Source organism: Psychrobacter sp. Ps1, from assembly GCF_022129425.1.
Lineage (GTDB): Bacteria > Pseudomonadota > Gammaproteobacteria > Pseudomonadales > Moraxellaceae > Psychrobacter.
This window is the reverse complement of the sequence record NZ_JADQAN010000002.1, coordinates 22,472-80,142: the sequence shown is the minus strand read 5'-3', so window position 1 is coordinate 80,142 and position 57,671 is coordinate 22,472. Positions and strand designations below refer to the sequence as shown.

The window sequence follows — 57,671 nt, the reverse complement described above, 5'->3', positions numbered from 1 at the left end:
TATCATCTGCAGGGATAAGCACCGTCTCAACCAACGAGCCGCCAGTGACTTCAAATACCCACTTACGCGTACCATCATCACTATATTGACGATGAATCACTTTGGGCGGTACCACACAAGCATTAAGCGATAACTTGTCTCGCAACGATTTACTCAAATTGGTCATTTGCTCAAAATCTGTCACGCCATGCTGATAAATCCACTTAATCACCTGAGTAGATCGAAATGGCTTTTCGCCAATACTCTTGAAGTAATCAGCCAGTTGCGCTTGCGTCATACCCAATAGATTGGTTTTGGCATGGGCCTCATCTACTAGCTTGATGCTATCAGTAATCTTAGCAGGTACGTGCTGAGTAGGTGCTTGAACAGTTGACATAATAGGTAACCTTTTTGCAGAAGCTTAGATAAGCGGTGCAATTATTTATATGGGCTTTGCCATACATACATGAGTGCATGAGCAATCCGCTATGAGCGCAGTTTTTCGAATTAATAAAAACATGCTGATAAGGGATTGATAACGCTAAGTAAAATCAATAATGAGGCAAGTCATTAAGAATTTCAATGAATAATATAATTACAGAACTCTAAAGCAGATACAAGGCTGCAGATTGTACAAATAGTACATCTGATGAGGGTAATACCGTCGCAGTTTAGTAGTTCTTTGATTATAGGATTATTACAATAGCTAAAACGGCCTATACCCATAAGATATAAGCCGTCTCGCAAACCAATTATAAACAATCAATGTTGTAAATAATTCGTATATAGTCAATCAAGTATAAAACTCATACAGGTAAGATCAGTCTAAATCGTAGCTGTCTTATTATAGCAGTTACCTCAAACAAATCGAACGCCGTAAAAGCTTATAGCTGGTTTACTATATTAGCGTGTACGTGCACAAACTTCATCATCGCTGAAGAAGTAGCTGATTTCACGTGCTGCTGATTCGGCTGAATCTGAACCATGTACTGCGTTTTCGTCGATGCTGCTAGCGAAGTCAGCACGGATAGTGCCTTCAGCAGCTTCTTTTGGGTTAGTTGCACCCATGATTTCACGATGCTGAGCGATAGCGTTTTCGCCTTCTAGTACTGATACCAATACTGGACCTGACATCATGAAAGATTTTAGGTCTTTGTAAAATGGACGCTCAGCGTGCTCAGCATAAAAACCGCCTGCTTTTTCATCATCAAGTTGTAGCATTTTAGCGGCAACGATTTTTAGACCAGCTTGTTCAAAACGGCTATAGATAGCGCCGATGTGGTTGCCAGCAACTGCGTCAGGTTTGATGATAGATAAAGTACGTTCGTTAGCCATGAGAAGCTCCTAATAAATGATAAATTCAATAAAATATGAAAAAATTAATGCGTTGTTTTAGCTTTAGCCACAATGTTGACTTGGACTGTTTTACACAACTCATGGTATATCAGTGTATAACCATAAGCGCCAACATCGGATTGCTGCCTATTATAATGATTAAGGCCATAAATGATAGGGTTAATTTATGACCATACCTTGCATAAAAGTAAATTTATTGTGCATTAGTCGTTGATAATGCTATAAGTTCTAACAAAAGCAAAAACCCCAACGCTCAGCGTTGGGGTTTTTTATTCATACTAAAAACTATTTAATCAAGTTTATAGTAAAAACTAAGCATCGTACGGATCGCGCAATACGATAGTCTCTTCGCGATCAGGACCAGTTGAGATAATATCAACTGGGCAACCGATCAATGCTTCGATACGCTTGATGTATTTTTTAGCATTTTCTGGAAGCTCGTCATAGTTAGTGATACCAACGGTAGACTCACTCCAGCCTTGCATCGTTTCATACTTAGGCGTGACTGACTCGTAGAATTCAGCATCATGCGCGCCTGCACACTCAGTCTCAGGTAGGTTGTAACCCACACCGATTAGTAACTCTTCAAGACCATCTAATACGTCAAGCTTGGTCAAGCAGATACCTGACATAGAGTTAAGTACTACTGCACGGCGTAATGCTTCTGCATCGAACCAACCACAGCGACGGGCGCGGCCAGTCGTCGCACCAAATTCATGACCGACTTTGGCTAAATGAGCACCAACATCATCGAACAATTCAGTTGGGAACGGACCACTACCAACACGCGTAGTGTACGCTTTGGTGATACCAAGTACGTAGTCTAAATACAATGGACCGATACCTGTACCCGTTGATACACCGCCAGCTGTTACGCTTGAGCTGGTTACAAACGGATAAGTACCATGGTCGATATCAAGTAGCGTGCCTTGAGCACCTTCAAACATTAGGTTTTTGCCAGCCAGACGTAATTGATTTAGGTCTTCAGTTACATCAGTAACCATCCCTTTAATCTCTTCTTTCCACTCTTTACAAAGCTTAAGTGTCTCATCAAAATCAATCGCTTCAACTTTATAATACTCAGTCAGTTGGAAGTTATGGTATTCGATTAGGTTACGTAGTTTTTCTTCTAGATCTTCACGGAACAAATCAGCAAGTTTAATCGCACGGCGTGCTACTTTGTCTTCGTATGCAGGACCGATGCCGCGACCTGTTGTACCGATTTTACCAGAACCACGCTTTGCTTCACGAGCTTGATCAAGTGCCACGTGATAAGGCATGATAAGTGGGCAATTAGGAGAGATACGTAGACGCTCACGTACTGGTACGTTGTTGTCTTCTAGCTCTTTCATCTCTTTTAGTAGTGCATCAGGTGCTAACACCACGCCATTACCGATAAAGCAAGTGACGCCTTCACGCAAGATACCTGATGGAATCAAATGCAAGACAGTGGTTTTGCCATCGACAACCAACGTGTGACCAGCATTATGACCGCCTTGGAAGCGGGCTACTGCTGAGGCTTTTTCGGTAAGTAAATCAACGATTTTACCCTTACCTTCGTCGCCCCATTGGCTACCCAAAACTACAACATTCTTACCCATGATCAATCCTTACCTTTATGTATTGAGGTGTGTGCAATAAAAGCTGAAAATTAAAATGATTTTCTTAGCTATATCTTTTTATCTCAGTGATTTATGAAATAGAAACACTGAGATATCTAACGAATAATTTTGCGTTCTCATAATTTGTACTGAACACTTTTGGCTGCGTGAGCCATTCAATAGCCTACTATTAGACAATTAAACAGTTTGTAGCTGCCATTGGCTGTCATCAGCCATGCTCAAACGATGCGTCACATCATCTGGACTGTCCTGTGCATCTAATGGCATAGTGACGCGATAGCCTTGCTGACGTAGACTTTCTACTTGTTGCAGTAGCGTCTGCATCTCATCTGTATTTGCATTAGACAAAGCGGCAAAATCAACCAAGACAACGGTTGGCGCATCTAACTGTGTATGAGCCAGCAATCGGCTGACATCCATACTAAACCCCGTAGCCGCACGTAACGCTTGCGTCTGACTTTGCATACCATCAAAACGACCACCACGTACGAGTGGCTGCGTTTCACTATTGATATAACCATTGAAGACGATGCCAGTGTGATAGTGGTAACCTGATAGCTCAGTCACATCAATACTCACTGGGCACTGCCATTGGTCTTGTAGATAGTTTTTCAGACGCTGTAGCTCATCAATTGCCGTTGCGATTTGGCTGTCTTGTTGTGCTGCATCTGATAATTTGGCTAATAGGTTTGCAATATCATGACCAAAACGTGCCAACACATAAAAATCATCACCCATTGGCAAAGCACGGCAAACACGCTTGAGCTCTGGTAGATTTTTATTGGCATATAAGTACATCAATTGCTCAGTATCATTGTCTGATAACTCAGCCAACTCAGCCAAACGTTTGAATATCGCTACGTGACCCAAATCGATATGGAGCGCTGCACTCATATTGAGTTTATTCACCATCGTAAACAGCACATCTATCAGCTCAATATCTGCTGCCAGTGACGCACAGCCAAATATCTCAGCACCCAACTGTAGCGGCGTACGTGAACCAAACAGACCTGATGGCAAGGTATGAATCACATCGCCCACATAGCAATAACGCGCAATACCCGTACCGCCATGATGCGCATCTATACGCAAAATCTGCGGGGTAATGTCAGCGCGTACGCCCATTAAGCGACCAGTCAACTGATCGATAATCTTAAAGGTTTGGCGTTTTAGATCTTCTGATGCATCACTTAGCAAAGACTCAGTAAACTCGATCATCGGTGGACAAACCAGCTGATAACCATGAGTAATAAGCTGCTCGATTAACTGATGTCTAAGCACTTCTTGCTTATGCGCATCTTCAAACAGGACATCAACCACCCCATCAGGCAATAGCCAACTATTGGCAACATCACTGCCAAAGTTACTCAAATATGGCATGCGATTGGGTGCAGCATTATTTTCAGCAGGCTGAGACACTGTTTCGTTGGTAGAATTTGGCTGGGCAGGTTTTGCAGAATCAGAACTAACAGACACAATAAATCCTTGTTTGGCGTATCGCTTACCAAAAACGCGGTACTGATGCGGTACTTAAAGGGTGATTTGCCGGGTATTGACGCTGTGTGTGTTTATTTTTAACGCGCAACATCATTGACCCAATTATTTATAAACAAACCAGGTAACCGCAAAAGGGTGAATAATAAGTATAATTTAGAATGATAAGACGAGTATCTTTATGCGCTAAAAAATTGCGACAAATAATCAAGGCACTTTATGCTTTAGTTTAGCATAGCACTCAAGGTTCGCCTAGTGACAATTAGCCACAATCACTATCTAATTACAGTTCAATTGCCGCTTATTAGCTTAGCAGATGTAACAGTCATCATTGATGTATTTGGCTCAATATTGGGCGAATAGCCGAGAGGTTTATTTTTTGTTAACCATAAGATAATGAGCGCGATTACGGCAGCGTCATCAACACAGACTCATGATACACTAACACATATTTTTATCTCGGAAGCCTTATGTCATCTGATTACCATCCAAACCCTGCCATCAACCAAACCAATGTCTTAGGCACCGCACTTGCCAGCTGTTGTTTCGATCCCATCACTGGCTATTATCGCAATGGTTTTTGCCATACTGGCAACCATGATGTTGGTCAACATACCGTCTGCGCCAAGATGACCAGCGAGTTTTTAAACTTCTCTGCCAGTCGCGGTAACGACCTGATTACCCCACTACCTGAATACAATTTCCCTGGTCTCAAACCTGGCGACTACTGGTGCATCTGCGCGCTACGTTGGGTTGAAGCATTGGACTTTGATATCGCACCGCAAATCAAACTAGAAGCATGTCACGAGAGCCTGCTGACATTGGTAGATATCGATACGCTAAAAAGCTATGCCCTATAGATAGTATTGGCACACGATAAAACCGTAGCAGCGTTCACAGCATATTTGGATTATTGAAGTTTTTTATTATATGACAGGAAAGTATATGGAAAATGATAATAATCAATTGATTAAAAAAACGGCGCATATTGCTTCTGATTCCAATATGAATCATATCTATGCCAATATGAATGACAAGCATCTCTATTTGGACGATGATGATAGTTATATCTATGGTGATGTGGACGCCACTACTGAAGACACTATCGAGACCATGACGGTCTACGATCCTGACTCTGAACGCTATGAAGATATTGACTCATCAAGCGCAGGCGAAGTGGTCAATTGCTACGCTTACTCACGTAAAACAGGTGAGAATCTTAATAGAGTGGCGCTCAACGATGTGAGTCGTACGCTAGGGAACAACGGTCAATTTATTTGGCTTGGGCTATATGATCCAAGCTTAGAAACCATGGTCAAAGTAAAAGAAGCCTTTGACCTGCATGAGCTAGCGATTGAAGATGCCTTTGCTGATCATCAACGTGCTAAGGTCGAAAACTACGATAATGATATGGTCTTTGTGGTGCTACGTACAGCCAAGCTCGAAGACAATGTCATCCGTTATGGTACTACTGCGATATTTATGGGTAAAAACTACCTCATTACAATTCGCAATGGTCCGTCAAACTCTTATGCGCCAGTACGTGAGCATTGCCATCGTCGCCCTGAGAAGTTACGCATGGGGCCTATATTTGTATTGCACGCTATCCTCGATTTTATCGTTGATAACTACATGCCCATCACTGACCGATTGGGTCGCTATTTGCGTGAGCAGGAGCACAAAGTCTTCACCTATGAGTTTGATAAAGGTACCCTAAAAAACCTTTACGAGCTAAAGTCACAACTGGTACATATGCGCGCCATTATCTTACCTGTGCAAGACATCTGTAGCTTTTTTATCAATCATAAAAAAAGTGAGATTGTCTCTGGATTTTCTCAAGCCGCTAAGCCGTACTTTCGCGATGTGAACGATCACCTGTTGCACTCACTAGATGCTATTAATGGCCTCAATGAAATGCTGAGCGTGGTGATGAATACCTATATGGCGATGGTCAATATGGGTCAGAATGAAGTGGTGCGTAAGCTCGCTGCATGGGCAGGTATTCTAGCAGTGCCGACAGCCATCGCTGGCATCTATGGCATGAACTTTGATTTTATGCCTGAGCTGCATTGGAAATACTCTTACCTTGTCATCATGGCCATTATTATCGCCTTATGTAGCTATCTGTACTATAACTTCAAAAGATTGAAATGGTTGTAATACCAAATGCCATCCGTAAAAAAAGAGCAACCACTGGTCGCTCTTTTTTTATGTTGCTATCTTTCTGTATTGCTATCTAATTATTCACGGCGATGCTTAGTATGGCTATCAGGCGCTTGAGCATTATCAGGCAACAATGCTTTAACCGTTAGGTTTGCATGTTGTTTATCGAGATTGTCTTCTGGGCGACCAAACGTTTTTGCTGTCCAAGTCAAGATTACAATAGAGCCGCTTAGTAGCATGATGGCCACGGAAATTGTCGCTAGCAGCCATAAATGGAAATAGTCTGAAACTGCCTGTACATCAACCACCAAATGTCGTGACAAGGCCGTTATGGCAATAAATATCAAAAACTGTACTGGCAGTCGGTGGGTTTTAAAGTAGATACCTATCATAGCCAGTAGCTCAAGGTAAATAAATAACATCAATATGTCTTTTAGATCCGCTGAGCCCTTTTGGACAATATAAATAAACTCTTTACCTGCAGTCCAAACGACAACCACACTGATTAGAAATAAAATAACGTAATGACAGACATCGACAAACTCTCTACCAATACTTTGTAGTCGCTCATGAACACCTACGTTTTTTTTAGCCATGTTTAGGTCCTATCAACTGAAATGTGGTTGATTTAGCCTGAGTCTATGTTACCTCAGGCCCCTTATATATCGGCAATCAGTATTCGTATGACTATTTTTTTAGCCTTTATTCAAACCCGCTGATTTTTCAGCAGCATCGACCGTTTGGCGAATAAGCGTGTTGATAGTCATCGGTCCAACGCCGCCTGGTACTGGCGTATAAGCACTGGCGATATTCTCTACGCCTTGTAGCTCGATATCACCCACGCCGCCATCATCGGTAGGATGGAACCCTGCATCGATGACGACCGCGCCCGCTTTGATCCACTCTGCTTTGATTAATTCAGGCACACCTACTGCACCAACCACGATATCAGCACGCTTGATATGCGATGCCAAATCCTGAGTTCTAGAATGACAAATGGTCACGGTACAGTTGGCATTTAATAGCATCATCGCCATTGGCTTACCTAAGATAGCACTACGTCCTACGACTACGGCTTCTTTACCTGATAGCTCGATATTATAATGCTCTAACAAATGCATGATGCCCTGCGGTGTACATGAGCCATAAGCTGACTGCTGCATCGCCATACGACCAAAACCAAGACAAGTCACACCATCGACATCTTTTGCTAAGTCAATCTGCTCAAAACAAGCACGCTCATCGATATGCTCAGGAACCGGATGCTGTAGCAAAATGCCGTGTACATCTGGATTACTATTTAACTCATCTATCTTTGCCATGAGCTGCTCAGTGGTCGTGACACTTGGCATCTCAACGCGTATAGAGTCCATGCCAACACGCTTACAGGCGTTGCCTTTCATACGAACATAAGTGGCAGAGGCTGGATCGTCACCAACCAATATCGTCGCTAAGCTTGGGGTGCGGCCAGTCTTTTCCTTAATCGTATCTACGCGCGTGCGCAGATCCTGTTCTATTTGTTTGGCAAGTGCTTTGCCGTCCAAAATGGTGGCGGATTCTTGGGCAGTAGACATAGTAACTCCAATAGAGGGTACGATATAAAAAAATAAAGACAGCGCGCGCAAATACTTTGCATGCCTGTCCTTTGCTTCGTCAATCTTTGACTAAGAGTAATATTGTACCTGTGTACGCTACAAAATCCTAGCGTAAGATAAAGCCTACTCACTGATAAATTTTTATAATAAGTGAATTAAACAGTATTACGTATTTATGGGTGAATACATCGTTAACCAGTAAGGTATTGGTTTACGTGCTAAATTTGTTAAAATAGCGTAGAATAGTCAATCCAATTTTTTACATTGAGAAATGTAACCCACCGACTCAAGGATATTATGATGAAAGACGAAAAATTACAGAAAGCACTCGCCCGTATGGGACTTGGTTCACGCCGTCAAATGGAAGAAGTCATCAAATCTGGCCGCGTAACGGTTAATAACGGTCCTGCGACCATTGGTGATCGCGTCTCGCAAGGTGATGAGATTCGCGTTGATGGCCGTCAAATCAAATACACTTCTGAAAATGAGAAGCGTCGCCGTGTTATCGCTTACTACAAGCCTGAAGGCGAAGTTTGCTCTGCTAAAGATCCAGAAGGCCGCCCAACTGTCTTCGAACGTTTGCCAAAGCTGACTCATGACCGCTGGGTAATGGTTGGACGTTTGGACATCAACTCAACTGGCCTATTGTTATTTACTAATGATGGCGAAATGGCGCATCGCTTGATGCATCCATCTGGTGAAGTTACTCGTGAATATGCGGTACGTGTATTGGGTGAAGTAACGCCTGATATCGCTCGTGCATTGACCGCTGGTGTCATGCTAGAAGATGGCCTTGCAAAATTTGAAGACATCAAAGAAGGCGGCGGCGAAGGCGTCAACAAGTGGTATCACGTCCAGCTAAAAGAAGGCCGTAACCGCGAAGTACGTCGCTTATTTGAGTCACAAGGTTTAAAAGTTAGTCGTCTACTACGTACACGCTATGGCACGATTGTTCTACCAAAAGAGCTACGTACTGGCCGTTTCTTAGAGCTTGATAAAAAAGAAATCAACACGTTGACGGATTTGGTCAGCTTGCGTCCACGTTATGGCACGGGTCTACATGGCGCAGCCAAAGAAAAGCAAGAACGTATTAGAAATAAGCCGCTTAAAGCGCGTCGCACTGACACTCGTAGCGATAACCGCAATAGCAGCGCGAAACCTAAAAGTAGCGCTAGCCCTGCCAGCCGCGGTACACGCAACACCCGTGATCGCAATGATAAGCGCTAGTTAAATTGATTTAACATTATTCTAAGTCTTAAATAGATTTGGGATAAACATAAAAAATCGGTCAATGATAAATAGTCATTGACCGCTTTTTTTGTGTCTTTTTATAGGCTTCACAGTTTACAGAGGTCACAGTCGCTCAGTATAGATATAGCGGCTCAGCTATCATGGCTATTAATATAGTGTTTCATGACTCGCAGCTCTTGTAGCTGCTCCTCGTCCATTTGTGCCAGTAATCTATCCAAACGCTGTTCGATATTATCTAAAACACTCTGCAATAACTCACTAGCCTCTAACCTCTTTTCGCTATTCTCATTAGTGACGTTTATATTTGTTAATTGATAGTGAGTAGCTAGCATCTCGGGTAACCGTGTTTGCAGCATTTTACTTAATACAAACTGTGCTTCTGTTATCGCTGGTGTCTTATATTGAGCGTGTAGGGCTGCTTGATAAGCGTGATAGCTGCTTACTTTCTCATCGATACCTTTTAACTGGCGTAGTTGTTGCTCTGACAAGTTTTTTAAGTGCTGTTTATTTAACGTTAACTGCTGCAAGCTTAATGTGGCTAATGACAAGGGCGCATCATAATCCTGATAAGTGAGCACACCAGGTGAGATACCGACGGCTTTATGAAAAGCCTGCCAGCCTTTTCTACCTAGATAAAAGGTAGTGACGGTCGTTACAATACCAATGCCTATTAAGATACTCATATACGCTTGCTCTTTACCCTTTCACCGTTCAACTTTGTATTTACAGCTTAATGTCTTTAGCACTCACATTTTCACCAGTTGGGCTTTCAATCGCTTGAATATTTACATCACTGCTAGCATTATTATTGGCATTACTACTGGCATTGCTATCGGGCTTTTGAAACTCTGTGTTGTTAGCAGGATTGTCAAAACGTTTTTGGAGATAGCGATTGGTTGCAAGTAGTTTTTGACCATCTTGATGATATGACGCGTTGAGTAGGTCATCGAACTGTGTGTTAATTGTCTTAAGCACGTCTAACAAGGCTTCTTTGCCAGTGACATTAGAATGTTTGATTTTGGTAGTATCAGCAAGCGCACTATCCGTCACATCTAAATCGTGCAAGCGGCGATAGTCAGCCACTGCTTGTGGCACGTGCCTATCCATTAAGTTTTGAATCATAATATAAGTTTCGTTGATGGTATCCTTATCATCAATCTTGCCATCATTATTGGTATCGCCATACATGACACGCAACTTTTCACCCTTTGTATTAATTTGCTCCAGAGCAGTTTTAACGTCGACAGGTAGGCTTTTTTCAGGTATATAACCCAGTTGCGGCATCGCCTTATATTCGAGCATTTTGGGTGCTGTGACTTTTTTAATGCCACGGTAACCTAGATATAATCCAGCCGCTGGCAACAGCCCATACAAAACAAACATTACGAACATTGCAGTCATTTGGGTCATTATATTGTCCTTATTACTTATCAGAATGTCGTGGCTGATTTTTTGTGGTTGTTATTATTAAACAAAAAAATAAGGCTCTATTAAAGCCCTATATTGTTATGCACTGGGTCGATTTTGTTTTTTGATAATACTTAACCTTTGCGAGTATTCAAAAAAAACATCATCAAAGAAAATTTAACTTTGCGTACGGCTCTTAACATAACGGTGGGTTGAGGCAAGGCGGTTCAAAACTGTCTGATGCAATTCATCCAATAGTTCGTCAAGCTCATAGTCAATCTCTAAAAACAAATCTGTCAGCATATCACCGGCCGTCATCTTGCCCTGCACCATGTTATTTTTGGTGCGATGCGGACTGAAGCGTTGTAGCTGCTCATAATGATACAATGCCTCAGGGATACTTTCGGATACTAGCTTGTCGATGACGAACTGACGCTCATTATGTTGCTGCTGTTGCTGTTCGTTTAGCTCACTACTCCACTCACGATAACGCTTTAGCTTACCGTTGATACGATCTAATATCGCAACGGCTTCGATAGGCATGGCATTTAGGGTGGTTTCATCGACCACATCAACAAGCTCAGTCATAATCGGACAACGTCCATGTTTGAGATACCACAAAGTATCTGGGTCAAAAGGCGGTCTATTGGTTGGGCGCATTTGAGCACGATTACTCAGATAGCGATCGGTCAAAGGCGTGGATGATTGGCTATCACTCACTTGTGCCAACGCATCACATATGCGGTTTACACGTTCAGGCGGAGTTAGTGTAGAACGCTCTTGTACTGCGTGATTGCTATCACTATTGGCAGCAGCATCCCGTTCATGATTGACACTCATCTCCTGAGCATTCTTTGCTGCCAATGTCGGTAGGTCATCTTGAGCTTGCCCAAATGACTGTAGCATTCTTGTCAAACTGACTACCATGACTTGCTCTGCCCCTCGTCTATTACACTCACATTGTGCGCATATTGCATACATTCATTCAATAGCGTATCTTAGCAGGTTTTTGCTGGCCTGCCAGTAAGCAAAATGTCACCATTCCTACACGCCAACCGTTAAGCACCGTATTATGAATGCTCCCGATTATATCTCTGGTTTCCTACTTGGGTTATCTCTCATCATTGCTATTGGCTCCCAAAACGCTTTTGTACTTAAACAAGGTCTCAAACGCGAGCACATATTTTTTGTTTGCTTGTTTTGTGCGGTGAGCGATGCGTTTTTAATCTCAGCAGGTGTTGGTGGTTTTGGTGCAGTTACGGCTCGCTATCCTCATGTTATAGATATCGCAAAAATAGCAGGTGTTATATTTTTATTAGGGTACGGCTTACAGAGTTTGTATGCCAGCATACGTGTGTCACACGCTTTGATTGTTGAAGGACAAGTCGTGACTAGCTTAAAAAAAGCCTTACTACTATGCTTTGGTTTTACTTGGTTAAACCCGCACGTCTATCTAGACACATTGGTACTCGTCGGCATGGTCTCTACAGGTGCAAGTAGTAAATTGACGTTTGCCGCAGGTGCAATTAGCGCTTCGTTCTTTTTCTTCTTTGCACTTGGGTATGGTGCGCGATTACTCAGGCCTCTATTTGAGAAGCCTAAGGCATGGAACATACTGGATGCTTTAGTAGGGTTACTGATGCTGTATCTGGCTTGGCATTTGTATCAAAGCTGATAGAGGTATAACTGAGAAATGATAGATAAGCTGAGTGTTGAATAAACTGAATATTAAGTAAACGACGTATTGGATAATACTGAATCAGGTCGATATCCGCTAACCACTGTATAAATATATATGGTTAGCGATAATATTGTATTGATCATTTACATCAAGCTAGGAAACAGCGTACGCAGTCCATTAACGATAATTTCGATAGAAACGGCTGCCAATAGCATACCCATGATTCGACTCATGATATTCAAGCCAGTATCGCCTAGTAAGCGACTGATACGACCTGCCGCCATCAATGCCAAATAGCAAAACAGACTGATTAGCAAACCTGCAATTAGCACCGCTGATACTCGCAAAACGCCAGAGACCTGCGAAGAATAAATAATGACAGTAGAGATACCGCCAGGACCAATCATCATAGGAATAGCGAGGGGAACTACGGCAGCTGCCATCGAGACTGGCGCATCTTTCACATGATCAACATCAAAGTTCTCTTGATCAGGTTTAACAGGGTTACCCTCCCCATTCATCATATTTAGGGCAATTAAAAACACCAATATACCGCCTGCCAATTGGAACGAGCCAATAGAAATACCAAGGGCTTTTAGTAGTACTTCGCCTGCTACCGTAAAAAAGCTGATGGTGATAAAAATGGTCAGACAAGCAACGCGCGCAACTTTGCGTCGATTGTTCATAGAATAACCACGCGTTAAATCCAAAAACAACGTCAATGCGCTAAATGGATTGATCAATACCACAAAGGCCAAGATAATCTTGATAATTTCAGTATTCACTGAGCGCTCGCTTGTCTATTGATACCGCTTGTGCAAAAAGATAAGGTCATCGTGCGAGTGCAACGATGACCCAATAGGCAACTAAAAATAGCATTGTAGCATAGGCAGATAAGCTAATAAAATCATTAACTTTGCGCCGTTACGCCTACATGTCACCTTAGTAAAGTTTCAGTGTAAAAACAAGCATTTAACCGATTATCAGTACAAGCTGTCAGTATAAATTGCCATTCTATTAACTCGGTGATAGTCCTTTCGCTAAAATCTAGCGTATATAATGATATTAGCCTTTATTACGCCTGCACTTATGCACTAAAATCCAGCCCAATATCCAAGGCTGTCGTACTGTGCGTCAAATAACCAATCGCGATAAAATCAACCCCTGTACTTGCCGCCGCTTGTACCGTTTCAGGCGTAATACCACCTGAGGCTTCAGTCTTTGCGCGACCCTGACACATAGTAACCGCTTGCGACAATGTTTCAGGCGACATGTTGTCTAATAGCACTAAACTCACACCTGCATCAAGCGCTTGCTCTAATTGCTCTAGCGTATCGACTTCGACCTCAATAGGAATCAGATGCCCAGCAAATTTCTGTGCTTGCTGAATGGCTGTTTTGATGTCACCAGCAATGGCGATATGATTGTCTTTAATTAAAATCGCATCATCCAATCCCAAGCGATGGTTGCGTCCGCCGCCGCAGCGTACGGCGTATTTTTGTACAATACGTAAGCCTGGAATGGTCTTGCGTGTGCAAGTAATCTGCGCAGGATATTGGGCCACACTATCGACAATCTGACGGGTCGCTGTCGCAATACCGCTGAGATGGGTCATAAAGTTCAGTGCCGTGCGTTCTGCTGTCAACAAGTGACGCGCGTTACCTTTTACGGTCGCTAACACTGCGCCAGCCTCTACTGTTTCGCCATCCTGTACTTGTGCAATAAACTCAATTTGTGCATCGACTAAGGCAAAAGACAAACGTGCCAAATCGATACCACATATCACGCCTGCTTGCCGCGCCTTGATCTGTAGCTGCGCTTGCATATCTGCTGGGATAGTAGCTTGTGACGTTACATCACCACGCCTACCCAAATCTTCAGTTAGTGCATTCTCAACCAATGGCTTGAGCAATACGTCATCCAATGCTGGCTCTTTTTCAATTGTCATCTTTGACCCTTATCTAGGCATGATATTGATAGAAACTGCTCGTCATTTAAACTCAAAATGAGCATAAATATAGCGTAAAGTTAGCGACCCTGCAAGGAAAGGTGACAAATTTTTCGTGATACAAACCGATTTAGAGATACAACGGACTGGCTTGAAATGACTATTTGCGCTTAGGAAGTTTGCTGTCCATCAATAAACTCTGTAATTCAATATCATGGCGGAAGCGATATAACTTGGCAGGACGACCGCGCTGAGCAGTGCTACTCTCCCCAGTCTCCATCACTAGGTTTTGTGAATCGAGCAAGCGACGGAAGTTTTGCTTGTGCAAACGCACTCCTGATAACGCCTCAACACTCTGCTGCAACTGCGATAAGGTAAAGACGTCTGGCATCAGACCAAAAATAAGCGGTCTATATTCAATCTTGGCGCGCAGTCTTGAGATAGCAGTAGCGATCACGCGACGGTGATCGTAATACATGGGTACGCCTATGCGTTGTGACCAGTCCTCTGGCAAGGCAACAGCCTGATAATTGGGCGGATAATTAGGAGCTTCAGGTATCAGTCCTGCTTCATAAAGCATCTCATAGCGTAGTAATACATGCTCTGCAATCCATTCTCTACTTTCATTATCGTGTTCGTTGAATGATTGACTGTCAGTGAGTTTGCCACTTGCCAAAAACGCTTCGTCCAGCCCCCAACACAGGCCAACTCGCTGACGCCTGCGCTGTTGGACAATCGAGTCGTTGGCAGTATTGGCCCATTCGAGTAGTGCTGGCACGATAAAGTCCATAATAATACTAGGCATACCGTCCAAATGATTTTCCCATGGGAAATAATCATACCAATCTCGCCAGAGTGCTTTGCTTTGGAGTGCCTGCGTTTGCATCTCTTGCACCAAACCTAAATAACTCACATACACCAACGCATGGCCATCAATATTACGCCTGTTAGTATCGACAAAGGTATATAACTGCTCCAAATATCCAAGCGGTTGCTGCGTTTGCTCCTCTACCCATTGACGCACACCTGCTTGTAACGAGCGATGTAGCGGCATAAGTGGCCCATTTGGCAACAGCTTACCTTGGTCAACGGTTAGAACGCGCGCGATATGATCTGTGATAGCGACCAATACGGCGACCACTTCTGTCGTGCCGCTACCTTGCTGGTGCGCATGTGAATAAGACAACGTCATGGCTTTGGGAATTATCCTTTTTCTCTGAAACGTGAAAGGCTATTGGGGTTAATAGCTATGGTATGGCTTAGTATAGCTCGAATCTAAAACTATCATAGTCTGTGGTTGTAAGTATGAAAAATCAATATCGATAAATAGTTATAAGGGGCATGAATTAGCACCATTTTCAAGCTCAGTACGGCTTAACTGCACGTCATTTTTAGCAATAAAACCCAATATTTTGACTTATTAAGTATAAAAACCACTTGTAATTATGCTCAAAATGAGCATAATCAAGATAACTTATAAATTTGTTATACCCCATTACCTATTTTTTAGCTCTTACATTTATCGTTATCGCACCAATAAAGGCTGCCATTATGAAAAAATATCCTTACGACGCACCTATCATGAGTACGGACAATCGCATCGCCACTCAGATGAACATTGAATATGCCAAGGCTAAAATGCCAGCAGACTTGCCTCGCGCTGAACGCATCGTGGTTGAAGAAAATATCAAGAAGCTACTAAAAGAGAATAATGCCGTACTGGTAGCACACTACTATGTCGACCCTTTTATACAAGACTTGGCATTGGCAACCGGTGGCTGCGTCGGTGACTCGCTTGAAATGGCTCGGTTTGGACAAGCTCATAGCGCCCAAACATTGGTGGTCGCTGGTGTGCGCTTCATGGGTGAATCGGCAAAAATATTAAGTATGGAAAAGACTGTACTCATGCCAGATTTGGAAGCCGAATGCTCGCTTGATTTGGGCTGCCCTGCTGACGAGTTTTCAGCATTTTGTGATGCTCATCCTGAACGTACTGTGGTCGTTTACGCCAATACCAGCGCCGCGGTGAAAGCGAGAGCTGATTGGGTGGTCACCTCATCTGTCGGTATCGACATCGTTCGTCATTTACACGCCCAAGGTGAGCCGATTATTTGGGGCCCTGACCGTCATTTAGGCAAATACATCGCTCGTGAGACTGGTGCAGATATGATGCTGTGGCAAGGGTCTTGCCTCGTGCATAACGAATTCAAAGCCACTGAACTAATGCAATTAAAAGAGGAACATCCAGAGGCCAAAGTCTTGGTACATCCTGAGTCACCTGATAGCGTGGTGGCACTCGCTGATGTGGTCGGCTCGACTAGCAAGCTTTTGCAATCAACGTATGAGATGGATGCTGATACCTTTATCGTCGCTACTGATTTGGGCATATTGCACGAGATGCAAAAACGCTCACCAAACAAGCGATTCTTGGCCGCACCAACTGCTGGTGAGAGTGCAAGCTGTAAGAGCTGTGCGTTTTGTCCTTGGATGGCCATGAACGGCTTAAAAGGGATTGAACAGTGCTTAACCAATCAAAGCGGTGAAGTGCTCATGACACCTGAGCTAGCAGTAGCAGCAAAAAAACCATTACAACGGATGCTCGATTTTGCTGAAGCACAAAAGCAACGCGTAGCCGCCAGTGGCGACATTGTAAAAGACCGTGCGCTGTTCGCTAACGTTGGGGCAGCCTAGCATGAGTCAGTCGCATTCAGTTGATTGTTCCAACACCACTCGCTATAAAAATAACAGGAGCTGCAGTGATATGAGTAATATTATAAAAACTGATGTTCTTATTATTGGGGCTGGTCTGGCAGGCTTGAGCACCGCGCTATCTCTGCCAAAATCGCTGAATATCACTGTTTTAAGCAAAGCCGCACTTGAGATGTGCTCAAGTCACTACGCTCAAGGTGGTATCGCAGCTAGCTTAGACACGGCGGACTCTGTGACTGATCATGTCGCTGATACCTTAATTGCTGGTGCAGGGTTGTGTGCGACGAATAATACTGCTCGTATCTTGGGTGCAGGACAGCAAGCGGTGCAGTGGCTATGCGAGCAAGGTGTGCCATTTACTCAAACTACTTTAACTAAAGAAAATGATAATACACCTGATTTTGCAGTCTTAAAAACCAGTGACTTACATTTGACTAAAGAAGGTGGTCATGGCTGTAGACGTGTGGCTCATGCGGATGATGCAACGGGGCGACACGTGATGGATGCCTTAACCATCAAAGCACAGACTGCAGCCAATATCACTATTTTACCTTATCATGAAGCATTAGAGTTACTGACTTCACCTATGATTAGCCGATCTTCTTTTAGCATGAACGATAGCGATATTAGACATTGCCGAGGGGCGCTGGTCTTTGATCATGTAAATGAGCGCCAACTCACCATTTATAGTTCAGCTGTTGTACTGGCTAGTGGTGGCTTAGGTCAGTTATTTAAGCGTGCCAGCGCGCCTAACGTCTGTGTTGGTGATGGCGTCATGATGGCATGGCAGGCAGGTTGCCGCTTAGCAAATTTAGAATTTATTCAATTTCACCCAACGGGTCTAGCATTAGATGACAGCAGCTTTTTGATATCTGAAGCGTTACGCGGTGAAGGTGGACGACTCTATTGTCCACAGACTGGTACGCGCTTTATGCTAGACGTTGATGAGCGCGCTGAATTGGCGCCACGCGATATCGTCGCTCGAGCAATAGCCAATCAGATTAGTAGTAACGGACTTGGCTACGTACATCTTGATGTCAGTCACTTGCCAGCCACATTTATACAAGCGCATTTCCCGCAGATTTATCAGACGCTGCTAGCACTCGGCGTCGATATGACCACAGACCCTATTCCGGTCGCTCCGACTGCCCACTATAGTTGTGGCGGCGTGGTGACTGATGCCAATGGATTGACCGATATTGCAGGGCTGTATGCAGCAGGCGAAGTTGCTTATACAGGGCTGCATGGAGCCAACCGTTTAGCAAGTAATTCATTGTTGGAGTGTGTGGTAGTTGGTCGCAACATCGGCGCCAACTTACCTCATTATTTAACAAAATTGGAACGCTTAAAGAACTTAGAAGCTTTAGAGAAAACGGCTGAATCTTTAGAAAAAATGGCACAGCCACATGCGACTGCCTATTATGAATTGCATCAGTTAGCTGCCGATATTTGGCGATATCCGACATTAGAAAACACGCAATTTGTTATCTTACCCTCTTCTAAGCAGTCATCACTCCCAACTTATAAGGCTGATAAAGCATTTCATTCTGACGTAGATATTGCAGAGATAACTATAGCATTGAAAGCTCTTTTGACAGCCAATATGGGTATCACACGTAGTGCCAAACAATTAGAGCAAGCATTGCGACAAATTGAGCAGTGGCAAGAGTTAATCGAACATAATAAAACCATGCTATCTGATATGAGCAGTAAAGCCCCTACTACTAACAGTGAGCTTGCCATTTTTCAATTGGTTAGGCAATTAAAGTTAGCAACGATGATTGTTCAATCGGCTTATCAGCGCTTTGAGAGTCGCGGTGGGCATTATCGTGAGGATTATCCTAACTTAGCTGAAACGCCTTTAACCAGTATCATTCTGCCATTAAGAAAAACTACGCTTAGCTCCTTTTCTCACATTATAGAAAATGAGCGTTGTCCGATGCCAGTTACTGACCATATTTAAACCTACGACAGATAACAGATAATAGCCAAACCCATCAAGAGGATATCTAACACTATAGTTAAAGAAGCATTTAAGCTATCATTATGGATAGCTTAAAATATTATCTCTTCTTTGAGTGTCCACGGCATGGCTTCTGATATTGTGTTTGTAATTGTCCTGATGATAATTGTCAGCTTGGCTTGGAGTGTACTTGCCGTACATCGTCTACGCAAACGTTTGCCAAAAATCTACCTGATAGCACGCTCGTGGTGGTTGATGTTAGCCGCGCTCTGCACTTGCTATGTTATTGCAAAAATAACGAACGATACGCAAGGTTCTCATTTGCAAGTATATCCCTATCAATGGCTGTTCATTTTATTTTTTATATTAATTGGTTTACGCGGTAGCTACGAGATTAAACGCCTATGGTGTTTACGCAGTAAAGCCGTGCTCATTCATAAACTCCAAGCGCAAGGCTTACAGCCAAGTACGCTCCTGCTACCGAAGACCTCTCTCAATCCGACTCAACACTATACGCGGCTCAACTACTTAGACCTACTACTGAGTGTTACCTTCCTCTCACTCATCATTAGCTTTATTGTCTTACAGCAATTGACCTGGCAACGCGAACAACATGGTGTTTTACTCTTCGTATTATTTGCCAGTCAGTTCAACGATATTGCCCAATATCTATGTGGGCGACTGCTTGGGCGTAAGCTGTTTAAACGAGGTCTAGCACCGACTATTAGCCCCAATAAAAGCATTGAAGGTGCTATCTTTGGCAGTTTAGTTGCGGCAATCTTGGCAACAGTATTAGGTCTTTGGCTCACCCCTTTTGATTGGTGGGTCTGTCTATTAGCTGCCTATGGCTTGGCGGTAAGCGGTATTTTTGGCGATCTATTAGAATCAGCCTTTAAGCGCCAGCACGGGGTAAAAGATACCGGAACGATGCTCGCTGGTCATGGTGGGGTATTAGATCGGATAGACAGTTTACTGATTGGAGTGCCAGTATTTACCCTACTCTACTGGTTATTTGGTTAAACCTAGTAAAAGCACAGATGGCAAAATCATCTGGCTTTATCTAGCTTACTGCGCAATATCCAATTGAGCACAGGCTTTGGTAAATAATTTAAGGCACTCGTGATATAGCGCATCGAGCGTGGAAATATCGCTAGTTCTACATCATCGTCAATCGCTTGCATAATATGATCAACCGCTGTCTGCATGCCCATGATAAATGGCTTATGGCGAGCATCGCCATCGTTTAAATCACGTAACGCTTGAGTATCAATATAGCCTGAAGCAATACAGTTTACTTGGATATTATAAGGTATAAGTGCTGCTCGATAAGCGCTAGCCGTAGCAATCATTGCACGTTTGCTTTTTGCATAAAGGCTGGCATAAGGATAATCTATCGTACCTGCGATAGAGGCGATACAGACAATGCTAGGTTTATCGCTTTTGCTAGCGTCCAATGACTGATATTGCTGCTTTAACTGGCTGCTTGCCCATCTAAGAACCTGCTCAAACGCCTGTAAATTAATTGCTAGCATTTGGTCGCTATCGGCTTTATTTAGGTGATGGATACGCTCATTGGTATAGCTGCCAGCACTATAAATCAGTCTGTCAAAGCGTATGCGTGATAATTTCTCTAGTAATTTTTTTATTTGAGTGTCATCAGTTAAATCACAAGCGTAAGTCACAATAGACGGATACTGACTGTTGATGTCGGCTATCTTTGTGGCGCTACTTCCGACAACGCTGACTTGCCAGCCAAGCGTCTGATGATGCAACGCCAAAGCTAAGCCAAGGCCACTTGTACCACCAACGATAATGATATGCGGTGCATAGGTTTCGGTGGTATCTTCTACGAGAGTCTTCATAATTTATGCTGCTGTATATAGTCGACCGTACGCTGATAGCCATATTGCCATTGCGCCTGCATTTGCTGCACAAAGCCATCGTAATCGCTGTGTATTAGCTCGACGGTCATTTGTTTTAGGTTAAAACGCTTTTGCACATTTTGCCCTCTCAGTTGCTGCTCGTTATCTGCAAATGGTAACCAATGTAGCTGATGGTTTTTATTAGTGGTGTCAGTGCGAGGCGACACGCTGATTGGTTGATAACCGTGTACTGCTGCCAAGCGCTCATTGGGATCGAAACCAAAGACGCGTTGAATCGCGGGAGCAGCCAGCCATGCGTCATAACCTGCCTTGGTTTCTGCAAATACGCTGTTACCCAACTGACAGGCTAGCTCAATCGGTGTCAGATTGATCACACCTCCCAAGCACCAGCCGAGCTCTGTGATATGTGTGGGCGGTAGATAGTACATGTCAGCCATAGACGCGCGAATCACTGGGGCAAAATCCCATTGCGTCTGCACCTTTACAGATGGATGGATGCGTCCGTTTGCAAATATATGCGCAGGCGATGTCATTTGTTCGGCGGCCAGACCTGATACAAGGTTTGGCAAATTTGCTAAGCGCGGCGGTGCAAATAACAACTCTTGCAGTACAGGTTTTTTATTACATAAGCCATCAGTAGGTGATTGATAAAATCGACTGGCAATGATGGCTATCTCTGGTGTTGCTTTATCAGCAGCGCTACCATTATCACTAGCAGCAAACTGCGACAGCTCATCTAGCCAGTACTGCTCGTTATCGATACGAAACATCGCTAACTGCTGCAACTCATTTAACAGTCGCTCGTAGCTGTCTGCTTGACGTTGTCTTTGTCCATTATCCTTTTGCTTTGATAACCGCCAACGTTTGAGTGCATGGGTCATATAGCGCAGCTTTAGACGTTTATTGGCTTCATCTGGCACGACATGTCTGATGGCAGTGATAACGCGATATAACTCACGGCTGCACATCAACGCTTGCAAATCCTTGGGGTCAGGCGCAAGTTGTACTAAGTAAGCAGACAAACTCCCACCGCAAGTACCAACGATAATGTCTGGCGTCAAATCATGCGCTGCTAGTGCTGCATAACTGCCCAAATAATAACCAAAGCGTGAGCCGCCCCCTGAAAAAAGCTGCACACGTTCGTAAGGCTTGACCCGCTCGTTATTCATCTATCACTCATCATCAGTTTGTGCAGTTTTAATCGCTAATGACACGGTAAATATCCCAAAGCGATCGATACGCATCGTGACTTTCTTAAAGCCTGCACGCTCAACCAGTTGATCCATTTCTGCTTGCGAGCGACAACGCATCACCCAACTACTGCCACGGTGATTATTTAGTGTTTTACTGATAAATTCCTGTTCAGGATGCCACGGTTGATTGGTATAAATCAGATAACTGCCCGATTTTAAACTATCATGAATACCTGCCAAAGCTGTCGCTGGTAGCGCATTATCAGAGAACAACTCAAACAACCCAGAAGCAATAGCAAGATCTGATTTTTTAGTATCGGTACTAGTGTCATTCGTATGTGCATCAATATAACTAGTAGGATCAAAGGCGTCCTTTTGACTGGTCACGACTCGACTACTCATGCCCAAACGCTCCGCCTTTGCGTGCAATGCCTGTATATTATGCATCTCATAATCACGTAATTCAGCATGTAATTCTGTAAACTCTTTCAATAAATCAAACGCATAAAAACCATGCCCACTAGCGATATCTAACAGTTTTGGTTGGTATGATTTATTGCTGCTTTGATTTTTATCTTCGATATCTGCAAGTGCTAAGCGTGCCAACTCCAATATGTGCTCACGGCGAATACGAATACCTTGCCAGCCAATATTATTTAAATAAAACTTATCGACCGCCTGTCCAAACTTATTCTGACCGCTAGGCTTATTGCAATAGACATGATCTAGCGAATGACCAGAATCAAATCCATGCTCCAGCCCTGTGGCAATCGCATCGCTGACATGACCGAACTTTTGCATCGCAAAACGGGTAATTGCAAAGTTTGCATTGAATGGTTTAATCGCCAAACGGTCTACTTTATCTTTACTGGCACTGTTTAAGTGAGCGGTACTCAGATCAGGGACTTGGACTGGTGCGCTAAATACTTGCTCAGCAAACTCAATACAGTCAGCGAATACATCGGTTTTATTGGTTTCATGAAAGATTGCATGGTAGCTGTCTGGATACAACTGCCAGCGTTTGATCGGTGTGTTAATCGCTTCATAAAATGTCCGCTCAGCCTGCTTATCGACCACATAATCCTTGCCCGCACACAAGACAAACGTCGGTACGGTGATAGCACCAGCATCATCGAGTAGACGCTGACCCGTCGCATGAGTATCAATGAGCAAGTCGGTCGAAATACTATTCGATATCAACGGATCAGCATTATAGGCTTGCTGCGCGTCTTTATCATGGGTCAGTACTTGTGCTTTAACATAGCTGCTGACACGTGACATCAGACCTAGCGTACGTGCCACCTTTAGCGATGGTATGGCAAAGGGCAGATACAGACGAATACTGAGCGCAGGCGTACCAAGTATCATGCCACGAATATTAGGCGCATAATCGTGTACCCATGCTGCTGCCAATACCGCGCCGATACTACTGGCGACAATCAGCGTATCCTCGATAGCAATGCCTGTGTGCTCAATCACCAGTTGGACAAAACCTTCTAAATCTCGCTCAAGCTCGGTAACGCTCTCTGCATGGTCTTTGATGCCGCCTGAGCGACCATTACCGCGCGCATCCCAAGCAAATACTTGATAGCCAGCGGTTGCAAACTGCTCTCCTAGCTCTGCCAATCGTCCTGAATGCTCATGTCCTCGGTGCAATAAAATAACTTGGCGCAACGGTTGGTTGGCTTGCTTGATAGCTGATTTTTTCATGTCTTCTAAAGGCGTCGTTAGCCAATAGCGATAATAAATAGCTGTGCCGTCGTAAGCGTTATAACAGCTTTCACCATTGATGATTTTAGATGCGGGCAAGTCAAAACCAACACTGGCCTGTTCTTCGAATTTTTGACTATCAACGGTTGTGGTTGGCATTTCTTTGAACTCCAATGGGCGAGCGTTATCAGTAGAAGTACTTGGTAAAACAACAGTAAGAAATAGTGAGTTGTTTGTTGACTCACCCAGTACGGATCGCAGCTGAGGTGGGTTATGCATCAAGTATAACTCTGTCATATAACGTAGTCGATTGAGACAGGTCTTTAGTAGCATTATCTCTGTTAATATAAATAATTGACTCATTCTGATAGCAGGTAAAGCCACCTGCCCTTTAATACTTACTGGCGCTTTGGCTCTAATGCCCATAAACGCACCAAGCATACCTAATAAGAAGGCACGATCGCTTTTGCCTAAAGGCCCTTGGTTAGCACGAACACCTAACATGGTATTACTAGTAACGCCTAACAGTTCGGTGCCAATACTAAGGGCTATCAGACCAGTGATATGATGCTGAGAAGTTGATATATTCGTCGGCAAGTTGGCTATTAACGTTTGCCATTCTTTATCATTGATATGATGGGTCAGAATATGAGGGGTCAGGCTCGCCAATAGCGCCGTATCGGCAACCATATCACCTACCTCGTTTAACACGGCTCCTAGCGTTGATGCCTGGCCATGTTCACGGGCCATCATGCCATCGATGGCATTGAGTGCCATACGTACAAACAATGATGATGGTAATAAAAGCCACAGCCGCTGCTGTTCAGCCGCTGGTTTGGCAATGATATAGGCAGTACCGATACTTAATAAAACAGCGGATACTGTCACTTGATTAGCGGTAACATTTTGCTCAACCAGCGCATTACTTATCGGGCGTAGTTGATTTTGAAACTGAGTTTTGAGCTGATATAGCGACATGAGTTTAGCCAAATATTTTCAGTACTTTAATGTAGCAACAAAAGTTTATAAGGTAAAGAATTACAAAGCGCTCAAAAACGTTCAAACATTTTGAAAAAGATATTTATTAACATCATTATAATCGTCCAGTTTTTCCAGTTTAGCCAACAATGAGCGATGATTTACAATGAATCTCAGTGGCTCATATCAATACTATTAACCTTATATGGTACAATCTTCAGCTTCTTAAAAACGCCTTATTAAAAATGCTGCGAGCCCTTTATCATGGAAAGCCTAGTCACCCTTGTTCTGGTATTAATGCCAATGTTTATTGGCTTTGCCATTCCGTCTAACCCTACTATGACAAAATTGGCCGACAAAGGTCTATCATACTTGGTATTTATTATCCTAGCGTTGATCGGTATTGAGCTGTCTCAGGTAGAAGGTCTAGGTAATCAGTTGGGTGAAATTGCCTTATATGTCACTGTATTATCGATACTGACGATTGGTTCAGGTTTATTTGGGCTGATGTTGTTCGATCATCTGCGCCCGTGGCATGCCAAAAAACCAAGCGTAAAATCTAAAGAGCATCGGGTGAGCATTCGAGGTAGCTTGGCGCAAGTGGTTTGTGTGGTGATCGGGATGGTGATTGGCTATTTCTTGCCTGCTGATTATATGCCGCCTGAAAACTCTATGACTGTCATGCTGATGATTTTGATTTTACTGGTCGGTATAGGCTTAAAAGGATCGGGCATCACCTTAAAAGAAGTACTACTGAATAAACGCGGCGTAGAAATGAGTGTCATCTTTACGCTAGCGGTATTGGCGGGTGGGCTTATCTTTGCACTACTATTTACTGATGTGTCATGGACGAAAGGCTTAGCACTATCGTCAGGGTTTGGTTGGTACTCGCTGTCAGCGATTGTCATGACCGATGCTTATGGCGCGGTTTGGGGCAGTGTCGCGTTGTTTAATGACTTGGTACGTGAGTTCTTTGCATTAATCTTTATTCCGGTATTTATGCGCAAATACCCCTCCGCTGCGGTTGGGCTTGGCGGCGCGACCAGTTTAGACTTTACCTTGCCTATCATTCAGCAGTCAGGTGGTCTAAAAGTCGTGCCACTAGCGATTAGCTTTGGCTTTTTGATTAACATTGTCTCGCCAGTACTGATGGTGTTCTTTTCGGCGTTGGGATAGTTACTCATAATCAATTCTTATTTAAACGGATCACAATGCTTTGCGTATTTCCCATACTTTCTCTGATAAGAGATATAGTCTAAGTTCTTTAAGTCACTTACTTCACTACTTGCCATTAAAGTTACGCGGCGCTGTTTTGATTCAATATTTTTTAGATTGAGCGCTTTAAAATTAGGATCTATATAAGCGTTGTCGTTAACTAATAATTTATTTGAGCAGTCATAAGTATGGATACGCGCGGTAGCAATACCATGTTCTAATACCAACATATTTTTGACGATAAGCGCCCGATGACGAGGTAAGGACTCAAATCCAAAGTTTGCTAAAACATCCTCATCTATTTCACTTGATGCAACATGACCAAAAATAAACACTGTTGCTTCTGGATACTCACTGAGTCTTTCTTCAATTTTTCCAAATTCAATATCATAAATATTAGGTAACTGGCTGCTCATAGATGGAAAAAATCCACTAAACTCCATTTCAAGTGCCTCACCTCCCTCAATTACTACTGTACAACCTTTCACATCGACTACCGTATGTTTTGACGTTTCAGGACACTCGTCTATATCATCAAGTACGCCATCCCCATCTGAATCTGGAATATCTGGTACTAACGTAATAGGCAGCTCTTCAATACTTTGATCGAGCGCATTACTTTTTAGTGGCGTTTGACAACCTGTCAGTATCAATACACTTATCAAACCTGTCACTACTGTCGATAACTTAATATTCATGCCTTACTCATCCCTAAGTCAAAATCCTATACCCCACTCGCCTGCTTAGCAAACAAGCGCATCAATGGTTTTATTTTACTGACTCGGTACATGCCTTCATTACGAATTTGCTGCACAGGACGCATTTGGGCAAGCGACCCTGCAAATAACCAGTTAAGCGCAGAAAAGCTATGCATCATTAGGCTATTATGCGGACGGCGCGAACGCTCATAATGACGTAGCGTTTGATTACTTCCCCAAAGCGTACCGCCACTACGGGTAAAGTCATGCGTTAACTGCTCAGACAATGCTTGCACATCCAGCATACCGAGGTTCAACCCTTGGCCTGCTAACGGATGTACGCCATGAGCAGCGTCACCGATCAGCACCAAGTTATCAGCGACGTAGCTTTTCGCTTGCTGTGCTGCTAATGGAAAACTAGCGATAGACTCAATCTGATTAATCGCACCCAACTCGTAATTGCTAGCAGCTGCTAACTTATCAGCGATAAAACGATCTTCTTCCTCTATCAATGCCAATGCTTGATTGCGCGGCAATGTCCATACGATCGACTGCCAATGCTGCGGATTTGTCTTATCAGCATCGGTTATATCTGCTAATGGCAATAGTGCCAACGTACCTGTTGGTAGCATGGCTTGACGTGCTGTCGCTTGATGCGGTTTCTCAGTCTGAATCGCACAGCAGATGGCAGTTTGATTATAGTCAAGTGTATCTACGCCAATCCCTGCTTGCTGACGGACAAATGAACCGCGCCCATCAGCGCCAACTAATAGACGCGTATCAATCGCTTCGCCATTGTCCAGAGTGATACGGTAGCCTTGCTGCACCCCTAGCCAATCCATATTGACAACTTTATGACCAGCGATAAGGGTCAGATAGTCACTAACATCAGCTTCATGCAAGCGTTGCCATAATGCGTACTCGATAACAGCAGGCTCGACCATACTGCCTAATAATATAGGCTCATGAGTTTCACTACTATTATCCTCAGCGCCGCTATCTTCACTTTCGCCAAATAATAGCTCACCCATCCCATTGAGCTGCCATACCTGCATTTGCGAATAATCAGCCTTACGCTCAGAGCTAGCAATCTTTTGCCACGCGCCAATATCTTTAAGCAAATTAATACTAGCCATACTAAGTGCATAGACACGTGCATCACGTTTGCTAAGTACATGTTGCCAAGCTGACTCATCGCGCTCAGGACGGGCATCAATCAACGTCACTAACATTTTATCTTGCGCCAACTTTAAAGCAAGCGTTGCCCCAACGATACCGCTACCGATAATCAGCGTATGGTTGTTTTTCATAAGGTGTCTCTCAATATTGCTCAATATTAGAATGCTTATTATCAATCTTAATTACAGTTAGTTGATTCAGTTTAAAAGAGGGACAAGGCAACCGAGTGCAGCTGTATAGGCAATACTTCAAGCGAGGTTAACGCTGTCACTCTTTTAAAGAGGATTTAACTATAGCACTATGATTTTAGACCCATCGCATAAGTGGCGACTAGTGGTTTAATATTTGGCAATTTATCAAAGGCCAACAAAGCCATATTTCGTACCAGCTTAATCGCTGGGTTAGGATGCGTGAAGCCATGTACTACCGCATCACAAAAACGAATCACTCGCTTCTGGTCGGTTTGACGTGCTTTCTCATAACGCTTTAATAACTGTGCATCACCGATATCTGCGCCTTTGAGTATTTGTGTGTTCAGCATCTGTGCCAATACATGCGCATCTCGCATACAGAGATTAAAGCCTTGACCAGCGACAGGATGCAGAGTGTGAGCTGCATTGCCCATAATGACGCAGCGCCCTTCTACTTGCTTATCCGCTAGTACGCGGGTCAATGGATAGGCGCCGCGGCGACCTGCAGTTGTGAACTTGCCAGCGCGTTGACCGAAAGCTTGCTGTAGGGTCTGCAAGAAATGGGCGTCGTCTTCTAAATACCTGGTTTCTTCACCTGTTGGGCATACCCATACGACAGAGCGTCTGTAGCCTTGTTGATACTCGTCATTGCCATCGCCCTCTGGATCGGTCAGTGGGAGCACAGCAAGTGGGCCAGCTGGACTAAAACGCTCAATCGCTGCATGCTCGTGTGGCGTATCTGTCTCTACTACGCCGACGATGGCCGTTTGCTGATAGTCATACGTGGTTGTACCGATATCTAGTAATTGGCGTACTGTAGAGTCGCGCCCATCACAAGCGACTAATACGCTAGCTTGCAGCTGCTGCTCGTTTTCGGCTTCATCATTGTAATTAAAGCTAAGCGTCACACTATCTGCCTGCTGTTGGACAGCCGTCACATTGGCATTATCTATCAAGGTAATTAACGGCTCCTGCTGCGCGGCTAATAAAAGTTTACGACCCAGCCAAGCGTTTTCGATGACTTGCCCAAATGACTCAACGCGCTCTTCTGCTTTATTTAGCTGCGCGCGCCCAAAGCTGCCTTGCTCACTAATCTGTACCGTGTCGATACGGCAGGCATGGCTCTGTAACTCATCCCACAGTCCAATCTCTTGATATATTTGTACCGTGCGCCGCGATAAAGCCGTATTGCGACTGTCTAAATAATGGCTGCGAGTACTATCATCCGTTGGACTGATGGTTGGATAGCTGTTTTTTTCTAACAAGGTGCTCGCAATACCGTGATGGGCCAATAGCAATGCAAAGGACAAACCAACATGACCACCACCCGCGATAAGCACTTGCTGGTCAGTTATCGCTTCTTTCTTTTTAGAGATGCTGTCGAACTTTTTAGGTATGTTGTCAGCATTGGATAAATGTGAATCAGTATCTTGCATCGTGATTTTCCTATTATAATCTTTTGGACAAGCAATTTATTAGTGATAGATAGCCGCTCGTCACTGACTTTATTTTATAATTTTTATCATTTCACTACTGTTGTTAGATGGGTTGCAGCAACCTATGGTATCGCCCATAGATTACCACAAATTGTCTATTATGCCGTGGTCTTAACAGTAGACAAATCGTTTCTCCACTCTCATCGTAAACGAGGTTTATATTTATAAAACCCAAATATATTAATTTTATTAAAGCACTATCACATGGTGGGTAGCGATGAATTATATAGAACTGATAGTAACATCGAATCGATCTATAGAAAATCGTTGTAGCAGTTGCAATCAGCATACAAAAACAGCGTTATCTATCTAATGTATGGCTTGAAATTTAAAAATTCTCTACCATAATGAAGGCAAGACTTTCATTACTTTTATTTACTACCTTCCACAAAAACAACAATAATAACGCCGTCATTTTTATCATCTACAATCTTTTTATCACCTAAACACTGTAATTCCACTAACTATTTTATCTCTGCAACCCGCCACGCAATTAAAACCAAATCATAGCGTCGGGTACACAATAAAAGGATAATCGCTTGACTGATTCCATGAGCCGCCGTATAAAGTTTGAATCATTGACCCCAGCACAGCTAAAAACCGTGCTTGGCGAATACAACAATCACATGAAATATATCCAAGAACGTCTCGATATTAAAATCATGCAGCGCCAAGGCGATTTTTGCCTGAGTGGCGATGTGACCAATGTCGAACGCGGTGAACGTATTATCTACAAAATGGTAGATGAAGCACAGAACACCAAAGACATCAGTGCAGAAGAGCTGCATCTCATCATCCAATCTAGCCTCTCTCGTGATGAAGACATCGAAGAAGACGAACAAGATCACGATGACATGGAATATGATGAAGATTTGGATGAGGCTAGCGAGTTTACGCCCATCAGTTTGCGTACGCGTAAGGGTCGCATCGTTCCGCGTGGGGGCAATCAACAGCGTTACGTAAAAAACGTCCTGAGCTCTGATGTGTCGTTTGGTATTGGGCCAGCTGGTACGGGTAAAACGTATCTAGCAGTAGCATGTGCCGTCGACATGCTTGAGCGTAATGAGATTGAGCGTATTTTGCTAGTGCGTCCAGCGGTAGAAGCTGGCGAAAAACTGGGCTTTTTGCCAGGTGATTTGACCCAAAAAATCGATCCGTACTTACGCCCGCTATATGATGCACTCTATGAGATGATAGGCTTTGAGAAAGTCGGTAAAATGATTGAGCGTCAGATTATCGAAGTGGCACCGCTGGCCTATATGCGCGGTCGTACTTTGAATAACTCGTTTGTCATTCTAGATGAAGCGCAAAATACCACGCCTGAACAGATGAAAATGTTTTTGACCCGCTTGGGCTTTGGCTCACGTGCCGTCATTACTGGGGATATTACTCAGGTGGATTTGCCACGTGGTCACAAGTCAGGCTTGGCACAAGCAATGGATATTCTAAAGGATATCGAAGAGATTCATATCACAAAGTTTGATTCAAAAGACGTCGTACGACATCAATTGGTACAACAAATTGTTGAAGCCTATGATGTGTTTGATGAAGAGCAAATGGCTTTAGAAGAAAAACGTAAGTTTGAACGTATTAAAGAACAAGAGCGTAGACAAGCCGTCGCTAATGCAGCAGCCAATCTGTAATAATCAAGCTAATCACTGAATTACAATCATTTGCTATGAGCATTTATCTTGCATAAGAAAACCGGATTACTCAAAGTAGTCCGGTTTTTTCTTACCAACAGTTTATTGAATTTAGCCCTTTCGCTACTAGTCGCCTACCAGTAACTTAGCTATAGTAGCCTCTATATATTCTATACATGGGCCTCTATTTATTGGCCAAAAATTTAGCAATGAAAGACAATAATTAAGCTACTTTTATATTAAAAGAGCTGGCAAATAAACAACCTAGACGATGCAGCGTTAGAAACGCATTTATTTATAATAAAAAGGACAGCAATATGAGCCAACCTGACAATACTAATTTTGACGACCAGATTGCTAGCAACCATGCCAGCTTAGCAGCACTTGATATCAGTGCGACCGACAGTATTGATGATGAAATATTAGATACTTTTTATAATCGCGAGCATTTATTATCAGTCATGATGGCGACTTTGGATTATATAGACGGTCGTATTAATAATGGTCTGACCCTACCCTATTTTGCAGATATCGATCCTGAGCTGTGGCAGGAAAAGTCTAAAACATTGGATATATATATCACTGATGACGTCGAAGGTCGTGCTTTAAATCTAGAAGCACGCGGCAAGGACTATGCGACCAATATTTTGTCTTATCCAAGCGAATTACCTGCTGCCGTCATTGAGCTGATGCCAACATTGCCTCTTGGAGAGCTGGTTATCTGTCATGAAGTGATGGTACGTGAAGCGGCTGAACAGGACAAAACAGTGGCGCAGCACATCAGTCATTTGCTAGTGCATGGCGTGCTACACCTACTAGGTTTTGATCATGAGCTCGGACAAGCTGAGCAAGATGAGATGGAGTACTTTGAAATTGAGATATTGGCAGGCCTAAACCTACCAAACCCTTATGTCTAAACTAGCACTGCTTTATTAAACAGCCTTCTAACTATTAGGCAGCTACTCATTAATCTTTAGTTAATGGTAGCTTTTGTGCTTGACCCATCTGGTTGATCATATGGTCTAAGCCTTTAACATGGACACTGCGCTGCGGGAATGGAATCTCAATCTTCTCATCATCTAAAGCTTGCTTGAATTGCTCTAGTAGCTCGCATTGCATCGACCACCAGTCGGCATTGGTTGTCCAAACGTTTAGGGTAAGATCGACTGAATTATCGCCTAGATTGGTCACTCGTACGATAGGTTCAGGATCAGTGAAAGCCAATGGATTGTTTCTTGCCAGACTTAACATCACGTCTTTAGCCGTTTTGATATCAGCATCGTAGCCAATGCCGACAGTAATATCGACGCGGCGATTGGGTAGCGCTGTATAATTAACCACAGGTGAAGTCGTGATATCGCTATTGGGAATGATGATATCGTGATTGTTAATGGTCGTCAGATGGGTATTAACCAAAGTAATCTCAGTCACCGTACCTGTGTAGCTACTAATCTGTACATAATCACCGCGCACAAACGGGCGAAACGTCACAATCATAATACCAGCGGCAAAATTTGATAGCTGGTCTTTTAGTGACAAACCAACGGCAACAGCGGCACCACCTAAAATCGCAACGACCGAAGTAGTCTGTACACCGACTTTGCTAAGCGCAGCTAAAATCACCACGACCAGTAGCACGCCATACAATAGACGACTTAGAAAGCTAGCAACTGTCTCGTCCAGATGGCTACGCGTCATCAAGCGATCGGAAAAAGCGACTGCCTTTTTGGCAAGCCAACGTCCCACGATAAATATAAGTATTGCTAAAGCGACTTTAATGACCAGCTCTAGGGCATTGCTCGTTAAGGTAGCGACATCGACGGTAAAACCTAAAAATTCCATACTGACTCTTTATTTTATAGCTGTGTGTTATGAACTTGGGTATCTGTGATTATAAAAAATAGTGCGTTAAACGTTATTCTTAGCAGTTGTGTCTTCAGTGACATTCTTTCTAGCAACTTTATTTTCAGTAGCTTTTTTCTTAGTGCTTGTCTTCTTAGCACCTATCTTCTTAGTGCATGAATACATTAACCTTAGTACGTTACTTCGACTGTATCACTATAGCGGTAAGTACGTATCAAGCGCAGCTCGACGATATCGTTCATGTCTTCGGTGAATTTACCAAAGGGTGCAGCTTGTCGTACCGACTGCTTGGCCGCTTCATCCAATATCGTAGAGTTCGAGCTTTCAAGCAGTCGAATGGCTTTGATATTGCCGTCGTTACTGATGATAACCATTAGCCGTACTTCACCCGTAATGCCTTGAGCACGCGCTTGTACGGGATAATGCAAGTTGCCCACTCGCTCGACATGCTCACGGAATGTATTGATATAGTCTGCTGCCGCACCCCGTGTGGTCGAATTACTATCCATCGTCACGACTTTGGATTTGGTTGCGTAGACCTGCTGACGCTGAGATAGCTGAGCTTCTAAGGTGGCAATCTGCTTACGTAGCCGCTCTTCTTGCGCCATTGCATCATCTTGCGCTTGCTCGCTGTCATTATCCGACTCTACAGTGGCCTGACGCCAACTTAACGTCGTACGCAGATAACTCTCTTGATAACGCTGCTGACGTACTTTACGCTGTAAATTAACGATATCTTGAGTCTCACTCATTTGCTCAGCAGACATTGCACTTAACTGATTGTTCTCTTGTCTGAGCTGCTCTTCTATTGTACCGCCGCCCTCTTGTGAAGCGTTGGCAATAAAGTGTGCATCTTCATTGGGCTGCATATTGTCGGTCAGCGCCTTTGCCACATCTTGCATCATAGCAGCTGGGTCTTTTCCCATAGAGAAGCTAATTCCGAAAATAATCAGCACATGAACAGCCACCGCAATAACAATAGCAACAGGCAAACTTATATCGCGCTTTGGCGCTTGCGCGGAAAAATGATAGCTCTGTGAGTCTTTTATATAGGCCACAATGAATCTCAGCTTATGAGCACATCAGTACAAAGCACTATTTAACAAGTGTTGTAACGATAGGCATGATTTATACTGGCGCTATCATAACATGACATAGAATTATGTCGCCAGTATAAGCACTGAGACGGCATTTTGACATCTGCCATGCAGTATTGGTAACCTTATCCGCTGATTGAAAAACATGCATTTAAGAATATACAAGGCAGATGAAACACTGTCTATACCAAATGAATTGCTATAAAACGCATGTGTTCATTTTGAAGCCACTGTATTTGTTATATACTGCTTTAGCATAATAGCATTAGTAGCACGATACTTTGCAACAATCAGAACTGTGCATCGTCTTAATTAGGCACGGCAGATGATCAAGCAGCACAGTATGTGTAGATTCACTACGCACTAGTATCAGAGGTCAGTTTTTCGCTTTTGCTACCTATCAGTATAAAAATTACTAATGGTCGTAGATACTCAGAAATTATAGATGATTAGCTTTCGTTTAAATTAATGATAGCCTGCAAAGTTTGTTTAGCCATTTTTACGTCACCGATTGAATGACGCGCCCTATAAGGATAATAAGTTTGAGTGACTTTGATAACGTGAATAATTCAGACAATTTTGATGAGTTCTTCGAGAGTATTGGCTATCGTTTTGACGAGTCATTCGGCAGTGGTTGGGAGCGTATCGCCCAATCGGTTAAAGATATCTATAATAAGACGACGGACAAGTTCGAAGATGAGTTGTCATTGCCAGTGGCACAGACTTACGTTAATGATGCACTACAAAAATTCGTCACCGACAATGTAAAAGCCATTTTAGAGCTACGTGTCGAGATGCATGAGGATTGGTTTCGTTTGTACTGCACTGTCAATGCAGGCGGCATCTATGCCGAGGTGGCAAGTAACTTTAGTTTGGTCCATGTGCAGCTAGATCGTAATGTTCAACGTTTTGTGTTTGGTCAGCAGACATATACCGATATATTAAATCTGCGCTGCGAGTCTTTTATCAAACGTCAAGGCGTCAAACTGGCGATTTGGTTTTATCATAGCGTCCTCAAAAAAGACCCTTTAGGCTTTATTCTGTCGTACGTCAATATTGCTCGCGCAAAAGACGAAGTGATTTATCTCGATATCCATCGTTGGTTAAAAAACAACAAGAAAATCATGAGTACCTTGCATAAGGTACAGATAAATTATGGCGAGCTAGAAGAAGAGCAAATGATTTTGAAGGCTCAAATCAACTATCGTGATTTACTGGCGGCCAGCAGTAACGAAGATATCATCGGTGATGATGATGATCCTGAATTGATGCAAGGCCCTATTAACCCTGTAGACGATGCGACTGAACCAAGCCAAGAGTAAGTCGCTAATGTTTCATCCCATAAGACAATGTTTTATCCCATAAAAAAACGCTGCAGCTTAGAGGTTATTGGCCTTATAGATGCAGCGTTTTTTTATTAAAGTCGAGAACTACCAGTAGTTCTCTACGGCAATATTACCCTCACCGCGGCGATTCATTACCAGTCCCAATGTCTTTAACGCCTCTTTGGTATCTTCTACCATGTCTGGGTTGCCACATAGCATGACATGCGTAGTATCAATATCTAATGCGATACCTGCGCGCGCTTGTAACGTACCCTCTAGCAGTAGCTTCGGCAGACGCTCTGACAATGCACCTTCGACAGGCTCACGAGTGACGATTGGGATAAAGATAAGCTTTGCTGGATTATCAACTAGCGTGCCAAAGTCTTCTTGTAGGTTCTCGATTTTCTCAATGTAAGCAAGTTCATCGAGCGAACGGGCACTATAAGCCAGTACAATGTGCTCGTAATCTTCCCATGTCTTTAAATCTTGTAGCATTGACAAAAACGGTGCTAAACCAGTCCCTGTTGCTAGCAGCCATAAGTCTTTTGGCAATGGTTTTTGGTAACGTGCTAACGTCAGAAACCCAAATGGCATGGTATTAAGCAGTAGCTCATCACCCACTTGTAAATGCTGCAATTGCGAGGTAAATGCACCGTTAGGAATTACGATAGAGAAAAACTCTATCACCTCATCAAAGGGCGAAGAGACAATCGAATACGCGCGAAAGACATCTTCATCCAATGCGGTATCAGCAGTTTCATCAGTCTGCTGGTAATATTTTAATTGACTGGGATTGACGCCCAAGCGTACAAACTGCCCCGCTGTAAACTTAAAACTATCGGGACGGCTGACGGTAAAGCTAAATAAATTTGGCGTCCATGTGGTTTTACTGAGCACCGTTACTGTTTGAATATTATCACTCATAATTATTCGTCACTTATACTTTATTAAACTGTATTTTTATAAGATACCTTTGATAGGCAAAAGAAAATAAATACCAAAAAGGTAAGCATAAAAAAAGATGCGCCAAGCTTATCATAAAGCTGGCGCATCTTGGTTTTTTAACCGTAACAACAGATAGATCGCAGCGACTTATCTGTTGTATTAACTCAGCGACATTACCAAATGCGAGCCAAACTTGCCCACTCAATCATACTATTTGGCAAGATACCAAAGAATAGAATAATCGCCGTCACAGCAATGACCATAATACCACCGGTACGAATACCCCATTGCCCAGACACGTCAAACTCGATGAACTGCTTAGGACGTTTGAACAGCGTGAGTAACACACGTAAGTAGTAGAATAGACCAATCGCACTGCCCAAGATAATCATCGCAGCCAAGAACCAGTTGGTGCCTTGTACCGCAGCTAAGATAGCAAATAGCTTAGTGATAAAGCCTGCCGTCAACGGAATACCAGCCAATGACAACATCATGATAGTCATGACAGCGGTCAATAATGGACGACGCCAGAATAGCCCTTGATAATGGGTCAACTCATCGGCTTCACCAGATAAGCGATACGGACTCGACATCAACGTCACTACACCAAAGGCACCGATAGAGGTAAAGGCATAAACCGCCATATACATACTAGAGATACTATCAGCGGCCGAGCCAATGCTGACAATCACGATCATCACATAACCCATATGGGCAATAGATGAGTAACCGAGTAGACGTTTCAGGCTGGTTTGACGTACTGCCAACAAGTTACCTACCAGGATAGATAAAGTGGCCATTACCATCAATAGCATCTGCACTGATGGCAATGCCAGCAAAGTAGTATCGATTAAGAAACGCACGGCTAGTGCCATCATCGCCACTTTTGATACTGATGCTAAAAAGGTAGCGATAGGCGCTGGTGCACCTTCATAAACATCTGGCGTCCACATATGGAAAGGAGCAGCCGATAGTTTAAAGGCGATACCAAACATCATCATTGCCGCACCTAGTATCAGTAATGGCGACTCAAAGATATTGCCTAGCACAATGCTGATTGGCTTAAATGCCAGTGAGCCTACTTCTGCATAGATAAAGGCCATACCCATCAGCAACGTCGCTGATGCAGTCGCCGACAATACCAAATACTTCAATCCCGACTCAAGTGACTGGTTGCGCATATAAGTATAAGCAAGCAAACCATATAGCGGTACTGATAGCATCTCTAGGCTCATAAAGAATGACGCCATATGCTGCGCGCTTACCATCAGTAATGCACCAATGGTCGATAGCAGCATGAGCAAGTACAGCTCTTCTTTATTGTCTTTTAGATCGGCCAAGTACGCATAGGATAGCGTACAACACGCCAAGGCACAAACTAGAACTATCACCATATTGAACTGAGCAAAGTTATCAATCACAAATAACTGCTCAGCATTTGGCGCAATAGCACCGCTTTCAATAAAGCCCGTCATTTGCCCAAGTAACGTAACCAGAGCAATATTCAAACCGACTACGGTGATTGTACCAGTGACCATATGCGAGCGCTTGATAGTGATGGCAATCATCACCACGAGTACCGTAATCACTACGGCGATAATCGGCGCGTAAGGCACAAGCCCTATCAAATCATTCATTGTAATCTCATTCATGACTTAACGTGCCTCCATTACATCAAGCAGTTGCGACGCATCTACCTGTGTCACCTGACTGTATATATATGCGTTGTTGATCCACTGCATCGCGTGACTTGAGGTATCAAGGAACGGCTGTGGATATAATCCGAGCCATACCAAACCAGCCGCTAACATCAATAGTAATGACAGCTCGCGCTTGCCCAAATCTTTTAGTTTACGTGCAGGTAAGCCATGTGACTTAGTCTCTCGCTCTGCCAATGCGGCGATGTTGTTTTCACCAAATAGTGCGCGATGAATCAAAATCAACGAGTAAAGACCTGCTAATACCAAACTGAATGTCGCAAAAACCACAAACACTGGGTACTGAGCAAATGAGCCAAATAAAATCATGAACTCGCCAATGAAGTTACCCGTACCAGGAATACCGAGCAGCGCAGCACAGAAGAACATCAGTATCGGTGCGTAATAGCGGAACTGTCCCCACATACCACCCATCAAGGTCAAATCGCGTGTATGCAGACGCTCATATAGCTGTCCTGCCATGATGAATAGTGCGGCTGAACTCAAACCATGAGCAAGCATCTGAATCATCAGACCTTGTAAGCTGAGCAATGTTCCAGCATAAATTGCTAGTACCACAAAACCCATGTGCGAGATACTGGTATAGGCCAGCAAACGCTTCATGTCAGTCTGCATAAACGCTAGCCATGCACCGTAGAAAATACCAATCGTACCTAAGGTAATCGCTATCGGCGCAAACTCTTGTGACGCTGCTGGAAATAATGGTAAGACAAAACGAATCAAACCATATGCAGCAGTTTTAATGAGCACCCCCGCCAAATCCACCGAACCTGCCGTTGGTGCCTGCGCATGCGCATCTGGCAACCAGCCATGAAAAGGTACAATAGGCAACTTCACCGCAAAACCAATGAAGAAGCACAGCATGATTGGATATTCCCAGCCGCCAAGTGACGTACCGAGCAGGTCATTATAGTTAAAGCTCACTACCCCTTTTTGGGCGTAGCTGATAATGACCAATACCAAAATACCGATGAGCATGATAAGCCCAGACGCTTGGGTATAGATAAAGAACTTGGTGGCCGCGTATTCTTTGGTTTTGCCAACCACATCATGACCCCAAATTGCGATCAAGAAGTAGATAGGAACCAGCATCATCTCCCAAAAGAAGAAGAATAAGAACAAGTCAATCGCTAAGAAAACACCAATAACGCCGCCCAAACTCCATAGCAAGTTCAAATGGAAAAAACCAACACGGCGCTGAATCTCATTCCACGAACAAGCAACGGCTGCCACACCAAGCAACCCTGTTAGGGCCACCATCATCAATGACAAACCATCTAGCGCTAAGTGAAAGCTAATACCGAAACTTGGTATCCACGGCACACTAAATTCTGCTACCCAAGGCACGGCAGCATCTGGCGCAATGACCTGCTTACTCATACCGCTAAAATCACCTTGCTGCCAAAGCACCAATGACAAAGCAAAGGTCAACGTCATACCGATCAAGGCAATCCAGCGCGGCAGACGTTTATTAAATCGCTCTACCACCCAGCATAGCAATCCTGCAATAAAAGGAATTGCAATTAATGCTGGTAGCATCCACGTTTGTTGTAACTCAATCATCTTTTACACCACCGTCATCATTACCAGCACCAGCAATACAGCCATACCCAAGCCAAAGCTTGTGGCATAACCTCGAAGAGACCCTGTTTGCGTCGCAGACAATACTTTATTACCTGCTGAGGCCAGCTTAGGTAACAGCAACCACGTTTTATCGATAGGGTCGGCTTTTAATAAGCGGCCGATGAATAAAAAGGGTTTTACAAAAATTACATCATATAGCGCGTCGAAACCTAGGCCATGATAGCACCAGTGATATAGCGCCCCACCAATACGTGAGCGCTTAAAGCTAGTAAGCAAGCGACCTTTGTTGACGACATACAATAGTGCTGCCAATATCAAACCTGCTGCCATGGCGCCCATCGCGATATACTCTGCGGTGTGCTTAGCATGTGCTTGACCGGCAACTTCTAATAGATGCCCAACGCTCTCTGGCAATACACCATCTAATGGTGGCGTAATCCAAGCACCAACTGCTGTAGATAGCACTAGCAACACGGTCAAAGGCAACCAATACGACACACCTGATAGCTTATGAGCATGGGTTTTCTCTTCACCAAAGAAGATAATCCAAATCATACGGAACGTATAAATGGCCGTTAAGAACGCACCAAATACACCCATGTAGAATAATACTAGATGACCTGTAGCATAGGTTTCCCAAAGAATTGCTTCTTTAGAATAAAAACCAACGGTAACCCAAGGTATGGCAGCGAGCGCACCACCACCGACGATATAGCACCAAAATACCAATGGTATCTTTTTACGTAGACCACCCATTTTAAAGATATCTTGCTCGTGATGTACCGCAAGGATGACCGCACCTGATGATAAGAACAGCAATGCTTTAAAGAAGGCGTGCGTCATCAAGTGGAAGATTGCCCCTTGCCACGCGCCCACGCCAAGCGCTAAGAACATATAGCCAATCTGACTCATGGTTGAGTACGCAAGGATACGTTTGATGTCCGTTTGTGCAAGCGCACAGAATCCAGCAACAACCAACGTCAATGCCCCTACGCCGCCAACCCAATACAATAAGATACCTGGGGTCAACTCAAACAATGGATGTAGACGAGCAATCAAATAAACACCTGCCGTCACCATTGTTGCCGCGTGAATCAATGCCGATACTGGTGTCGGGCCTGCCATCGCATCAGCAAGCCATGTATGTAGTGGCAACTGCGCTGACTTACCCATCGCGCCGCCGACCAACATCATGGTGGTAAGCATCATCGTTGGATTATTAATATCAAACACTTCTGGCGCGCGCGTAATAATTTCTTGAATATTAAGCGTACCGAATTCGCGGAATAATAAAAACAAACCAAAGGCTAAGAACACATCACCGACACGCGTGACGGTAAAGGCTTTCATCGCCGCGCGTCCGTTGGCTCTGTCATGGTAATAATAACCAATCAATAGGTAAGAACAGATACCCACGCCTTCCCAACCGAGATATAGCAAGAACAAATCATCTGCTAGCACCAGTAATAACATACTAGCCACAAACAAGTTCATATAGCTAAAGAAACGAGCAAAGCCAGTGTCGCCTTTCATATACCAAGAGGCAAACAGATGAATCAAAAAGCCAATCCCAGTGATAACACCTGTCATGGTCAATGCAAGACCATCAAAGCTCAAACCGAAATGTGGCGCAAAATCGCCAACTTGGAACCAAGTCCATAGCGGAACCTCAATTACCGTTCCAGCTGGATTGGTGGTCAAAAAGGTATAGCTAACCACTAGCGTGCATAGTGCTGATAACAGCATGCTACCGACACCGACAATCGCTGCGACCGTCTCTGATAATTTGTCGCGCATAAAGGCTAAAATCAAAAAGCCAATGAGCGGGAATATAAAGGTTAATGGTAATAAACTCATGACATCATCCTTTCATCTCATTGGCGCTATCGACATCGAGATGCCCACGCTGATGATAAAAACGCAATAATATTGCCAGACCAATTGACGCTTCAGCCGCAGCCAAGGTCAAAATAAAGATAAACATAATCTGTCCGTCTGGATCGACCCAGCGACTACCTGCCACTACAAATGCCAATGCTGCCGCATTCATCATGATCTCAAGACTCATTAGCATAAATAGGAAGTTACGTCGTACCATGACGCCGCACAGACCGATGGCAAATAAAATACCTGCCAAAATCAGTCCATGGCTCATGGGTATCATACCCAGTACATTTTGCGCCTCAGCAACTGGCTGTACTAAGCCTGCCACCTCGTGGGCAAACGGCACGTTTGACACATCTTGTGCCACGCTTGCTGCTAGTACCATTAGTCTGACTCCTTGCGCGTAACTTTATTCGCACCTACTTGACTACCTGCTTTCATGCCTACCTTCATACCTACATAGTCATGCGGGTTAACATCTTTATATTCGTAAGGCTTAGCCATTTCTACGCCGTCATGCTTTGTAAGCGTACTATCATTGTCGTATTGTTTGATACTGCCTACGCTTGGCTTGAAGTTTTGGCTATCATTACCGATGACCTCATCGTCGACTGTCTCTTTACCTAAATGATAAGCGGCGACCAAGGCTGCCAATAATAGCAATGCTGCTACTTCAACCAGCATAATGTATTTAGTAAATAACACCGTACCGACTGCTTTGGCAGAGATAGTCGTGCCACCCATCATGACCGCTTCATCGTGATTGAGACCAATCATCGCATAGAGCACAACGGCAATGATTATCGTCAATCCTGTCGGTATCGCCCAAGTGCCGGCATCGAGCCAACGCTCTTCGCGCTCGTCATTGCTCATGCCCAAATTAAGCATCATAATGACAAAGACAAATAGCACCATAATGGCACCAGCATAAACAACAATCTCTAGCGCACCCGCAAACGGCGCACCTAATACAAAAAATATCCCAGCAATTGCCAGCAACGATACAATCATCGATAAGATAGCGTGCACTGGATTGGCCTGAGTCACTACGCGCAGACTGGCAAATATCGCCACTGCTGCAAGTGAATAAAACCCAGCCAATTCAGGATGGTTTAAAATATTCATCATGGTAGCAAGCTCCTTAGATCAATCGGTGCAGACTCATTTTGTGCTGCGCCTTTTGGTTTATCTGCTACCGCCATACCTGTCACACGATAATAGTTATAATCAGGGTATTTACCTGGTCCTGAAATGAGCAAATGCTCTTTTTCGTAGACCAAATCTTGGCGCTTATATTCACCCAGCTCAAAATCTGGGGTCATTTGAATCGCTGTCGTTGGACAGGCCTCTTCACACAATCCACAAAAAATACAGCGTGAGAAGTTAATACGGAAAAACTCTGGATACCAGCGTCCATCTTCACGCTCGGCTTTTTGTAATGAGATACACCCTACCGGACATGCCACCGCACACAAGTTACAAGCGACACAGCGCTCGTCTCCATCAGGATCACGCGTTAGGACAATACGTCCACGAAAACGCGGCGGTACAGGTACCGGCTCTTCAGGATAAAGGATGGTGTCACGCGGTCTGAGCGCATGACTATTGACCATCCACATGCTGCGGACAATGGTAAATATACCAATGACGGTCTTTTTTATGGTAGTAAACATGGGATTATTATCCTTATCAGCTTTACCCTAGTTCATCAGTAATGGCTAGTGATGGCTACTAGTAATGACTATAACGTTGGGGAAAAGATCAAAATGACCGCAGCAGTAATCAATAGATTGATTAAGGTTACGGGCAGACATACTTTCCAGCCAAAGTTCATCACCTGATCATAACGCGGACGCATGAGTGAGCCTCGAGCCAAAACAAACATGGTCATAAAGAACAGCGTTTTAATCATGAACCAAAAAGCTGGTGGAATAAATGGAATATCTAAATTGAACGGCGCAAGCCAACCGCCAAAGAACAAGCAAGTCATCAAGGCAGAAATTAAGACAACATTGACATACTCACCAATGAAGAACATACCGAACTTCATGCCAGAATATTCGACATGATAACCTTCGGCTAGCTCTTGCTCTGCTTCTGGTTGGTCAAATGGATGTCTATGCGTAACGGCCACACCAGCCACCACAAAGGTCAAAAATCCGAAGAACTGCGGAATGATATACCAGCCGTCCGCTTGCGCTTCAACAATGGCACGTAGGTTAAATGAACCTGTTAGCGCAACAACGCCCATCAACGACAAACCCAAAAACACTTCGTAACTGATCGTCTGTGCAGCTGAGCGCAAACCACCGAGTAGCGAGAATTTGTTGGCAGAGGCCCAACCGCCGAACATCACCGCATAGACAGCAATACCCGCCATAGCAAAGAAAAACAGAATACCAATATCCCAATCAACGACGCCAAGCGTTGGCGAGATAGGAATAATGGCAAATGAAGCCAAGGCAGTAAACATTGCGACTGCAGGTGCCAAGGTGAACATAAACTTATCGGTAAAGTTCGGTGTCCAATCTTCCTTAAAGAAGATTTTGAGCATATCGGCGACTAACTGCAACGAACCAAAAGGCCCAACACGGTTTGGACCATAACGATCTTGCCATAAGGCCAACATACGGCGCTCATAGATAATCATCATCGCGGCAACCAATACCACGACTAAAAAGATAACTAGTGATTGACCCACCAAAAACAGAATAGACCAAGTATCAAAACTCATGCTATTGGCCAAAAAGCTTGGCACATCAGGGATAATACGGGTAACTTGCATATTACACCTCCTGTGTGGTGGTCGGCGCTGCGTTTATTTGCGCAGTATCGTTATTATTCATCATGTCGTTAGCCATGCTACCCATCATCGTTACTGGTGCATCCACTTTACGTACCGATGCTGGCATTGATGGGTGAATGATACTCACCTGCCCAACGGGGTAACCGATACAGCCTTCTGCCAAATAACCGACCAGCTGTACTGGCAAGGTGATTTGTTGCTTATCGATTTCTATCGCCAAGTAATCACCAGCAGCAATATTCCAGTCTTTGGCATCATCTATACCGATACGCCATGCAGCAACAGGTAGTTGCTCTGCGACGATTGGGCTACGTGATGCCATCATTGAGCTGGCATAGATATTATGAATCGGTACCAGTTTCGCTTGACCTTGCTGCAAGTCAGTTGTATTCGAAGACATCGCTTCTGGCGCCACATATTGACGAGTAGCTAGGCGCTCTAGCTGATCGAACAAACGCACACCTGGATCACCATTTTTCAGATGACCGCCGACTTTGTCTTGGTATTTGTTCCATGCTTGCGGTGAGTTCCAACCTGCCGCATTGGCAAAAGGAATCATCGAGCTTGGCGTTTCTTTACCGCTATAACCTTCCATTGAGAAAGTTAGACCAGTGTCCAAATCTTTCGGCTGCATTGGCTCGTGCACTGAGATTGGCGCACGCATAGCAGTACGACCTGAATAACGACGCGGTTGACGCGCGATTTTCAGACCCGTTATACGGTAATCAGCATCAGGCGCAGCACCTTTAATACCCGCAAGTTTAGGATGGGTGGCAATCAATGCATTGATAACATCATCAAGCTGCGTCCAGTCAACATCCCGACCTTCAATACTACTATGGACGGCATGTATCCAGCGCCAGCCTTCTTTAATGCTGCTCATCGGATGGTAGTATTCGTTATCGTAAACTTGGAAGAAGCGCTGCGCGCGACCTTCAGCTGATATCAATGTACCATCCGCTTCTGCAAAGCTAGCCGCTGGCAGTACGATATCGACGTCTTTATGCCAATCAAGGAGCTGATGATCTAACGCAATGACCGTTTTATCAGTCAATAGTTGCGTCAATTTATTGGCATCAATCGCATCTGTTAGCTGGTTTTCTGCAACCACAACCACATCGTAATCAGTCGCTAGCAGTTCTTCAACTGACTGACCGCCAAGCATACAAACGCCCATGCTATTGGCATCAGGAACCGTTAGATAGATACCTGCTTGTGCCTGATACTTGTTATTTACTTCTTTTAACTCAAGGTTTTCAGCAGGCTCACGTTCGACATCATCTTGAGCTTCTGTATTTACACCCGTTTCAGGTTTGTTCGGCTTAGCAGATAAATCTTGGTCTTCTTCAGGTTGGTCATTAGCCGCTTTCGCTTGGGCTGCCTGTACTTTGGCATTATGTGCCTCGACCTGCTGTTGCTCGGTCGCTTTGATTGCCGCGCGTTTTTGGGTCAACGCTTGGGTAATCTGTGCCGCTGCTTCTATCAATGCGGTAGAAGACAAGCTACTACCCGAGACAACTAAAGGCTTATCAGCTTGAATCAAGTCATAAGCGATTTGCTGCGCCAACGCTTGCATACCGTCAGTTTCAGTACTTGCATCAGTATCTTGTTCAGCTGTTTGTGGATCTGCTATGTCTGCTAAATCATCAGCGAAATTAGCGATTTCATCAGCAACCTTGAAGCCAAGTTTAGTGATGTCTTCAGGGGTCGCCACTACGCTCACTTTACTGATATCTTCTAGCTTAGTTTGCGTTACATCGATGACATAGACTGGGCTTCGCGCATCTTGAGCGATACGCTTAACTGGTTCAGCAAGCCAAGGTTGTGTTTGCAGCGCCGCCGCCATTTTCAAGCCTTCATTTTTTGCCGCTTGACGTACTGACAGTGCGACACGTGATGAAGTTTGCGTGATGTCTTCACCTAATACGAGCACTGCATCATGCGTTTCGATGTCCGTCATACTTGGGTTATAAATGCCTTCAGTGCTAAGCACTTCGATACATTTATTGACCAGTGCTTGCTGCTGATGATTCAGACCTGTTGAGAAGTTATCAAAGCCAACCAGGTTTTTTAGCGCAAAGTTAGTCTCTAGACTGGCGCGTGGTGAGCCAATCCCGATGACTTTTTTATCTTTGATACGTTTAATGGTTTCATCTAATGCATAATCAATATTGATTTTGACATGCTTATCATTGATACGTTCAAGCGCTTGGGTTGGACGATCATCACGATTGACATAGCCATAACCAAAGCGGCCACGGTCACATAAGAAATAGCGGTTTACTTCACCGTTATAACGGTTTTCGATACGGCGCAGTTCACCATAACGCTCGCCCGGTGAGATATTACAACCAGCTGAGCAACCATGACAGATGCTTGGCGCATACTGCATGTCCCATTTACGGTTATAACGTTCAGAGTGAGTCTTGTCGGTAAATACACCGGTTGGGCAGACTTCAGTCAAGTTGCCTGAAAACTCGCTTTCAAACTGACCATCTTTATCACGGCCAAAGTAGACACGATTATTTGAGCCATAAACACCCAAATCTTCGCCGCCCGCGTAGTCTTTATAAAAACGTACACAACGATAGCAAGCGATACAACGGTTCATCTCATGTGCGATGAATGGCCCAAGTTCTTGGTTATGATGTGTGCGTTTGGTGAAGCGGTAGCGGCGACGGCTATGACCTGACATATAGGTCATGTCCTGCAAATGACAATGTCCACCCTCTTCACAGGTTGGACAGTCATGCGGATGGTTGGTCATGAGTAGCTCAACCATCGACTTGCGGAATGCTTTGGCTTCATCGTCAGTCACAGAGATGTACATATCATCGCCAGGAGCGACCATACAAGACATCACGAGGCGACCGCGACCCGCTTCCATATCTTCTTTATTTTGGAATTGCTTGACCGCGCACTGACGGCACGAGCCTACTGAGCCAAGGGCTGGATGATAACAAAAATACGGCACATCAATGCCAAGTGATAAGCAGGCTTGTAGCAAGTTATCTGCGCTATCTACTTCGACAGTGGTTCCATCAATATGTATGACTGCCATGCCGCTCTCCTTATTTCACTACTGGCTGTTGGTTGGCTGCAGCATCAATAACATCGACACCAACCGCCTGCGCGATTTTTTGATCAAACTCTGGACGGAAATATTTAATCGCACTCATTAGTGGTTCCATCGCACCTGGAGCATGCGCACAGAATGTTTTACCAATCCATAAGTCACGCGTTAGGCCTTCTAGTTTTTCTACATCGCCCACTTGCCCTTCACCATCATTGATGGCGGTAAGCAATTTAACGCCCCACGGCAGACCATCACGGCATGGTGTACACCAACCACATGACTCACGCTGAAAGAAAATCTCAAGGTTGCGCAGTAATGGCACCATGTCTTGTGATTCATCGACGACCATAATCAGACCAGTACCCATACGGCTACCAGCGTTTTGAATGGTGTCAAAATCCACGACTACATCCAAATGCTCTGCAGTCAAAAAGTCAGTAGATGCGCCGCCCGGTAACCATGCTTTCAGCGTTTTACCATCTTTCATACCACCGGCTAAATCTTCAATGATTTCGCGAGCTGTATAACCAAACGGTAATTCCCAAAGGCCTGGATCATTAACTAAACCTGAGCAGCCGAATAGTTTGGTGCCTGGCGTTTTACTTTTGCCTTTGATTTCAGATAACGACTGATACCATTCAACGCCATGATTCAAAATCGCTGGCATATTACACAGCGTTTCAACGTTATTAACAACGGTTGGACGACCCCATGCACCAGAGATTTGTGGAAACGGTGGCTTGGTACGTGGGTTAGCACGGCGGCCTTCTAGACAGTTAATCAACGCTGTTTCTTCACCGCAGATATAACGTCCAGCGCCCGTATGCACATGCAGATTAAAACTAAAATCTGAGCCTAAAATATTGTCACCCATTAGATTGTTGGCCAAGCACTCTTCGATAGCAGCGACCAAACGCTCAGCGGCCAAGATATACTCACCACGGATAAAGATATAACCGTCAGTGGCGCCAATCGCATGAGCGGTAATTAGCATACCTTCGATCAGCTGAAACGGTAGACGCTCCATGAGCAAACGGTCTTTAAACGTGCCCGGCTCCATTTCATCCGCATTACAGATGAGATAACGCGGCAAACCATCCGGCGGCGACATAAATGACCATTTAAGACCAGCATTAAAACCTGCACCGCCGCGACCTCGAACATTGGCCGCTTTAATCATATTGCCGACGTCTTTAGGCGACTTAGATAGTGCTTCTTTTAGACCCGTAAAGCCTTTTAGAGATTCATAAGTGGCTAAATCAAGCACGGCATCATGATGGGCTAAACGCCAGGTCAAAGGCTTAGTTTCGCTAGTGGCTGCCGCTTTATCACCATAGATTGGAACACGCTGTGCATTTAGCTGGCTTGGCGCTTGGCCTTGACCGCGACGAGCAATTTGCTCTGAAATCGTTAAATTCATGCGTATAGCTCCAATAATTGCGCGACCTCAGATGGCTGGACAGGGCCGTAAGTGTCTTCATCAATCAGTACCGCTGGTCCCTTATCACAGTTGCCCAAGCAGCAAATTGGCAATAGGGTAAAACGTCCATCAGCAGTAGTCTGACCATACTCAATACCCAGCTGTGATCTAATCTCAGCTGACAGCGCCTCATAACCTGTCAAATAACAAGCCACAGAGTCACATATGAGAATCACATGGCGACCGACAGGTTGGCGATAAATACGGTTAAAGAAAGTCGCAACGCCGTCCATATCTGACATCGGGATATCTAGGATATTGGCAATGGCATTTGCTTGCGCATCATCGACCCAGCCGTTGCGCTTTTGCACGATTTTTAGCGCATCTAGTGAGGCGGCACGCGCCTGTGGGTAATGGTGCACAAACTCATGAATGGCAGCGATTTCATCACTGGTGAGAATGCTTTCCACATCTACTTTTGGCATTTTGTCGGAAACAATTTTCATAATCTTCTGTCTTTCCTCACTCATCCTGCTCTATCACAAGCCAATATCAGTCTGCTTAAAACTGTGGTTATATTGACGAGTGACAGCATTTTGGTGTGCCATCAGGCAATAATATATTGATAAACAACTATTCTTTAAGACTTACTGGCATCTTTAACGATCACAATCCGCCATCACAATATCAATCGATGCCAAATACATAATGGCATCAGAAACCAGCGAGCCATTGATGACCGATGGCATCTGCTGCAAATGCGCAAATGTCGGCGTACGTATACGGGTGCGATAGCTCATCGTGGCCTTGTCTGAGGTGATGTAATAACTGTTCAGACCTTTAGTCGCCTCAACGATCGTCGTACATTCGCCCGCTGGCATCACAGGACCCCAAGATACTGAAATAAAGTGGTTAATCAGCGTTTCGATATCATTTAGCGTACGGTCTTTCGGCGGTGGTACGGCCAGTGGATGATCCGCTTTGTAAGGGCCTTGTGGCATATTATCCATACATTGACGGATGATACGTAACGACTGACGCATCTCTTCGACTTTTACCATACAACGATCATAAGCATCACCGTTGTAACCGACTGGCACTTCAAAATCGTAATTTTCATAGCCCATGTATGGACGCGCTTTACGCAGATCAAAGTCAACGCCTGTCGCACGCAGACCTGCACCCGTCACGCCCCAAGCCAATGCTTGCTTGGCATTGTACTGAGCAACACCTTGGGTACGGCCTTTGAGTACGCTGTTTTGCAATGCCGCTTTGACATATTCGTCCAAGCGTTTTGGCATCCAATCTAAGAACTCACGCACCAAACGCTGCCAACCACGTGGCAGATCAGCAGCCGTACCACCGATACGGAACCAAGCAGGATGCATACGATAGCCAGTCACGGCTTCGATCACGTCATAAGCTTTTTGACGATCGGTAAACATATAGAATACCGGGGTCATACCGCCCGCATCCTGAATGAAGGTACCGACGAATAGTAAGTTATTGGTAATACGGAAAAACTCACTCATCATCACGCGGATGGTTTCAGCGCGCGGTGGAATCGTAATCCCTGCAAGCTTTTCAACCGACATGATGTACGGCAGCTCATTCATTACACCGCCAAGATAATCGATACGGTCGGTATAAGGAATAAATGAGTGCCATGTTTGACGCTCAGCCATTTTTTCTGCGCCGCGATGGTGATAGCCAATATCAGGGATACAATCGACAACTTCTTCGCCATCCAGCTGTAGCACCAAACGGAACGCACCGTGAGCAGAAGGATGGTTAGGACCGATGTTTAAGAACATAAAGTCTTCATCACGACCTGAACGCTTCATGCCCCACTCTTCTGGGACGAAACGCAGGTTTTCTTGCTCGTATTGTTGCTTGGCCGTATTCAAGAAATATGGGGTAAATTCCGTCGCACGCGCATGATATTCTTTACGCAGTGGATGACCTTCCCAGTATTTCGGTAATAAAATACGGGTCAAATGCGGATGACCTGTAAAGATGATACCGAACATGTCCCACACTTCACGCTCATACCAGTTAGCATTTGGCCAAATATTGGTGGCGCTTGGTACATTAACATCGTCTTCACTCAGCGCGACCTTAATACGTACATCACTATTACGCTCAAGCGACATTAGGTGATAAAACACCGTAAAGTCACTGTCAGGCAAACCCGCGCGATGCTGACGCAGACGCTCATCTATCGCTGACAAGTCAAATAGCATGACGTATGGCTGTGGCAATTTACGCAGGAATAAGAGAACATCGAGCAAATCAGCACGCGCCACCCAAACCGTTGGAATCTCATCCACAGTCTGCTGCACGACAAATTTACCAGCATACTTTTGCTCCAGCTCTGTGATGACTGCTGGGACGGGCTTGATCTTAGGATCTATGTTTTCGACTACCGTGACCATGAATGATGTATTCCTTCATTAATCATAACTGAACTATGTTAGTCATAACCGAACTATGTCAACCATAACTGAGCTATGTTAATCATAACCGAACTATGTTAATCATAACCGAGCTATGATAAGCGCATAAAATATTGAAACTGTTGCTACAAGTCTAAATGCTGTTTAAAACTTAAATACTGTTTGAAAATTAAATACTATCTGGGCTGCGCAAGTTTTTGACAGCGATACGATCTGCCTGCTTACGGTCACGCTCAGGCGTCATTTGTGGCTGATAGATACCTTGCTCATTGACATGGATACCCAGCGGACGACGCTCTTTGGTGATAGATTCTTGCAATAACATCAAACCCTGAATAAGCGCTTCTGGACGCGGCGGACAACCTGGTACATAGACATCAACAGGGATAATCTTATCGACGCCTTGTACGACAGAATAAATATCGTACATGCCGCCCGAGTTGGCACAGGCACCCATAGAGATAACCCATTTTGGCTCAAGCATTTGCTCATATAGGCGCTGGATGACAGGGGCCATCTTGACGAAGCAAGTACCAGCGACGATCATAACGTCCGCCTGACGAGGCGAGGCACGAATAACCTCTGCCCCAAAACGTGACAAATCATGGACGGCGGTTAAGGTAGTAGCGTATTCAACATAACAGCAAGAGGTACCAAAGTTAAATGGCCAAAGTGAGTTCTTACGCCCCCAGTTTGCTGTTGAATGAACGAGGTCTTCGAGACGACCCATAAAGACGTTTTTATTCACTTCATCTTCGATAGGATCATTGACCGTTTGACTGGTCTGTGCAGGATAGGTATCTGCATCGGGGTTGGCTTTTGTTAATGTGTATTTCATAACATACAACCTTCATATTAGGCTTGGCGTGGCAATCATCTTGCTCGCGCTGTCGCCATAATTTTATTATTAATAAGTGGCTAATCATCAGCGATCATTAATACATACAGAACTGACGCCTTCATGCTTTGCTGCTCGTTTTTGCAAACGCTACAAGCTGAGCATCAACTGCTATTAACGTTCAGTTTTGTCCTGCTGAGCAGACGTCGCAAAATCCACAGAAGTAACGTTACCCGTGGTATTAATGTGATCGATGTTTTGTAGATGACGACGATTGGTCTCAATATTGTTTGAGACATTGATTTGACCGGATGACTGTGCAGGTACTTTACCTGTCGGATCGACCATTAGCTCATGAGCACCATCAAACTTGGTGATGTCCGCCAAATTAAAGCCTGCAGGCGCCGCATACAAGCGTGCTTTTTTGCGTAGCTTGTCAGCAGGTGCCCAGTTCATCGCACCCAAGCTCAGCTCATAAATCAAACCGATAATCAGAATAGTGATAAACGTGCCAGCGGCGGCAAAGCCAAGCCAACCCGCCTCTCGTACTGACACAGCATAAGCGTAGAGATATAGCGCCTCTAAATCAAAAATCACAAAGAAGATTGCGACCAAATAAAATTTGGCAGACAAACGAATACGGGCGTTGCCAGATCCGACAACACCCGCTTCAAATACTTCTTCCTTTTGTGAGCCTTGAGAGCGACCGCCAAGTAAGCGCGGTACGACCAGCATAAAGACAACTAGCCCAATGGCGGCTAAGATAAAAGCAATGGCTGACCAATTAAAAGCAGACATGATAATACGTGCTCCTCACCCAATCGAGTGTTAGACACAGCGCAAGCACTGACCCATTCAGGCCATGTTGCGACAGGTATAACGCAGACGAAAACACAAAGTGACTTTATTTAAGTAATTGTCACTGCACTTCAGTAACTGTCACTGTGTTTAAGTAACTGTCATTGAGTCACATGTTAGGTATTTTGCTGGTAACAACCAATTATCAAGCTTATTGACGACGATGTCAGACGTGACCAACTGTAGAGATTCCGGTATGCACGCGGATAAAGGCTGGTCGCCCAACGCATCTTCTAACAACGTAAGATCAACGTATTAAATCAATATCATATCTGACTGCGTACTTAATTGATTTAATAGCTCATTACACGTGGTTAATAATGACGTGACAACTGGCATAAATTATTTATGTACTATACGCATATCAGTGCCTAAAAGCTAGTTTTTAACTGTATTCGACGGTCATTTTCTATGAAACAAAATGTGTTTTTTTTACCAAAAATTATGATATAGACGTTACCTTATATTAACCCCAAATCCATGCTTTGTTCGATACGCAAACGCTGTCACTCTATTTACCAAAAATCAAGTGTCCGAATACCCCACTTTCATCACCCAAGTCCTCCCCCAAAGTGAGCATTTTTGCTTTATAATGACCCACCAGATTTTTATGATATGCCATCATCAAACTTTAAATTCTATTATTCTTATAATAAAGATTATTAAAATATCGCGACGATACGAATGTTGATGATGCGCGCTGCGTTTATCTATCTTTGTCATATCAGCGCTACCCTCTTTTTTGCTTTTGTCTTACAGGTCACGTTATGAGTCAACTCAATCCCAAACAATCCGAGGCCATGCTCTACGTATCTGGTCCATTACTTGTACTTGCAGGTGCTGGCTCCGGCAAAACCTCTGTAATTACGCGTAAGATTGCTTACCTAATCCAAGAATGCGACATGCCAGCTGAGCGTATCACCGCCGTAACCTTTACCAATAAAGCGGCACGTGAGATGAAAGCGCGGGTAAGCAAACTGCTACCAAGCGAAAAAATGCGCGGGCTGACGGTGTCGACGTTTCACCAATTTGGTCTACAGTTTTTGCGCTATGAGCTGATTCATACCCCGCTAAAAGGCAACTTTTCCATCATGGACAGCGATGACAGTAAGCGTTTGCTGATGGAGCTGATGATGCGCGACAACTTGAGTGGCGCTGAAAGTCGCGAGTTGGTCGGTAAAGCCATCAAAATGATTTCGGATTGGAAAAATGACTTGGTCGAGCCTGATAAGGCGATGGAAACGCTAGACGATCCAGAAGACATGATTTTTGCTACGCTATATGCGCTTTATGAGCGTAACTTGCGTGCGTATAATGCGGTCGATTTTGATGACTTGATTGTATTGCCAACCAAGATATTACGTGAGAACAGAGAACTGCGTGATAAATGGCAGAACCGTATTCGTTATCTATTGGTCGATGAGTATCAAGATACCAACACTGCCCAGTATGAGATGATTAAGTATTTGGTTGGTCCGCAAGGTCGCTTTACCGTGGTTGGTGATGATGACCAATCTATCTATGCATGGCGCGGGGCAAAGCCTGAAAACATGGCACTGCTCAAAGAAGACTTCCCAAAACTAAAAATCGTTATGCTTGAGCAAAATTACCGCTCAACCACACGTATCTTGACCTCTGCCAACGCCGTCATTCTAAATAACGAGCATTTATTTGAGAAAAAACTGTGGTCAGATAAAGGTCAAGGCGAAAAAATCCGCATCATTAACTGCCGTAATGACGATGATGAATCCGAGCGTGTCGCCAAAGAAATCGTCACGCATAAGCTGCGCTTTGGTAATGAGTGGGAACAGTATGCCGTACTGTACCGCAGTAACTTTCAGGCACGTATGCTAGAGGCACAACTGCGCCAGTTGCAAGTACCTTATAAATTATCAGGCGGTCAGTCGTTCTTTGCGCGTAGTGAAATCAAAGACATCATGGGATATTTGCGTCTGATTTTGAACCCCGAAGATGACAGCGCGTTTTTGCGTATTATCAATACACCTAAGCGCGGTATGGGACCAGCAACGCTAGAAAAACTCGGTCTATTTGCGCAAGAGCACAGCATATCGCTACTGGCCTCTTGTACCCACGCTGGCCTGACTCATGTATTGCCGTCAAAGGCTTATGGTACGATAAAAGAGTTTGGTGAATTCATCGAGCACTATACGCGTGAACTAGATCAACACCCAGACCCTGTGCCGATCGTACGACAGATGATTGATGAGACAGGTTATATTGATTTCGTGCGTAGCGACGCCAAAACGCCGCAACAAGAAAAAAACCGTATCGATAATATCGATATGCTGTACACCAGTATTCAGTCCTTGATTAATCGTGCTGAAGAAGATGAAGACCGAACGATTGATACCATCATTCGTAAGCTGGTTTTGCTTGATATGCTCGAGCAACAGCAAGAAGAAGAGAACACTAACAAAGTCAACTTGATGACCTTGCATGCGGCAAAGGGCTTGGAGTTTGATTTTGTTTATATTATGGGTCTTGAGGAAGAAATGCTACCGCATCGCAACTCTATTATGAGTGAGACGGTCGAAGAAGAGCGCCGTCTGATGTACGTGGGCATTACCCGTGCGCGTCGTGAGCTGACATTGACCCTAGCGACCCAGCGCCGTGCCGGTGGTCAGATGCGCGTTACCTCAGAATCAAGATTTTTGGATGAGTTGCCTGAGGATCATATTGATTGGCCTGCCAAAGCGAAAAAGAAAAAAGCGACCAAAGACCCAGAGGCCGTCGCTGACGAATATCTGGCCAATATTCGAGCGTTACTGGGTAAGCGTTAATCTTAATCAAGACATTTAAGCACCTGAGTAATAAACACCTAAGTAAAATGCTTACGAGAACATGCTTTAGACTGCGCAAAAGGCGATTGTTATAATCGTCATTGTTATTGTTCTTTATATACTATAAAAAACTGACTGTAAAAACTTGGAACACTTATGCCTACCCCGACGCCCAATCAGGAACGAACTACCATGCTGTCAGGAGACTATAATTCGGCTGAATATAGTGCCGAATATAAGCTTCTGTATCTGCAGGGGTTGGTTGCTGATAAAGCATACGAGGCCATTACCGAGTTTTTGGAAAAGCAGTCCGAATACGAGATTGCCAACCTACTAGAGTCCTTCCCAACTCAAAACCGTCTGTTGATTTGGGCGCAGGTGCCAGAGCATATCAAAGGTGAAGTGCTTGCCGAGCTAGATGTTGATACACGTCAGCCATTGATGGAGAACATTTCTTCTCAAGAAATCTCCTTGTTCACCCAAGACCTTGATGCGCAAGATATCTCTGAGATTTTGGACACTGTCACTGAGAGCGTACGTACCTCAGTCATGGCAACGCTAGACGAAGAGACTCGGGTCCAAGTCAACAAACTTGATACCTATGCCGACTGGGAAGTGGGTAGCTATATGGATCCCGATATTATCCAGATAAGAGATGATATCTATTTGGCGGATGTGCAAGAATGGCTGCGTGAAAACGACGACCTGCTCGATGACGAAAGCCAAGAGCTGTTAGTTGTTGATCAAAGCCAGCAATTGCTGGGACTACTGAGTCTAGTAGATTTAATCAAGCATAAACAAAACACCTTGGTCTCGGAGCTGATTGATACTGCCATTACGATTAATGATCGCTTGGATATCCAAGATGCTGCCGCGATTTTTCGTTCAGAAGACATCCGTTTTGCCCCCGTCATCAATAGTCATGGCGAGCTGGTTGGTCAACTAAACGGCGAGGACATCATGGAGATTATCCAAGATGATGTCGACAGCACCATGAAAAACCTCGCTGGTGTTAGCCAAGATGAAGAGCTATTTGCCCCGATTCTAACCAGTGCCAAAAGCCGTAGCGTCTGGCTAGGTATCAATTTATGTACCGCCCTTTTAGCCGCAGCTGTGATTGGACAGTTTGAAGAAGTATTGGCACAAGTTGTGGCATTAGCGATATTGATGCCAGTGGTCGCCAGTATGGGCGGTATTGCTGGCTCGCAGACGCTGACGGTCGTTATCCGCGGGATGGCGATGGGTCAAATCGGTGGTTCCAACCGTGTCTGGCTATTGAATAAAGAGCTGTGGGTGGGTGCGATAAACGGTATCATCTGGGCGATAATTATGGCGTTTATTGCTCAGTTATGGTTTCATGATATTAAGATCAGTGCCGTCATCGGTTTTGCCATTGCAATCAACATGACTGCAGCTAATGTCTCGGGTATCAGCATACCGCTGATGCTAAAACGGATGAATATCGACCCTGCTCTATCTGCTTCGGTTATCCTAACGACCGTCACGGATATTGTCGGCTTTATGTCATTTTTAGGATTGGCCAGCGTGCTGATACTCTAGCTGAATTGTTGAATTGTTGAATTGTTGAATTGTTGAATTGTTGAATTGTTGAATTGTTGAATTGTTGAATTGTTGAATTGTTGAAT

General features: G+C 44.2%; 47 protein-coding genes (1 of these 47 cut by a window edge). 13 read left to right on the top strand and 34 right to left on the bottom strand.

What is annotated here, in order from left to right; translation table 11 throughout:
* The 4 genes from rlmN to I3249_RS01295 form a co-directional block, all read right to left on the bottom strand.
* A protein-coding gene (gene rlmN / locus I3249_RS01310) for a 23S rRNA (adenine(2503)-C(2))-methyltransferase RlmN (protein WP_238068142.1) crosses the window boundary here: on the bottom strand, nt 1–376 show its start. Its footprint begins 854 nt before the window's first position; 376 of the gene's 1,230 nt are visible here — the first part of the coding sequence; it begins with the start codon at nt 374–376; the stop codon falls past the left edge of the window.
* Between the two features lie 506 nt (nt 377–882).
* Nucleotides 883–1,314, bottom strand: coding sequence for a nucleoside-diphosphate kinase (gene ndk, locus I3249_RS01305; protein WP_238068140.1), 432 nt, complete (start codon nt 1,312–1,314; stop codon nt 883–885).
* 332 nt (nt 1,315–1,646) lie between these two features.
* The gene (locus tag I3249_RS01300; protein WP_057759029.1) at nt 1,647–2,936 is read right to left on the bottom strand and encodes an adenylosuccinate synthase; all 1,290 of its coding nucleotides are present in this window, start codon (nt 2,934–2,936) and stop codon (nt 1,647–1,649) included.
* A gap of 198 nt (nt 2,937–3,134) precedes the next feature.
* Nucleotides 3,135–4,433 (bottom strand): ATP phosphoribosyltransferase regulatory subunit, encoded by a 1,299-nt coding sequence (locus tag I3249_RS01295; protein ID WP_165597442.1) that lies wholly within the window; start codon nt 4,431–4,433, stop codon nt 3,135–3,137.
* A 488-nt stretch (nt 4,434–4,921) separates the two neighbouring features.
* Here I3249_RS01295 and I3249_RS01290 point away from each other — a divergent pair, with 488 nt between their 5' ends.
* Nucleotides 4,922–5,311, top strand: coding sequence for a DUF2237 domain-containing protein (locus I3249_RS01290; protein ID WP_238068138.1), 390 nt, complete (start codon nt 4,922–4,924; stop codon nt 5,309–5,311).
* A gap of 85 nt (nt 5,312–5,396) precedes the next feature.
* Entirely contained in the window at nt 5,397–6,611 is a 1,215-nt protein-coding gene (gene corA / locus I3249_RS01285; RefSeq protein ID WP_238068136.1) for a magnesium/cobalt transporter CorA, read from the top strand.
* An 80-nt stretch (nt 6,612–6,691) separates the two neighbouring features.
* Here corA and I3249_RS01280 read toward each other — a convergent pair whose 3' ends face one another.
* Nucleotides 6,692–7,210 carry a phosphate-starvation-inducible PsiE family protein gene (locus I3249_RS01280; RefSeq protein ID WP_057759021.1) on the bottom strand — a complete coding sequence of 173 codons (519 nt, stop codon included), beginning with the start codon at nt 7,208–7,210 and terminating at the stop codon, nt 6,692–6,694.
* A 99-nt stretch (nt 7,211–7,309) separates the two neighbouring features.
* On the bottom strand, nt 7,310–8,188 hold the full coding sequence (folD, locus tag I3249_RS01275; protein ID WP_238068135.1) for a bifunctional methylenetetrahydrofolate dehydrogenase/methenyltetrahydrofolate cyclohydrolase FolD: 879 nt from the start codon (nt 8,186–8,188) through the stop codon (nt 7,310–7,312).
* A gap of 321 nt (nt 8,189–8,509) precedes the next feature.
* Here folD and rluB point away from each other — a divergent pair, with 321 nt between their 5' ends.
* Nucleotides 8,510–9,436: a 23S rRNA pseudouridine(2605) synthase RluB gene (gene rluB / locus I3249_RS01270; RefSeq protein WP_101206234.1), complete on the top strand. Its 927-nt coding sequence runs from the start codon at nt 8,510–8,512 to the stop codon at nt 9,434–9,436.
* Between the two features lie 155 nt (nt 9,437–9,591).
* On the opposite strand, the gene I3249_RS01265 is transcribed toward rluB, so the two are convergent.
* The 3 genes from I3249_RS01265 to I3249_RS01255 all read right to left on the bottom strand — a co-directional run bounded on the left by I3249_RS01265 (nt 9,592) and on the right by I3249_RS01255 (nt 11,773).
* Nucleotides 9,592–10,143 carry a hypothetical protein gene (locus I3249_RS01265; protein WP_238068134.1) on the bottom strand — a complete coding sequence of 184 codons (552 nt, stop codon included), beginning with the start codon at nt 10,141–10,143 and terminating at the stop codon, nt 9,592–9,594.
* A gap of 40 nt (nt 10,144–10,183) precedes the next feature.
* Entirely contained in the window at nt 10,184–10,870 is a 687-nt protein-coding gene (locus I3249_RS01260; protein ID WP_238068133.1) for a hypothetical protein, read from the bottom strand.
* A gap of 174 nt (nt 10,871–11,044) precedes the next feature.
* Complete coding sequence (locus I3249_RS01255) at nt 11,045–11,773, bottom strand: hypothetical protein (protein WP_238068246.1); 729 nt, start codon at nt 11,771–11,773, stop codon at nt 11,045–11,047.
* 166 nt (nt 11,774–11,939) lie between these two features.
* Here I3249_RS01255 and I3249_RS01250 point away from each other — a divergent pair, with 166 nt between their 5' ends.
* Nucleotides 11,940–12,542 carry a LysE/ArgO family amino acid transporter gene (locus I3249_RS01250; RefSeq protein WP_238068132.1) on the top strand — a complete coding sequence of 201 codons (603 nt, stop codon included), beginning with the start codon at nt 11,940–11,942 and terminating at the stop codon, nt 12,540–12,542.
* 149 nt (nt 12,543–12,691) lie between these two features.
* On the opposite strand, the gene I3249_RS01245 is transcribed toward I3249_RS01250, so the two are convergent.
* From I3249_RS01245 to I3249_RS01235, 3 genes are all read right to left on the bottom strand, one after another.
* Entirely contained in the window at nt 12,692–13,333 is a 642-nt protein-coding gene (locus I3249_RS01245) for a MarC family protein (protein ID WP_238068131.1), read from the bottom strand.
* Nucleotides 13,334–13,635: 302 nt separating this feature from the next.
* Nucleotides 13,636–14,496, bottom strand: coding sequence for a carboxylating nicotinate-nucleotide diphosphorylase (nadC, locus tag I3249_RS01240; protein ID WP_238068130.1), 861 nt, complete (start codon nt 14,494–14,496; stop codon nt 13,636–13,638).
* 160 nt (nt 14,497–14,656) lie between these two features.
* Nucleotides 14,657–15,688: a hypothetical protein gene (locus I3249_RS01235; protein ID WP_238068129.1), complete on the bottom strand. Its 1,032-nt coding sequence runs from the start codon at nt 15,686–15,688 to the stop codon at nt 14,657–14,659.
* A 389-nt stretch (nt 15,689–16,077) separates the two neighbouring features.
* Between I3249_RS01235 and nadA the strand changes: the two genes are divergently transcribed.
* The 3 genes from nadA to I3249_RS01220 all read left to right on the top strand — a co-directional run bounded on the left by nadA (nt 16,078) and on the right by I3249_RS01220 (nt 20,188).
* Nucleotides 16,078–17,187 carry a quinolinate synthase NadA gene (gene nadA / locus I3249_RS01230; protein WP_346268571.1) on the top strand — a complete coding sequence of 370 codons (1,110 nt, stop codon included), beginning with the start codon at nt 16,078–16,080 and terminating at the stop codon, nt 17,185–17,187.
* A gap of 70 nt (nt 17,188–17,257) precedes the next feature.
* Nucleotides 17,258–19,168 carry an L-aspartate oxidase gene (gene nadB / locus I3249_RS01225; RefSeq protein ID WP_238068127.1) on the top strand — a complete coding sequence of 637 codons (1,911 nt, stop codon included), beginning with the start codon at nt 17,258–17,260 and terminating at the stop codon, nt 19,166–19,168.
* Between the two features lie 126 nt (nt 19,169–19,294).
* Nucleotides 19,295–20,188, top strand: coding sequence for a phosphatidate cytidylyltransferase (locus tag I3249_RS01220; protein ID WP_238068126.1), 894 nt, complete (start codon nt 19,295–19,297; stop codon nt 20,186–20,188).
* Nucleotides 20,189–20,214: 26 nt separating this feature from the next.
* On the opposite strand, the gene I3249_RS01215 is transcribed toward I3249_RS01220, so the two are convergent.
* Genes I3249_RS01215 through I3249_RS01205 form a run of 3 tightly spaced genes read right to left on the bottom strand, consistent with a single transcriptional unit; the run spans nt 20,215 to nt 24,932 of the window.
* On the bottom strand, nt 20,215–21,030 hold the full coding sequence (locus tag I3249_RS01215; RefSeq protein ID WP_238068124.1) for an SDR family NAD(P)-dependent oxidoreductase: 816 nt from the start codon (nt 21,028–21,030) through the stop codon (nt 20,215–20,217).
* Nucleotides 21,027–22,220 (bottom strand): patatin-like phospholipase family protein, encoded by a 1,194-nt coding sequence (locus I3249_RS01210; protein WP_238068123.1) that lies wholly within the window; start codon nt 22,218–22,220, stop codon nt 21,027–21,029. The genes I3249_RS01215 and I3249_RS01210 overlap by 4 nt, the downstream gene beginning before the upstream one ends.
* 3 nt (nt 22,221–22,223) lie before the next feature.
* On the bottom strand, nt 22,224–24,932 hold the full coding sequence (locus tag I3249_RS01205; RefSeq protein WP_238068122.1) for an alpha/beta fold hydrolase: 2,709 nt from the start codon (nt 24,930–24,932) through the stop codon (nt 22,224–22,226).
* Nucleotides 24,933–25,196: 264 nt separating this feature from the next.
* Here I3249_RS01205 and I3249_RS01200 point away from each other — a divergent pair, with 264 nt between their 5' ends.
* Nucleotides 25,197–26,108, top strand: coding sequence for a lysine exporter LysO family protein (locus I3249_RS01200; RefSeq protein ID WP_102092960.1), 912 nt, complete (start codon nt 25,197–25,199; stop codon nt 26,106–26,108).
* A 17-nt stretch (nt 26,109–26,125) separates the two neighbouring features.
* Here the strand turns inward: I3249_RS01200 and I3249_RS01195 are convergent, their stop codons facing one another.
* The 3 genes from I3249_RS01195 to I3249_RS01185 form a co-directional block, all read right to left on the bottom strand.
* Complete coding sequence (locus I3249_RS01195) at nt 26,126–26,845, bottom strand: hypothetical protein (RefSeq protein WP_238068121.1); 720 nt, start codon at nt 26,843–26,845, stop codon at nt 26,126–26,128.
* Nucleotides 26,846–26,871: 26 nt separating this feature from the next.
* Nucleotides 26,872–28,155: an FAD-dependent monooxygenase gene (locus I3249_RS01190; RefSeq protein ID WP_238068120.1), complete on the bottom strand. Its 1,284-nt coding sequence runs from the start codon at nt 28,153–28,155 to the stop codon at nt 26,872–26,874.
* A gap of 167 nt (nt 28,156–28,322) precedes the next feature.
* Nucleotides 28,323–29,651 (bottom strand): UbiH/UbiF/VisC/COQ6 family ubiquinone biosynthesis hydroxylase, encoded by a 1,329-nt coding sequence (locus I3249_RS01185; protein WP_238068119.1) that lies wholly within the window; start codon nt 29,649–29,651, stop codon nt 28,323–28,325.
* A gap of 599 nt (nt 29,652–30,250) precedes the next feature.
* Here I3249_RS01185 and I3249_RS01180 point away from each other — a divergent pair.
* Both I3249_RS01180 and ybeY read left to right on the top strand, forming a co-directional pair.
* Complete coding sequence (locus tag I3249_RS01180) at nt 30,251–31,354, top strand: PhoH family protein (protein ID WP_179798643.1); 1,104 nt, start codon at nt 30,251–30,253, stop codon at nt 31,352–31,354.
* Nucleotides 31,355–31,671: 317 nt separating this feature from the next.
* Nucleotides 31,672–32,271: an rRNA maturation RNase YbeY gene (gene ybeY, locus I3249_RS01175; protein ID WP_238068118.1), complete on the top strand. Its 600-nt coding sequence runs from the start codon at nt 31,672–31,674 to the stop codon at nt 32,269–32,271.
* Nucleotides 32,272–32,320: 49 nt separating this feature from the next.
* Here ybeY and I3249_RS01170 read toward each other — a convergent pair whose 3' ends face one another.
* Complete coding sequence (locus I3249_RS01170; RefSeq protein WP_101206253.1) at nt 32,321–33,196, bottom strand: mechanosensitive ion channel domain-containing protein; 876 nt, start codon at nt 33,194–33,196, stop codon at nt 32,321–32,323.
* Between the two features lie 191 nt (nt 33,197–33,387).
* A complete protein-coding gene (locus tag I3249_RS01165) occupies nt 33,388–34,275 on the bottom strand; it encodes a TonB family protein (RefSeq protein WP_165597462.1) in 888 nt (295 codons plus the stop codon).
* 581 nt (nt 34,276–34,856) lie between these two features.
* On the opposite strand from I3249_RS01165, the gene I3249_RS01160 reads away from it, so the two are divergent.
* Entirely contained in the window at nt 34,857–35,636 is a 780-nt protein-coding gene (locus I3249_RS01160; RefSeq protein ID WP_238068117.1) for a hypothetical protein, read from the top strand.
* A gap of 108 nt (nt 35,637–35,744) precedes the next feature.
* Here I3249_RS01160 and I3249_RS01155 read toward each other — a convergent pair whose 3' ends face one another.
* The 14 genes from I3249_RS01155 to ndhC all read right to left on the bottom strand — a co-directional run bounded on the left by I3249_RS01155 (nt 35,745) and on the right by ndhC (nt 53,164).
* Entirely contained in the window at nt 35,745–36,563 is an 819-nt protein-coding gene (locus tag I3249_RS01155) for a ferredoxin--NADP reductase (RefSeq protein WP_238068115.1), read from the bottom strand.
* Nucleotides 36,564–36,757: 194 nt separating this feature from the next.
* A complete protein-coding gene (gene nuoN, locus I3249_RS01150) occupies nt 36,758–38,236 on the bottom strand; it encodes an NADH-quinone oxidoreductase subunit NuoN (RefSeq protein WP_238068114.1) in 1,479 nt (492 codons plus the stop codon).
* Between the two features lie 3 nt (nt 38,237–38,239).
* Nucleotides 38,240–39,865, bottom strand: a complete 1,626-nt coding sequence (nuoM, locus tag I3249_RS01145; RefSeq protein ID WP_238068113.1) for an NADH-quinone oxidoreductase subunit M — start codon at nt 39,863–39,865, stop codon at nt 38,240–38,242.
* Between the two features lie 3 nt (nt 39,866–39,868).
* Nucleotides 39,869–41,743 carry an NADH-quinone oxidoreductase subunit L gene (gene nuoL, locus I3249_RS01140; RefSeq protein WP_238068112.1) on the bottom strand — a complete coding sequence of 625 codons (1,875 nt, stop codon included), beginning with the start codon at nt 41,741–41,743 and terminating at the stop codon, nt 39,869–39,871.
* Nucleotides 41,744–41,747: 4 nt separating this feature from the next.
* Nucleotides 41,748–42,056 carry an NADH-quinone oxidoreductase subunit NuoK gene (gene nuoK, locus I3249_RS01135; RefSeq protein ID WP_025653102.1) on the bottom strand — a complete coding sequence of 103 codons (309 nt, stop codon included), beginning with the start codon at nt 42,054–42,056 and terminating at the stop codon, nt 41,748–41,750.
* 98 nt (nt 42,057–42,154) lie between these two features.
* Nucleotides 42,155–42,898, bottom strand: coding sequence for an NADH-quinone oxidoreductase subunit J (gene nuoJ, locus I3249_RS01130; protein WP_238068110.1), 744 nt, complete (start codon nt 42,896–42,898; stop codon nt 42,155–42,157).
* Nucleotides 42,895–43,443: an NADH-quinone oxidoreductase subunit NuoI gene (nuoI, locus tag I3249_RS01125; protein ID WP_010198902.1), complete on the bottom strand. Its 549-nt coding sequence runs from the start codon at nt 43,441–43,443 to the stop codon at nt 42,895–42,897. The genes nuoJ and nuoI overlap by 4 nt, the downstream gene beginning before the upstream one ends.
* Nucleotides 43,444–43,511: 68 nt before the next feature.
* On the bottom strand, nt 43,512–44,504 hold the full coding sequence (gene nuoH / locus I3249_RS01120; protein WP_179798733.1) for an NADH-quinone oxidoreductase subunit NuoH: 993 nt from the start codon (nt 44,502–44,504) through the stop codon (nt 43,512–43,514).
* 52 nt (nt 44,505–44,556) lie between these two features.
* A complete protein-coding gene (gene nuoG / locus I3249_RS01115; RefSeq protein WP_238068108.1) occupies nt 44,557–47,637 on the bottom strand; it encodes an NADH-quinone oxidoreductase subunit NuoG in 3,081 nt (1,026 codons plus the stop codon).
* Nucleotides 47,638–47,647: 10 nt separating this feature from the next.
* Nucleotides 47,648–49,072 (bottom strand): NADH-quinone oxidoreductase subunit NuoF, encoded by a 1,425-nt coding sequence (gene nuoF / locus I3249_RS01110; RefSeq protein ID WP_238068107.1) that lies wholly within the window; start codon nt 49,070–49,072, stop codon nt 47,648–47,650.
* Nucleotides 49,069–49,578, bottom strand: coding sequence for an NADH-quinone oxidoreductase subunit NuoE (gene nuoE / locus I3249_RS01105; RefSeq protein WP_238068105.1), 510 nt, complete (start codon nt 49,576–49,578; stop codon nt 49,069–49,071). The genes nuoF and nuoE overlap by 4 nt, the downstream gene beginning before the upstream one ends.
* 153 nt (nt 49,579–49,731) lie before the next feature.
* The gene (gene nuoC, locus I3249_RS01100) at nt 49,732–51,507 is read right to left on the bottom strand and encodes an NADH-quinone oxidoreductase subunit C/D (RefSeq protein ID WP_238053286.1); all 1,776 of its coding nucleotides are present in this window, start codon (nt 51,505–51,507) and stop codon (nt 49,732–49,734) included.
* A 190-nt stretch (nt 51,508–51,697) separates the two neighbouring features.
* On the bottom strand, nt 51,698–52,366 hold the full coding sequence (locus I3249_RS01095) for an NADH-quinone oxidoreductase subunit B (protein WP_101206265.1): 669 nt from the start codon (nt 52,364–52,366) through the stop codon (nt 51,698–51,700).
* Nucleotides 52,367–52,540: 174 nt separating this feature from the next.
* Nucleotides 52,541–53,164 (bottom strand): NADH-quinone oxidoreductase subunit A, encoded by a 624-nt coding sequence (ndhC, locus tag I3249_RS01090; RefSeq protein ID WP_102091044.1) that lies wholly within the window; start codon nt 53,162–53,164, stop codon nt 52,541–52,543.
* An 827-nt stretch (nt 53,165–53,991) separates the two neighbouring features.
* Between ndhC and I3249_RS01085 the strand changes: the two genes are divergently transcribed.
* Both I3249_RS01085 and mgtE read left to right on the top strand, forming a co-directional pair.
* Nucleotides 53,992–56,025 carry a UvrD-helicase domain-containing protein gene (locus I3249_RS01085; RefSeq protein ID WP_201547616.1) on the top strand — a complete coding sequence of 678 codons (2,034 nt, stop codon included), beginning with the start codon at nt 53,992–53,994 and terminating at the stop codon, nt 56,023–56,025.
* A gap of 156 nt (nt 56,026–56,181) precedes the next feature.
* Nucleotides 56,182–57,585, top strand: a complete 1,404-nt coding sequence (gene mgtE / locus I3249_RS01080) for a magnesium transporter (protein WP_238068102.1) — start codon at nt 56,182–56,184, stop codon at nt 57,583–57,585.
* The last annotated feature ends 86 nt before the right edge of the window (nt 57,586–57,671 follow it).

Excerpts from the sequence above, each read along its gene's own strand:
- nuoG (WP_238068108.1), bottom strand. The coding sequence starts at position 47,637 with ATGGCAGTCATACATATTGATGGAACCACTGTCGAAGTAGATAGCGCA.
- I3249_RS01265 (WP_238068134.1), bottom strand. The coding sequence starts at position 10,143 with ATGAGTATCTTAATAGGCATTGGTATTGTAACGACCGTCACTACCTTT.
- nuoH (WP_179798733.1), bottom strand. The coding sequence starts at position 44,504 with ATGAGTTTTGATACTTGGTCTATTCTGTTTTTGGTGGGTCAATCACTA.
- I3249_RS01220 (WP_238068126.1), top strand. The coding sequence starts at position 19,295 with ATGGCTTCTGATATTGTGTTTGTAATTGTCCTGATGATAATTGTCAGC.
- I3249_RS01200 (WP_102092960.1), top strand. The coding sequence starts at position 25,197 with ATGGAAAGCCTAGTCACCCTTGTTCTGGTATTAATGCCAATGTTTATT.
- nadC (WP_238068130.1), bottom strand. The coding sequence starts at position 14,496 with ATGACAATTGAAAAAGAGCCAGCATTGGATGACGTATTGCTCAAGCCA.
- mgtE (WP_238068102.1), top strand. The coding sequence starts at position 56,182 with ATGCCTACCCCGACGCCCAATCAGGAACGAACTACCATGCTGTCAGGA.
- nuoJ (WP_238068110.1), bottom strand. The coding sequence starts at position 42,898 with ATGATGAATATTTTAAACCATCCTGAATTGGCTGGGTTTTATTCACTT.
- nuoF (WP_238068107.1), bottom strand. The coding sequence starts at position 49,072 with ATGAATTTAACGATTTCAGAGCAAATTGCTCGTCGCGGTCAAGGCCAA.
- nuoM (WP_238068113.1), bottom strand. The coding sequence starts at position 39,865 with ATGATTGAGTTACAACAAACGTGGATGCTACCAGCATTAATTGCAATT.
- nuoN (WP_238068114.1), bottom strand. The coding sequence starts at position 38,236 with ATGAATGAGATTACAATGAATGATTTGATAGGGCTTGTGCCTTACGCG.
- I3249_RS01280 (WP_057759021.1), bottom strand. The coding sequence starts at position 7,210 with ATGGCTAAAAAAAACGTAGGTGTTCATGAGCGACTACAAAGTATTGGT.
- ndk (WP_238068140.1), bottom strand. The coding sequence starts at position 1,314 with ATGGCTAACGAACGTACTTTATCTATCATCAAACCTGACGCAGTTGCT.
- I3249_RS01190 (WP_238068120.1), bottom strand. The coding sequence starts at position 28,155 with ATGAAAAACAACCATACGCTGATTATCGGTAGCGGTATCGTTGGGGCA.
- I3249_RS01215 (WP_238068124.1), bottom strand. The coding sequence starts at position 21,030 with ATGAAGACTCTCGTAGAAGATACCACCGAAACCTATGCACCGCATATC.
- ybeY (WP_238068118.1), top strand. The coding sequence starts at position 31,672 with ATGAGCCAACCTGACAATACTAATTTTGACGACCAGATTGCTAGCAAC.
- I3249_RS01255 (WP_238068246.1), bottom strand. The coding sequence starts at position 11,773 with ATGCTACAGTCATTTGGGCAAGCTCAAGATGACCTACCGACATTGGCA.
- I3249_RS01170 (WP_101206253.1), bottom strand. The coding sequence starts at position 33,196 with ATGGAATTTTTAGGTTTTACCGTCGATGTCGCTACCTTAACGAGCAAT.
- I3249_RS01195 (WP_238068121.1), bottom strand. The coding sequence starts at position 26,845 with ATGAATATTAAGTTATCGACAGTAGTGACAGGTTTGATAAGTGTATTG.
- nuoI (WP_010198902.1), bottom strand. The coding sequence starts at position 43,443 with ATGTTTACTACCATAAAAAAGACCGTCATTGGTATATTTACCATTGTC.
- ndhC (WP_102091044.1), bottom strand. The coding sequence starts at position 53,164 with ATGTCTGCTTTTAATTGGTCAGCCATTGCTTTTATCTTAGCCGCCATT.
- I3249_RS01250 (WP_238068132.1), top strand. The coding sequence starts at position 11,940 with ATGAATGCTCCCGATTATATCTCTGGTTTCCTACTTGGGTTATCTCTC.
- I3249_RS01155 (WP_238068115.1), bottom strand. The coding sequence starts at position 36,563 with ATGAGTGATAATATTCAAACAGTAACGGTGCTCAGTAAAACCACATGG.
- folD (WP_238068135.1), bottom strand. The coding sequence starts at position 8,188 with ATGTCTACTGCCCAAGAATCCGCCACCATTTTGGACGGCAAAGCACTT.
- I3249_RS01235 (WP_238068129.1), bottom strand. The coding sequence starts at position 15,688 with ATGACGTTGTCTTATTCACATGCGCACCAGCAAGGTAGCGGCACGACA.
- I3249_RS01205 (WP_238068122.1), bottom strand. The coding sequence starts at position 24,932 with ATGTCGCTATATCAGCTCAAAACTCAGTTTCAAAATCAACTACGCCCG.
- nuoL (WP_238068112.1), bottom strand. The coding sequence starts at position 41,743 with ATGAGTTTATTACCATTAACCTTTATATTCCCGCTCATTGGCTTTTTG.
- rluB (WP_101206234.1), top strand. The coding sequence starts at position 8,510 with ATGAAAGACGAAAAATTACAGAAAGCACTCGCCCGTATGGGACTTGGT.
- I3249_RS01185 (WP_238068119.1), bottom strand. The coding sequence starts at position 29,651 with ATGCAAGATACTGATTCACATTTATCCAATGCTGACAACATACCTAAA.
- nadB (WP_238068127.1), top strand. The coding sequence starts at position 17,258 with ATGAGTAATATTATAAAAACTGATGTTCTTATTATTGGGGCTGGTCTG.
- corA (WP_238068136.1), top strand. The coding sequence starts at position 5,397 with ATGGAAAATGATAATAATCAATTGATTAAAAAAACGGCGCATATTGCT.
- nuoC (WP_238053286.1), bottom strand. The coding sequence starts at position 51,507 with ATGGTCACGGTAGTCGAAAACATAGATCCTAAGATCAAGCCCGTCCCA.
- I3249_RS01085 (WP_201547616.1), top strand. The coding sequence starts at position 53,992 with ATGAGTCAACTCAATCCCAAACAATCCGAGGCCATGCTCTACGTATCT.
- I3249_RS01095 (WP_101206265.1), bottom strand. The coding sequence starts at position 52,366 with ATGAAATACACATTAACAAAAGCCAACCCCGATGCAGATACCTATCCT.
- I3249_RS01210 (WP_238068123.1), bottom strand. The coding sequence starts at position 22,220 with ATGAATAACGAGCGGGTCAAGCCTTACGAACGTGTGCAGCTTTTTTCA.
- I3249_RS01300 (WP_057759029.1), bottom strand. The coding sequence starts at position 2,936 with ATGGGTAAGAATGTTGTAGTTTTGGGTAGCCAATGGGGCGACGAAGGT.
- nuoE (WP_238068105.1), bottom strand. The coding sequence starts at position 49,578 with ATGAAAATTGTTTCCGACAAAATGCCAAAAGTAGATGTGGAAAGCATT.
- nadA (WP_346268571.1), top strand. The coding sequence starts at position 16,078 with ATGAGTACGGACAATCGCATCGCCACTCAGATGAACATTGAATATGCC.
- I3249_RS01290 (WP_238068138.1), top strand. The coding sequence starts at position 4,922 with ATGTCATCTGATTACCATCCAAACCCTGCCATCAACCAAACCAATGTC.
- I3249_RS01260 (WP_238068133.1), bottom strand. The coding sequence starts at position 10,870 with ATGACCCAAATGACTGCAATGTTCGTAATGTTTGTTTTGTATGGGCTG.